60 protein-coding genes and 1 pseudogene (1 of these 61 cut by a window edge) are annotated in these 55,411 nt (G+C 60.5%); 41 read left to right on the forward strand and 20 right to left on the reverse strand.

Going from position 1 to position 55,411, the window contains the following annotated elements:
• Nucleotides 1-364: 364 nt before the first annotated feature.
• The gene (locus tag PTE31013_RS21980) at nucleotides 365-1,045 is read right to left on the reverse strand and encodes a response regulator transcription factor (protein WP_174978673.1); all 681 of its coding nucleotides are present in this window, start codon (nucleotides 1,043-1,045) and stop codon (nucleotides 365-367) included.
• 252 nt (nucleotides 1,046-1,297) lie between these two features.
• Here PTE31013_RS21980 and PTE31013_RS21985 point away from each other — a divergent pair, with 252 nt between their 5' ends.
• Genes PTE31013_RS21985 through PTE31013_RS21995 form a run of 3 tightly spaced genes read left to right on the forward strand, consistent with a single transcriptional unit; the run spans nucleotide 1,298 to nucleotide 4,165 of the window.
• On the forward strand, nucleotides 1,298-1,984 hold the full coding sequence (locus PTE31013_RS21985) for a hydrolase (protein WP_150614777.1): 687 nt from the start codon (nucleotides 1,298-1,300) through the stop codon (nucleotides 1,982-1,984).
• A 13-nt stretch (nucleotides 1,985-1,997) separates the two neighbouring features.
• Entirely contained in the window at nucleotides 1,998-3,857 is a 1,860-nt protein-coding gene (locus PTE31013_RS21990; protein ID WP_150614778.1) for an amidohydrolase, read from the forward strand.
• A gap of 26 nt (nucleotides 3,858-3,883) precedes the next feature.
• Nucleotides 3,884-4,165 carry a XapX domain-containing protein gene (locus PTE31013_RS21995; RefSeq protein WP_150614779.1) on the forward strand — a complete coding sequence of 94 codons (282 nt, stop codon included), beginning with the start codon at nucleotides 3,884-3,886 and terminating at the stop codon, nucleotides 4,163-4,165.
• A 109-nt stretch (nucleotides 4,166-4,274) separates the two neighbouring features.
• Here PTE31013_RS21995 and PTE31013_RS22000 read toward each other — a convergent pair whose 3' ends face one another.
• The 3 genes from PTE31013_RS22000 to speB form a co-directional block, all read right to left on the reverse strand.
• The gene (locus tag PTE31013_RS22000) at nucleotides 4,275-4,877 is read right to left on the reverse strand and encodes a hypothetical protein (protein ID WP_150614780.1); all 603 of its coding nucleotides are present in this window, start codon (nucleotides 4,875-4,877) and stop codon (nucleotides 4,275-4,277) included.
• Nucleotides 4,878-5,165: 288 nt separating this feature from the next.
• A complete protein-coding gene (gene tauA / locus PTE31013_RS22005; RefSeq protein WP_150614781.1) occupies nucleotides 5,166-6,200 on the reverse strand; it encodes a taurine ABC transporter substrate-binding protein in 1,035 nt (344 codons plus the stop codon).
• 68 nt (nucleotides 6,201-6,268) lie between these two features.
• Nucleotides 6,269-7,243, reverse strand: coding sequence for an agmatinase (speB, locus tag PTE31013_RS22010; RefSeq protein WP_150614782.1), 975 nt, complete (start codon nucleotides 7,241-7,243; stop codon nucleotides 6,269-6,271).
• Nucleotides 7,244-7,451: 208 nt separating this feature from the next.
• Between speB and PTE31013_RS22015 the strand changes: the two genes are divergently transcribed.
• Nucleotides 7,452-8,357, forward strand: a complete 906-nt coding sequence (locus PTE31013_RS22015) for a LysR family transcriptional regulator (RefSeq protein WP_150614783.1) — start codon at nucleotides 7,452-7,454, stop codon at nucleotides 8,355-8,357.
• Between the two features lie 223 nt (nucleotides 8,358-8,580).
• Here the strand turns inward: PTE31013_RS22015 and PTE31013_RS22020 are convergent, their stop codons facing one another.
• The 3 genes from PTE31013_RS22020 to PTE31013_RS22030 all read right to left on the reverse strand — a co-directional run bounded on the left by PTE31013_RS22020 (nucleotide 8,581) and on the right by PTE31013_RS22030 (nucleotide 10,635).
• Complete coding sequence (locus PTE31013_RS22020) at nucleotides 8,581-9,852, reverse strand: acetyl-CoA hydrolase/transferase family protein (RefSeq protein WP_150614784.1); 1,272 nt, start codon at nucleotides 9,850-9,852, stop codon at nucleotides 8,581-8,583.
• Nucleotides 9,853-9,917: 65 nt separating this feature from the next.
• A complete protein-coding gene (gene catC / locus PTE31013_RS22025) occupies nucleotides 9,918-10,193 on the reverse strand; it encodes a muconolactone Delta-isomerase (protein ID WP_150614785.1) in 276 nt (91 codons plus the stop codon).
• Nucleotides 10,194-10,224: 31 nt separating this feature from the next.
• Entirely contained in the window at nucleotides 10,225-10,635 is a 411-nt protein-coding gene (locus tag PTE31013_RS22030) for a hypothetical protein (protein WP_343039560.1), read from the reverse strand.
• 174 nt (nucleotides 10,636-10,809) lie between these two features.
• Between PTE31013_RS22030 and PTE31013_RS22035 the strand changes: the two genes are divergently transcribed.
• From PTE31013_RS22035 to PTE31013_RS22055, 4 genes are all read left to right on the forward strand, one after another.
• Nucleotides 10,810-11,754, forward strand: coding sequence for an electron transfer flavoprotein subunit alpha/FixB family protein (locus PTE31013_RS22035; protein WP_150614787.1), 945 nt, complete (start codon nucleotides 10,810-10,812; stop codon nucleotides 11,752-11,754).
• A 36-nt stretch (nucleotides 11,755-11,790) separates the two neighbouring features.
• Nucleotides 11,791-12,609: an HpcH/HpaI aldolase/citrate lyase family protein gene (locus PTE31013_RS22040; protein ID WP_150614788.1), complete on the forward strand. Its 819-nt coding sequence runs from the start codon at nucleotides 11,791-11,793 to the stop codon at nucleotides 12,607-12,609.
• Nucleotides 12,610-13,187: 578 nt separating this feature from the next.
• Nucleotides 13,188-14,897 (forward strand): aspartate-alanine antiporter, encoded by a 1,710-nt coding sequence (gene aspT / locus PTE31013_RS22050; protein WP_150614789.1) that lies wholly within the window; start codon nucleotides 13,188-13,190, stop codon nucleotides 14,895-14,897.
• Nucleotides 14,898-14,919: 22 nt separating this feature from the next.
• Complete coding sequence (locus PTE31013_RS22055; RefSeq protein WP_150614790.1) at nucleotides 14,920-16,518, forward strand: bifunctional aspartate transaminase/aspartate 4-decarboxylase; 1,599 nt, start codon at nucleotides 14,920-14,922, stop codon at nucleotides 16,516-16,518.
• 367 nt (nucleotides 16,519-16,885) lie between these two features.
• On the opposite strand, the gene PTE31013_RS22060 is transcribed toward PTE31013_RS22055, so the two are convergent.
• The 3 genes from PTE31013_RS22060 to PTE31013_RS22070 all read right to left on the reverse strand — a co-directional run bounded on the left by PTE31013_RS22060 (nucleotide 16,886) and on the right by PTE31013_RS22070 (nucleotide 19,564).
• Nucleotides 16,886-17,653 (reverse strand): ABC transporter ATP-binding protein, encoded by a 768-nt coding sequence (locus PTE31013_RS22060; protein ID WP_150614894.1) that lies wholly within the window; start codon nucleotides 17,651-17,653, stop codon nucleotides 16,886-16,888.
• Nucleotides 17,654-17,724: 71 nt separating this feature from the next.
• The gene (locus tag PTE31013_RS22065) at nucleotides 17,725-18,492 is read right to left on the reverse strand and encodes an ABC transporter permease (RefSeq protein WP_425495586.1); all 768 of its coding nucleotides are present in this window, start codon (nucleotides 18,490-18,492) and stop codon (nucleotides 17,725-17,727) included.
• 58 nt (nucleotides 18,493-18,550) lie between these two features.
• Nucleotides 18,551-19,564 (reverse strand): ABC transporter substrate-binding protein, encoded by a 1,014-nt coding sequence (locus tag PTE31013_RS22070; RefSeq protein ID WP_150614792.1) that lies wholly within the window; start codon nucleotides 19,562-19,564, stop codon nucleotides 18,551-18,553.
• Nucleotides 19,565-19,966: 402 nt separating this feature from the next.
• On the opposite strand from PTE31013_RS22070, the gene PTE31013_RS22075 reads away from it, so the two are divergent.
• The gene (locus PTE31013_RS22075) at nucleotides 19,967-21,379 is read left to right on the forward strand and encodes an NAD(P)/FAD-dependent oxidoreductase (protein ID WP_246174824.1); all 1,413 of its coding nucleotides are present in this window, start codon (nucleotides 19,967-19,969) and stop codon (nucleotides 21,377-21,379) included.
• Between the two features lie 61 nt (nucleotides 21,380-21,440).
• Complete coding sequence (locus PTE31013_RS22080; RefSeq protein ID WP_150614793.1) at nucleotides 21,441-21,800, forward strand: cupin domain-containing protein; 360 nt, start codon at nucleotides 21,441-21,443, stop codon at nucleotides 21,798-21,800.
• A 31-nt stretch (nucleotides 21,801-21,831) separates the two neighbouring features.
• On the opposite strand, the gene PTE31013_RS22085 is transcribed toward PTE31013_RS22080, so the two are convergent.
• Nucleotides 21,832-22,785: a LysR family transcriptional regulator gene (locus PTE31013_RS22085; RefSeq protein WP_150614794.1), complete on the reverse strand. Its 954-nt coding sequence runs from the start codon at nucleotides 22,783-22,785 to the stop codon at nucleotides 21,832-21,834.
• Between the two features lie 161 nt (nucleotides 22,786-22,946).
• Nucleotides 22,947-23,180 (reverse strand): annotated as a pseudogene (locus PTE31013_RS25210) (LysR family transcriptional regulator); the annotation flags it as partial.
• 298 nt (nucleotides 23,181-23,478) lie between these two features.
• Here PTE31013_RS25210 and PTE31013_RS22095 point away from each other — a divergent pair.
• From PTE31013_RS22095 to PTE31013_RS22110, 4 genes are all read left to right on the forward strand, one after another.
• Nucleotides 23,479-24,666 (forward strand): NAD(P)/FAD-dependent oxidoreductase, encoded by a 1,188-nt coding sequence (locus tag PTE31013_RS22095; RefSeq protein WP_150614795.1) that lies wholly within the window; start codon nucleotides 23,479-23,481, stop codon nucleotides 24,664-24,666.
• A gap of 16 nt (nucleotides 24,667-24,682) precedes the next feature.
• Entirely contained in the window at nucleotides 24,683-25,276 is a 594-nt protein-coding gene (locus PTE31013_RS22100; protein WP_150614796.1) for a HutD/Ves family protein, read from the forward strand.
• A 135-nt stretch (nucleotides 25,277-25,411) separates the two neighbouring features.
• The gene (locus PTE31013_RS22105; RefSeq protein ID WP_150614797.1) at nucleotides 25,412-26,161 is read left to right on the forward strand and encodes an electron transfer flavoprotein subunit beta/FixA family protein; all 750 of its coding nucleotides are present in this window, start codon (nucleotides 25,412-25,414) and stop codon (nucleotides 26,159-26,161) included.
• Nucleotides 26,162-27,091 (forward strand): electron transfer flavoprotein subunit alpha/FixB family protein, encoded by a 930-nt coding sequence (locus PTE31013_RS22110; RefSeq protein WP_150614798.1) that lies wholly within the window; start codon nucleotides 26,162-26,164, stop codon nucleotides 27,089-27,091.
• Between the two features lie 221 nt (nucleotides 27,092-27,312).
• On the opposite strand, the gene hutG is transcribed toward PTE31013_RS22110, so the two are convergent.
• The 5 genes from hutG to PTE31013_RS22135 all read right to left on the reverse strand — a co-directional run bounded on the left by hutG (nucleotide 27,313) and on the right by PTE31013_RS22135 (nucleotide 33,550).
• The gene (hutG, locus tag PTE31013_RS22115) at nucleotides 27,313-28,110 is read right to left on the reverse strand and encodes an N-formylglutamate deformylase (protein ID WP_150614897.1); all 798 of its coding nucleotides are present in this window, start codon (nucleotides 28,108-28,110) and stop codon (nucleotides 27,313-27,315) included.
• Nucleotides 28,111-28,424: 314 nt separating this feature from the next.
• The gene (locus PTE31013_RS22120) at nucleotides 28,425-29,432 is read right to left on the reverse strand and encodes a LysR family transcriptional regulator (protein ID WP_150614799.1); all 1,008 of its coding nucleotides are present in this window, start codon (nucleotides 29,430-29,432) and stop codon (nucleotides 28,425-28,427) included.
• 517 nt (nucleotides 29,433-29,949) lie between these two features.
• Entirely contained in the window at nucleotides 29,950-30,447 is a 498-nt protein-coding gene (locus tag PTE31013_RS22125; RefSeq protein WP_150614800.1) for a hypothetical protein, read from the reverse strand.
• Between the two features lie 1,417 nt (nucleotides 30,448-31,864).
• The gene (locus tag PTE31013_RS22130; protein ID WP_150614801.1) at nucleotides 31,865-32,755 is read right to left on the reverse strand and encodes a HEPN domain-containing protein; all 891 of its coding nucleotides are present in this window, start codon (nucleotides 32,753-32,755) and stop codon (nucleotides 31,865-31,867) included.
• Nucleotides 32,756-32,842: 87 nt separating this feature from the next.
• The gene (locus tag PTE31013_RS22135) at nucleotides 32,843-33,550 is read right to left on the reverse strand and encodes an NYN domain-containing protein (protein WP_150614802.1); all 708 of its coding nucleotides are present in this window, start codon (nucleotides 33,548-33,550) and stop codon (nucleotides 32,843-32,845) included.
• 617 nt (nucleotides 33,551-34,167) lie between these two features.
• Between PTE31013_RS22135 and PTE31013_RS22140 the strand changes: the two genes are divergently transcribed.
• From PTE31013_RS22140 to PTE31013_RS22150, 3 genes are read left to right on the forward strand one after another with little or no spacing between them, the layout of a single operon-like run.
• On the forward strand, nucleotides 34,168-34,473 hold the full coding sequence (locus PTE31013_RS22140; protein WP_150614803.1) for a hypothetical protein: 306 nt from the start codon (nucleotides 34,168-34,170) through the stop codon (nucleotides 34,471-34,473).
• Nucleotides 34,474-34,491: 18 nt separating this feature from the next.
• Complete coding sequence (locus PTE31013_RS22145) at nucleotides 34,492-34,761, forward strand: BrnT family toxin (protein WP_150614804.1); 270 nt, start codon at nucleotides 34,492-34,494, stop codon at nucleotides 34,759-34,761.
• Entirely contained in the window at nucleotides 34,745-35,092 is a 348-nt protein-coding gene (locus PTE31013_RS22150) for a BrnA antitoxin family protein (protein WP_174978675.1), read from the forward strand. The genes PTE31013_RS22145 and PTE31013_RS22150 overlap by 17 nt, the downstream gene beginning before the upstream one ends.
• A 164-nt stretch (nucleotides 35,093-35,256) precedes the next feature.
• On the opposite strand, the gene PTE31013_RS22155 is transcribed toward PTE31013_RS22150, so the two are convergent.
• From PTE31013_RS22155 to PTE31013_RS22165, 3 genes are read right to left on the reverse strand one after another with little or no spacing between them, the layout of a single operon-like run.
• The gene (locus tag PTE31013_RS22155; protein ID WP_150614805.1) at nucleotides 35,257-35,766 is read right to left on the reverse strand and encodes a hypothetical protein; all 510 of its coding nucleotides are present in this window, start codon (nucleotides 35,764-35,766) and stop codon (nucleotides 35,257-35,259) included.
• Nucleotides 35,767-35,800: 34 nt separating this feature from the next.
• Nucleotides 35,801-36,862: a phage portal protein gene (locus tag PTE31013_RS22160; protein ID WP_150614806.1), complete on the reverse strand. Its 1,062-nt coding sequence runs from the start codon at nucleotides 36,860-36,862 to the stop codon at nucleotides 35,801-35,803.
• Entirely contained in the window at nucleotides 36,859-38,631 is a 1,773-nt protein-coding gene (locus PTE31013_RS22165; protein ID WP_150614807.1) for a terminase ATPase subunit family protein, read from the reverse strand. Before PTE31013_RS22165 ends, PTE31013_RS22160 begins: the two co-directional genes overlap by 4 nt.
• A 142-nt stretch (nucleotides 38,632-38,773) precedes the next feature.
• On the opposite strand from PTE31013_RS22165, the gene PTE31013_RS22170 reads away from it, so the two are divergent.
• The 24 genes from PTE31013_RS22170 to PTE31013_RS22280 form a co-directional block, all read left to right on the forward strand.
• Complete coding sequence (locus PTE31013_RS22170; protein ID WP_150614808.1) at nucleotides 38,774-39,652, forward strand: GPO family capsid scaffolding protein; 879 nt, start codon at nucleotides 38,774-38,776, stop codon at nucleotides 39,650-39,652.
• Nucleotides 39,653-39,703: 51 nt separating this feature from the next.
• Nucleotides 39,704-40,714, forward strand: coding sequence for a phage major capsid protein, P2 family (locus tag PTE31013_RS22175; RefSeq protein WP_150614809.1), 1,011 nt, complete (start codon nucleotides 39,704-39,706; stop codon nucleotides 40,712-40,714).
• 2 nt (nucleotides 40,715-40,716) lie between these two features.
• A complete protein-coding gene (gene gpM / locus PTE31013_RS22180; protein WP_150614810.1) occupies nucleotides 40,717-41,400 on the forward strand; it encodes a phage terminase small subunit in 684 nt (227 codons plus the stop codon).
• A 99-nt stretch (nucleotides 41,401-41,499) separates the two neighbouring features.
• The gene (locus tag PTE31013_RS22185; RefSeq protein WP_150614811.1) at nucleotides 41,500-41,982 is read left to right on the forward strand and encodes a head completion/stabilization protein; all 483 of its coding nucleotides are present in this window, start codon (nucleotides 41,500-41,502) and stop codon (nucleotides 41,980-41,982) included.
• Complete coding sequence (locus PTE31013_RS22190) at nucleotides 41,982-42,185, forward strand: tail protein X (protein ID WP_150614812.1); 204 nt, start codon at nucleotides 41,982-41,984, stop codon at nucleotides 42,183-42,185. The genes PTE31013_RS22185 and PTE31013_RS22190 overlap by 1 nt, the downstream gene beginning before the upstream one ends.
• Nucleotides 42,186-42,187: 2 nt before the next feature.
• A complete protein-coding gene (locus PTE31013_RS22195; RefSeq protein WP_150614813.1) occupies nucleotides 42,188-42,562 on the forward strand; it encodes a phage holin family protein in 375 nt (124 codons plus the stop codon).
• On the forward strand, nucleotides 42,559-42,882 hold the full coding sequence (locus PTE31013_RS22200; RefSeq protein ID WP_150614814.1) for a phage holin family protein: 324 nt from the start codon (nucleotides 42,559-42,561) through the stop codon (nucleotides 42,880-42,882). The genes PTE31013_RS22195 and PTE31013_RS22200 overlap by 4 nt, the downstream gene beginning before the upstream one ends.
• Entirely contained in the window at nucleotides 42,866-43,681 is an 816-nt protein-coding gene (locus PTE31013_RS22205; RefSeq protein ID WP_150614815.1) for an N-acetylmuramidase domain-containing protein, read from the forward strand. Before PTE31013_RS22200 ends, PTE31013_RS22205 begins: the two co-directional genes overlap by 17 nt.
• 52 nt (nucleotides 43,682-43,733) lie before the next feature.
• Nucleotides 43,734-44,246, forward strand: coding sequence for a hypothetical protein (locus PTE31013_RS22210; protein ID WP_150614816.1), 513 nt, complete (start codon nucleotides 43,734-43,736; stop codon nucleotides 44,244-44,246).
• Nucleotides 44,243-44,695, forward strand: coding sequence for a phage tail protein (locus PTE31013_RS22215; protein ID WP_150614817.1), 453 nt, complete (start codon nucleotides 44,243-44,245; stop codon nucleotides 44,693-44,695). Before PTE31013_RS22210 ends, PTE31013_RS22215 begins: the two co-directional genes overlap by 4 nt.
• Complete coding sequence (locus PTE31013_RS22220; RefSeq protein ID WP_150614818.1) at nucleotides 44,695-45,144, forward strand: phage virion morphogenesis protein; 450 nt, start codon at nucleotides 44,695-44,697, stop codon at nucleotides 45,142-45,144. The genes PTE31013_RS22215 and PTE31013_RS22220 overlap by 1 nt, the downstream gene beginning before the upstream one ends.
• Before the next feature lie 70 nt (nucleotides 45,145-45,214).
• A complete protein-coding gene (locus PTE31013_RS22225; protein WP_150614819.1) occupies nucleotides 45,215-45,850 on the forward strand; it encodes a phage baseplate assembly protein V in 636 nt (211 codons plus the stop codon).
• A complete protein-coding gene (locus PTE31013_RS22230; protein ID WP_150614820.1) occupies nucleotides 45,847-46,218 on the forward strand; it encodes a GPW/gp25 family protein in 372 nt (123 codons plus the stop codon). Before PTE31013_RS22225 ends, PTE31013_RS22230 begins: the two co-directional genes overlap by 4 nt.
• Nucleotides 46,215-47,171, forward strand: coding sequence for a baseplate J/gp47 family protein (locus tag PTE31013_RS22235; RefSeq protein WP_150614821.1), 957 nt, complete (start codon nucleotides 46,215-46,217; stop codon nucleotides 47,169-47,171). The genes PTE31013_RS22230 and PTE31013_RS22235 overlap by 4 nt, the downstream gene beginning before the upstream one ends.
• Nucleotides 47,168-47,782 (forward strand): phage tail protein I, encoded by a 615-nt coding sequence (locus PTE31013_RS22240; RefSeq protein WP_150614822.1) that lies wholly within the window; start codon nucleotides 47,168-47,170, stop codon nucleotides 47,780-47,782. The genes PTE31013_RS22235 and PTE31013_RS22240 overlap by 4 nt, the downstream gene beginning before the upstream one ends.
• On the forward strand, nucleotides 47,779-49,395 hold the full coding sequence (locus PTE31013_RS22245; RefSeq protein ID WP_150614823.1) for a phage tail protein: 1,617 nt from the start codon (nucleotides 47,779-47,781) through the stop codon (nucleotides 49,393-49,395). Before PTE31013_RS22240 ends, PTE31013_RS22245 begins: the two co-directional genes overlap by 4 nt.
• Before the next feature lie 2 nt (nucleotides 49,396-49,397).
• Nucleotides 49,398-49,562 (forward strand): hypothetical protein, encoded by a 165-nt coding sequence (locus tag PTE31013_RS24945; RefSeq protein WP_174978677.1) that lies wholly within the window; start codon nucleotides 49,398-49,400, stop codon nucleotides 49,560-49,562.
• 152 nt (nucleotides 49,563-49,714) lie between these two features.
• The gene (locus PTE31013_RS22250) at nucleotides 49,715-49,906 is read left to right on the forward strand and encodes a Com family DNA-binding transcriptional regulator (protein WP_150614824.1); all 192 of its coding nucleotides are present in this window, start codon (nucleotides 49,715-49,717) and stop codon (nucleotides 49,904-49,906) included.
• The gene (locus tag PTE31013_RS22255; protein WP_150614825.1) at nucleotides 49,875-50,636 is read left to right on the forward strand and encodes a DNA-methyltransferase; all 762 of its coding nucleotides are present in this window, start codon (nucleotides 49,875-49,877) and stop codon (nucleotides 50,634-50,636) included. Before PTE31013_RS22250 ends, PTE31013_RS22255 begins: the two co-directional genes overlap by 32 nt.
• Before the next feature lie 124 nt (nucleotides 50,637-50,760).
• Nucleotides 50,761-51,939, forward strand: a complete 1,179-nt coding sequence (locus PTE31013_RS22260; RefSeq protein ID WP_150614826.1) for a phage tail sheath protein — start codon at nucleotides 50,761-50,763, stop codon at nucleotides 51,937-51,939.
• A gap of 24 nt (nucleotides 51,940-51,963) precedes the next feature.
• Nucleotides 51,964-52,476, forward strand: a complete 513-nt coding sequence (locus PTE31013_RS22265) for a phage major tail tube protein (RefSeq protein ID WP_150614827.1) — start codon at nucleotides 51,964-51,966, stop codon at nucleotides 52,474-52,476.
• 60 nt (nucleotides 52,477-52,536) lie between these two features.
• Complete coding sequence (locus PTE31013_RS22270; protein ID WP_150614828.1) at nucleotides 52,537-52,854, forward strand: phage tail assembly protein; 318 nt, start codon at nucleotides 52,537-52,539, stop codon at nucleotides 52,852-52,854.
• A gap of 23 nt (nucleotides 52,855-52,877) precedes the next feature.
• Complete coding sequence (locus PTE31013_RS25405; protein ID WP_425495589.1) at nucleotides 52,878-52,955, forward strand: GpE family phage tail protein; 78 nt, start codon at nucleotides 52,878-52,880, stop codon at nucleotides 52,953-52,955.
• Nucleotides 52,952-55,411: the 5' portion of a phage tail tape measure protein gene (locus PTE31013_RS22280; RefSeq protein WP_150614829.1), read on the forward strand. Its footprint extends 201 nt past the window's final position; the window shows 2,460 of its 2,661 coding nt (coding positions 1-2,460); it begins with the start codon at nucleotides 52,952-52,954; its stop codon lies off the right edge, out of view. The genes PTE31013_RS25405 and PTE31013_RS22280 overlap by 4 nt, the downstream gene beginning before the upstream one ends.

Genomic DNA, 55,411 nt, shown 5'->3' on the forward strand with positions numbered 1-55,411 from the left:
CCGTCGTTGCGAGAGACGGAATATTAGACAGGTTCAGCGAACCGCGCAAGCCCTTTGTGAAACTTTTTTGAAAATGGCAAAACGCCTTCTCTGCTTGCCGCCTTGTCCGGCACGCGGCGCGCTCGTCGCCACCGGAAAGCGCTTGCACTGAGAGGCGCACAACAAACGACCCGCAGCCGTGTAAATCAACGGCGTGCCCTGCCATCTCTCTATATATACGTGGATCGGTAGCGCGTATCGCCGCTGCCGATGGCCGGACAGACTTCCGGTAACTCGCGATGCGCCGCGCGCATTCGACGCCTGAACCGCGTCGTCGGGTGCAGAGGTGCCGGGACATGAGCGTACGCGAACAGAACGCCGCCGATTAAACCGTCTCGCGTCGATGCCGGCCAATACCGCCGTGGTAGAGCGCAGGAGATGTCATGCCAAGCTTGTGCGCCATGATGACCAGATCCGCGAAGGAGCGCGCTTCCATCTTGCGCATGGCATTGCCGCGATGAATCTTGACGGTGACTTCGCTGATGCCCAGCTCGTCCGCGATATGTTTGTTCATGCGCCCCGCGGCGACAAGCGCCATCACCTCGCGCTCACGCGGCGAAAGCCGCTGCGCCCGATCAGCAACAGTCGTACTGATCTTCTCCCGCGCGAGGCGCAGACGATCCTGCGCGAGCGCGGCGCCCACAGCATTGAGCAACACGCTATCGGGAAACGGCTTGGTCAGAAAGTCGACCGCGCCCGCCTTCATGCCCTGAACGCTCGTCGCCACGTCCGCGTCATCGGCAATGAAGACCACCGGGATCGGATCCTGCGTCGCAGCGAGGGCGTCCTGCAACGCCAGACCGCTCCCGGCCGCCTCGAAATTCACGTCCACCACGAGGCACGCAGGCCCGAAAGCCCGCTCGCTCGCGAGGAACGACGCACCGCACGCAAAGCCTCGCGCGCGCAGACCCGCGGCCAAGAACTGTGCGCAAAGCGCGCTTCTGCCCGCCAGATCGCTCTCGACAATATAGACGGTCGCGGTATCGCTGTCCGGAAGCCCTTTCATGCAAGTCGGCAATGCCATAATTATGTGCAGCCGAGTATACGACAGCCGATGGACATAACGCTCGACGGCAAAGAAAAGCACGAACGTCCACGCCATTTCCCGCAAGAATCCTCGGCCGGCATGGGCCAGCCATCAAATTGCCGACGGTAATACGAAGATACGATGGCCGGTGTCACGCGCACAGCATAGGATCCAGAGAGGTGGCTTGCGGTCTCATCGCAGGCCTTGTCAGCATTCGCATCGGAGCCTCTCATGTCGAATCCAAAGCTAGAAGTCCTCACCCCGCAGAACAGCCAGCTCATCTTCATCGATCATCAACCGCAGATGGCGTTCGGCGTTCAGTCGATGGATCGCCAGGCGCTCAAGAACAACGCAGTGGGTCTGGCCAAGGCCGCGCACATCTTCAATATTCCGACGACCATCACGACGGTGGAAACCGAATCGTTCTCGGGCTTTACTTATCCCGAACTGCTCGACGTCTTCCCGAACCAGAAGTTGCTCGAGCGCACCTCGATGAATTCGTGGGATGACCAGAAAGTGCGCGACGCCCTCGCCGCCAACGGCCGCAAGAAAGTCATCGTCTCCGGCCTGTGGACCGAAGTCTGCAACACCACCTTCGCGTTGTGCGCGATGCTCGAAGGCGGCTACGAGATTTATATGGTTGCCGACGCGTCGGGCGGCACCTCGAAGGAGGCCCACGACTACGCGATGCAGCGCATGGTGCAGGCGGGTGTCGTGCCGATGACGTGGCAGCAGGTGCTGCTCGAATGGCAACGCGACTGGGCGCAACGCGACACCTACGATGCCGTGATGAAGCTCGTCAAGGAGCATTCCGGCGCATATGGCATGGGCGTCGACTACGCCTACACGATGGTCCACAAGGCGGCGCAGCGCACCGCAACGCCGCACGAGGCCATCCCGGCCGTGCCCGCTCGCTGACAGGAGGGATGCCATGTCCGCCCCCACGCCCGAACTGATTCTGGTCAATGGCAAGTTCGCCACGCTCGACCGCGCCAACCCGCAGGCGGATGCCGTGGCGCTCACCGGCGGAAAGTTCACCGCCGTCGGCACACGCGACGACGTGATGCGTCTGGCCGGCAGTGGCACCGAGGTCATCGACCTGCAGGGCCGCCGCGTCATCCCGGGACTGATTGACAGTCACATGCACATCATCCGGGGCGGTCTCAACTACAACATGGAGCTGCGCTGGGATGGCGTTCGCTCGCTGGCCGACGCCATGCGCATGCTGAAGGCGCAGGTCGACCGTACGCCTGCACCGCAGTGGGTTCGGGTGGTGGGAGGATTCACCGAGCATCAGTTCGCCGAGAAGCGTCTGCCGACGATCGACGAACTGAATGCCGTCGCCCCCGACACGCCGGTGTTCATCCTGCATCTGTATGACCGTGCGATCCTCAACGGTGCGGCACTTCGCACGGTGGGCTATACGAAGGACACGCCCAACCCACCGGGCGGCGAGATCGTGCGCGACGCGTCGGGCAATCCGACCGGGTTGCTGCTGGCCAAGCCAAACGCAACGATTCTGTATGCCACGCTCGCCAAGGGCCCGAAGCTGCCCCCGGAATATCAGAAGAACTCGACGCGCCACTTCATGCGCGAGGTCAACCGGCTCGGCGTGACGGGCGTGATTGACGCGGGGGGCGGGTTCCAGAACTACCCCGAGGACTACGACATCATCGAAGCGCTGCATCGCGAGGGACAACTCACGGTGCGCCTCGCCTATAACCTGTTCACGCAGAAACCCAAGGCCGAACTCGCAGATTTCAGTCAGTGGGTCAAGCAAGTCAGCCCGGGCCAGGGCGACGATCTCTATCGTCACAACGGGGCGGGCGAGATGCTCGTGTATACCGCCGCCGATTTCGAGGACTTCCGCGTCGAGCGGCCCGAGATGCCGCCGTCGATGGAGGGCGATCTCGAACCCGTCGTGCGGCTGCTTGCGGAGAACCGCTGGCCGTGGCGCCTGCATGCCACCTACGACGAGACCATCTCCCGAGCGCTCGACGTCTATGAAAAAGTCGCGAAGGATGTGCCATTCGACGGCCTGCACTGGTTCTTCGACCACGCGGAGACGATCAGCGATCGCAACATCGACCGCATCGCGGCCCTGGGCGGCGGCATCGCCGTGCAGCACCGGATGGCATATCAGGGTGAGTACTTCGTGGAGCGCTACGGCGCGCGTGCGGCCGAAGCCACACCGCCGATCCGTCGCATGCTGGAGCGCGGCGTGAAGGTCGGCGCCGGCACGGACGCGACGCGGGTCGCCTCTTACAACCCGTGGGTCTCGCTCTACTGGCTTGTGACAGGCAAGACCGTGGGCGGGCTGCGCATGTACGCGCCAGGTAACGTGCTTGATCGTGACGACGCGCTGCGACTGTGGACGGAAGCCAACGCGTGGTTCTCGTCCGAGGTCGGCAAGAAGGGCCAGATCAAGGTCGGGCAACTCGGTGATCTGGCGGTACTCTCCGACGACTACTTCAGCGTGCCGGAAGACGAGATACAAGACATTACGTCGGTACTGACATTGCTGGGCGGCAAGGTCGTCTATGGCGACGGCGACTTCGGCCACTATGCCCCGGAAATCCCACCCGCCATGCCGGACTGGTCGCCAGCACGGCATGGCGTGGGCTACTCGCCGCGCCAGCCGCAAGTGCTTAACGTGAGCGTGAGTTGTGCGTGCGCGACCTCATGCGGCGTGCATGGTCATGCGCATGCGAAGGCGTGGTCGTCCAGTGTGCCGGCGTCTGACGAAAGCGGCTTCTGGGGCGCGCTGGGCTGTTCGTGCTGGGCGTTCTGATCGTTCGCTCGCCTCGGAGAATCCTCATGAAGCTATATCTCGTCTCGCTCGGTGTCGGCGTGCTCGTCGGCATCATTTACGGCGGTCTCGGCGTGCGCTCCCCGGCGCCGCCGGCCGTCGCGCTTATCGGGCTGCTCGGCATGCTGATCGGCGAGCAGGTCGTGCCGCCGGTCAAGCGTCTGCTTGCCGGCGAGCCAGTCAATCTTGTCTGGTTCCATCGCGAATGCATCCCGAAGATCACCGGCCTACCCGCGCCCGTGGCGCAAGCCGCGAAGGTAGATGCCGAGACCGACTCGCGCAAGGCTTGAGTGAATGCCGGGGGTCGGGCCATCGGCCTGTTGCCCCCGGCGGATAGCGCGTTCCGCAATGCGGACGGGGCGTCGCGTCCCGCCGAGTAGCACGAACGCCTTCAGCGGACTACATGCCTATTTCATACTGGCGAATCAGCTCGCGCACCCGGTGCTTGTCCAAATCGGGGATTCGATCCAGCCCGATGTACTTCCAGAACTCTTCCGCGGCAGCCCTGCCCTCCTCGCCATCCGCGAGCAAGCATGCCAGCGCGTCCGCTCGGCGATTCGGTGGCAGGACGTCGATGCACAACATCAAGGCATCCATCACGCGTTGCTTCCGGCTGCCTTTAAAGAAGCGTGCACTGATGTCGTCGACGAATCGGCACCATGCCTCGGATTGGCTACCGGCATTGGCCGCTTCGCCCCACTGACCCAGGAGTGTCTCATTCTGCTTCAACGGTTCGCGGAAGAACGCGAAGTCGGCGGCAGGTTCAGGTTCTGGCAAGACCTCGAGGTTGCTGAGGGACAAAAGCGGCAGAGGACGTTGTACGTTGTCATCTCGCATTCGCACGGCCGAAGCCACCATCGAGGCGCGCAGACTTCCCCCCGCCCGGAGTCCAACCGTTCGAAGGTCTGCAATGAAACGCTCACTCGGGCGATCCAAAGGCCGACGCTCGTTGCCGGGTATCATCGGTATGGTTCTGATCGTTGCGGCGCCTACAGGATTCATCGTCGACCTCCGTCGGTGGTGGGAGCTTGCATCCTGCCATCGCCCTGGCGCCGCTCTTTGCGATACGATCAGCGGGTTTCTATTTCCGACGAACACGCTGTGAGCATCGTCAGCGTCTGCGCAGTCCCGGAAGCCCCGTCAGGCCCCGAGATCGAAGCTTTTCGGCATATCCTGGCATTCAATCGTCGCTTGTTTGCCCACGTGAATGCCAGTGACGGAGGCTCTGGAGCGCATACCCGATGCGATGGCGGATTCGCGCGCCGGACGCTCGTGCGACGCGCGAACGGCTCACTTCTGCTTCAGAGTTAACGCAGCGTCCGGATAGCGGACCGCAATCGCCCCCCGATAGTCGGCCTTTACGCCATCGATCTTTCTCTGCTGGAGCAGAAACTCGGCCGTCGACTTCAGCGTTTGTGCCGCACCGCCCTTTTCCCCGCACCCAAGCCATTGACAGGAGACCTGCTCCGCCAGCGTCGGGTACTTGTAGAGCGCCATTTCTTCTGCCGCGTCGTCGGCCTTGCCGCCCAGCCCCCTCAGCACCGCCGCCATATTCTTTGACCCAACACCCCATGCGTCCGGATGTTCGACGAAGTCTCGATTCGTCGCATTCAGCACCTCGATGAACTTGGCCATGAATTCCGGATTTCCCGTGCCGAACGCCTTTGTCACGGTCATCCCCTCAAACGTGCAACGACCCAGCGCGCAAATCTGCCCTGCCGTGATCAACGGCTTGCCCGTGGGCCGGATCCGACCGAGTGCCGGCCCCCAGATGAAGGCGGCGTCGACGTCGCCTCGCTCCCACGCGGCCGCGGCCTGCGTTGGCGTCATGTTGACCAGCTTCACTTGTTGGGTGATGCCCCATTTATCGAGCATGTACATCAACTGGTAATGGCTTGTGCTGGCCACCGGCACCGCGATGGTTTTGCCGACCAGGTCTTTCGGCGATCGGATGTTCGCTGCATTACGCACCATGAGCGCCTCGGCGTTGGCGATGTCCTCCAGAATCCAGAACAACTGAATGTCCATTCCGCGGCTCGCGGCCGCCGCGAGCGGACTCGATCCCAACACGCCGATGTCGATGCTGCCCGACGCCATCGCGCTCATCACCGCCGCGCCGGAATCGAACTTCTTCCAGTGGATCTGATAGCCGGTCGCCGCTTCGAACGCCCCATTCACCATCGCTGCAATCCATGGACTGTAAGTCGTTTGATACGCCACGTTGACGACCTTTTCGGCCGCGCGGGCCGCGGAAAATGCCCCGACGCACGCTAACAGAAACACGCCGCATGCGAACGAACCCACCATTTTTGCCAGGTATTTCATTCCTTCTCTCCCAATTCGGCATCGCAAGACAGGATTGGCGCGTATCGCGCCTAGTCCCGCTACGGCGATCAGAGTGATTTTCGACCGCGAATGCTGTCCGCGAGTACACAGAGAATCTCGAACATCAGCGTCGCCCCCACCAGCGCGGTATTGCCGCTCGGATCGAACGGCGGAGACACTTCCACGACGTCTCCACCGATCAGGTTCAATCCTTGCAGACCACGTATCATCCGCTGTGCCTCCAAGGTCGTCAGACCGCCGATCTCGGGCGTTCCTGTGCCAGGGGCGTACACCGGATCCAGCGCGTCGACGTCGAACGTTACGTAGGTTGCACCGTCGCCGACGACTCGCCGCGCTTCAGCTATGACCCCCTCCACGCCCAACTCGCGACATTCCTCGATATCGATGACTCGAATGCCCTGGCGCTCGCCCCAGTCGTTCTCGCTGTCGTTATACAAGGCGCCCCGGATACCGATTTGTACTGTGCGTTTGGGGTCGAGCAGGCCCTCCTCGATGGCTCGCCGAAACGGCGTGCCGTGGGTGTACGCGTTATCGCCAAAGTATCGGTTCCACGTGTCCGTATGGGCGTCGAAGTGCACCATGCCGACCGGCCTGTCCTTTGCCACGGCGCGCAGGATTGGCAGCGTCACCAGATGATCGCCGCCGACCGACAGCGGTGCGATACCCGCTGCGCAGACCTCCCCGTAGAAGGCTGCAATACGCCCCAGGGAATCCATCAAATCGACCGGATTCACTGGGGTATCACCCAGATCCGCGCAATTGCAAAGCGCAAAGGGGTTGATTCCGCTCGCCCGGTTGACGTTGCGCACCATCGTGGAGAGGTCGCGTACTTGACGCGGTCCATGGCGTGCCCCCGGCCGGTTCGTGGTGCCACCGTCCCAAGGCACGCCGATCAGGCCGACATCCACGGCCCGAATGCTTTCGTCGTCCAGGCCGACATAGGGCAACCGCATAAGGGTTGCCAATCCCGAGAACCGGGGCATGACCGTACCAGTAATGGGTGCGAATTTATTTTCTCTCATGGACAATTCCTGGGTGGCAAGTTGTGTCTCGGACGCCATCGTGCGACACGCCCCCGGAGCGGGTGTCGAGCAAGCGTGAAGCGAGTGTCTCCGTTGCGCACTACCCGTGGAATCCCGATCTTTCGAACTTTAGTTCGGTATTTTCCGAAGCGTTACCGGCGCCTTTCCGTGCCGGTCCCTCGTCTGCCTCGTCCATGATGTCTTCGCCATGATCAAAGTAACTGACTTCGATCTGCGTTTGCTGCGTGTCTTCAAAACGGTATCGGACTGCGGCGGTTTTTCCGCAGCGGAATCCGCACTAAACATGAACCTTTCGACCATCAGTACGCATATGGCCGACCTAGAAGCACGCCTGGGCATTCGCCTTTGCGAGCGAGGGCGCCGTGGCTTCCGCCTGACGGACGAAGGCCACTCACTTTATCGAGCCGCGGAGCGGCTGCTCGAGTCTGTCGAGGTGTTCCGCACGGACATTGGGGAAATACGCGGTCAGATCAGCGGCGAGTTGGCGATTGGCGTCGTCGACAATACGATTACCGATGCGCAATCGCACATTGCACGCGCCATCGGCATGCTCAAGCAACAAAGTCGAGATCTGGAGATCAGATTGGAGATCAAGTCGCCCAGGGAAATCGAGGCCGGGGTGTTGGAGAGAAAACTTCATCTCGGCATCGGACCTTTCCGTGATGCGCAACCCGGCCTGACGTATGAGCCTCTCTATCGGGAGGAATTACAGCTCTTCTGCGGCGCGGGGCATTCGCTCTTCGCGCTGGCTCCCGCTGACGTCGACCTGAAAGATCTAACCCATATCGACTATGTCGCGCGGGGATATCTACGAGAGACGAAAGAGTTTGGCATCCTTATCAACCCCAAAGTCGCGGCGACCGTCTTTCACATGGAGGCCGTTGCAACGCTCATTCTTTCGGGAAAATTCGTCGGCTACCTGCCCACGCACTATGCGCAGCATTGGGTTCGGCAAGACTTGATGCGGTCATTGCGCCCCGATCGCCTGACCCATCACGCCGAGTTTCGACTCGTTACCCGAAAAGACCGCGAGGCGACTGTCGCTGCACGGGCATTCCTGGACGCATTGCGCAACGGGGTGAGCCGCGAGTGAGGGCGGCGCGGATCGAGCCCTTTGGATGTGGAATTGCCGCGTAACGCACGACTCACCCAAAGGCAAATGCGACAACATGACGCGCGAGGCCAGCGTTTCATCGTCACTCTCGAGCCGTTTAGCGTGTAGCGCCGCGCAAACGCTCCAGGTGACAGGTCGCCAGCGAAACCATGCCGGTGAGTCGGGTTGTCAAGCATCTCAATGCCACCTAACGACCGCGCCCTCAGATGGGACGATCAACCCGTCGAATACTGGCAGCGCGGTCCAATTCGGCCTTGAAATCGGGATGCGCAATATCAAGCATGCGTTTGATCCGCTGCTTGAGGCTCAAGCCCCGCAAATCCGCCACGCCGAACTCAGTCACAACCAAGCCAACGTCACAGCGTGGCGTGCTGACCGGACCAGACAATCGTTCGACGATGCGACTTCGCGTTCTGCTGGTCGACGGAAGGGCGATGATCGGCACGCCTCCTCGCGAGCGCATCGCCCCCCTCAGAAAGTCCCCCGCGCCGCCGACGGCGCCGAGGTATGAGCCATTCGCGACTTCTGCATTGACCTGCCCGGTAAGATCCACCTCGATCGCCGAGTTGATTGCGACCAAGCGATCGATGCTGGCAAGCACGTCCGGGTTGTGAACATAGTCCGTCGAGCGCATCCACACGTTGGGGTTGCGATGAACGAATCGATGCAGTTTGGCGCTACCGACCAGCACGCCGCCCACCGTCTTCCCCGCGTCGATTGATTTTCGCGCGTTGGTGATGACACCGGTTTCCATCAACTGCGCAACGCCATCGCCAATGCTACCGGAATGCACACCCAGGTCACGATGGCCCGTGAGGCAGCCGAGAACCGCTTCGGGGATCGCTCCAATGCCCATTTGGAGCGTCGAACCATCTTCGATGAAGTCCGCAATGTGCCGGCCAAGCCGTTCGTCAGAAGAGCTCGGCGCAGCGCGAATCTGCTCCAGCAGCGGGCGGTCAGAGAACAGTACCGCATCGAAGCGCTCGAGCGGGAACGATTGCTCGCCATATACCCATGGCGCCTGCCGATTAACTTCTGCGATCACAACCCGCGCGCTTTCAAGAGCCGGCAGCAGGTACTCATGCGCAAGGCTCAGGCTATAACGCCCCGCCTCGTCTGGTCCGGCGACTTGCAGCAGCAGTACGTCGACTTTCAGCGAGCCCTCACGGATCAGTGCCGGCAGCTGGGAATAGTGGCACGGCCACACGTCAAGCACCCCGGCGTCGGCCAGTTTTCGATTTGCACCGGAGCCACCGTAACTCACAAAGTCGACGTAATCGGCATGCTCCGCTCGGCACGGGTCGCTGGACGCAATGCCCAGAAGCACGCGAAACCGCCCGATGCGCCCACGCTGCGCCATCAACGCGCAAGTAAGCGGTAAAGGTTCGGCATTCGCCTGGCCCCACAACACGGCATCTCCGCTGCGGATCCAGGGCGATAGATCAGGTGAATCCTGATCCAGATGATGTGTCATGGACGGGCAAATGGGTATCGACAGGCGCGACGAATCGTCGTCGCGCGCAATCAGTGGATTGTGGTTCAGATCGCCGACGGATGGCGCGCCAGCGGCGTGACTTGAATCGTCATATAGGGAAACAGCGGGAGCGAGGACAACAACTGATGCAACTCGTCATTGCTCTCCACATCCAGGATACTGATGTTCGAATACTTTCCAACGACGCGCCAAAGGTGCGGCCACTTTCCCGCTTTCTGAAGCTCGATTGCCCGTGCTTTTTCCGCCGACTTGATAGCTTCGACCCTGCTCGGCTCGAGGCTGTCGGGAATATTCACCTGCATCTCTACGCAATACAGCATCTCGCTCTCCTCATCAAATTTTCAAGAAAAATCAATAACATCCGTTTCGCTCAATACATGTCTGCATGCTGTTGGCGAGGCGAACGCCCGAACGTGCATAGACTTTTGTTTCGAACGAATACTGCTTTCCGTCCCGGTGCAAGACCTCGCTGTCGAACAGCAGCCAGTCGTTGACATCGAATGCGCCGGAGTGGAACAACATTGAGAAATCACGAGTGTCGAAGTGCCAGCCGTGCACGTCATCCGCCGCATCGTGGATGCCCGTCGCAGCCGGAACGCTGCTCGCCGCCATATAAGCCAGAGCCGCCGAACACCACACACCCTCGAGAGGCAATGCATGCCTCAGCCGGCACCATATAAGCCGCCGCGCGTTGTCGGCTTCGGTGGCGCCTCGTACCGCCCGGGCCGAGCGACGGACCTCGACGAACGGTAGGTTTCTCATGCTTCGTTGCGTCCCATCCCGAGCGACGGACTCGGCCGCCAGGAACTCGTCGAATGCGCGAGCAACGTCGGACGAACGAGGCGGCGGCAAGAATGAAGCCGGCTCGGCAAATCTGACGTGCATGCTGGATACGGTCTCCACTCCCTCGACACCATAAACGTGAGACGAACGAAAATGCCAATTCTGGTAATTGCAGAACATGACAACGCATCGATCAGGGCAGCGACGCTGAATACGGTCGCGGCCGCACACGAAGTTGGCAAACTCGTCGGCGGAGACATCCACGTACTTGTCGCAGGTTCAAACGCGCAAGGCGCTGCCGATGCTGCGGGGAAGATCCCGTGCGTTTCCAAGGTGCTGCTCGCCGATGCGCCACAACTCGCCGAAGGACTGGCGGAGAACGTCGACAGAACGGTGCTGAACATCGCGCAGAATTACTCGCACATTCTGGCGCCGGCGACGGCTTACGGCAAAAACATAGCGCCGCGTCTCGCCGCGCATCTGGACGTCGCGCAAATCAGCGACATCACCGCAGTCGACACCGCCGACACGTTCGAGCGCCCGATCTACGCCGGCAATGCGATCGCGACCGTGCAATCCCGGGATCCGATCAAGGTAATCACAGTGCGTTCAACCGGCTTCGACCCAGTCGCGGCGGAAGGCGGCAGCGCATCGGTCGAGACGATCGAGGCCGCTGCGGATGCCGGTATCTCGCAATTCGTGAGCCGCGAGCTGACGAAACTGGATCGTCCGGAACTGACGTCGGCATCGATCATCGTGTCGGGTGGTCGTGGGCTCGGCAGCGGCGAGAACTACACGACAGTTCTCGAGCCGCTGGCTGACAAACTCGGCGCAGCGCTGGGCGCATCCCGCGCCGCCGTCGATGCAGGCTTCGTCCCGAACGACTACCAAGTCGGCCAGACTGGCAAGATCGTCGCGCCGCAGTTGTACGTGGCAGTCGGCATCTCGGGCGCGATCCAGCATCTTGCCGGCATGAAAGACAGCAAAGTGATTGTCGCAATCAATAAGGATGCGGAAGCACCGATCTTCGGTATCGCCGATTACGGCGTCGTCGGCGACTTGTTTGCGGTTGTGCCTGAACTGACTGCCGCCCTCTGACGCCCGGTCAGCCTAACTTGCTTCTTGAGAATTCAGATGTCACATCTCAGCATGCCGCAGCCCCGATCGTTTCTGTTTGTCCCGGGCAGTCAGCCGGATCGCTTCAGCAAAGCACTCAACAGCGGCGCGGATGCCGTAATTATCGATTTGGAGGACGCGGTGGAGCCCGACGCGAAAGAGGACGCACGTCGCGCCGTCGCCGCATGGGTTGCGCCTGACCGGCAGGTTTTGTTACGGATCAACGCGAACGGAACACCATGGTTCACTGAGGATGCGCAGCTAGCTAGGCTCCGCGGTGTTACGGGCATTGTGCTGCCGAAGGCAGAGAATGCGTCCGACGTGGTCGCCTTGGTTTCGCTGACGAGAACGAAGCTACCGATTTTTCCGTTGATCGAATCGGCCGAGGGAATGTGGAACGCAATGGCGACTGCAAATGCGCCCTTTGTTCACCAACTTATGTTTGGAACGCTGGATTTCATCGCAGACATGGGGATCGAATCCGATGGCGTCGAACTCGATCCCTTCCGCGCCCAGCTCGTCATGATTTCTCGAGTCGCGGGCATCCATCCGCCCATCGACGGCGTTACACCCGCCATCGACGATGTCGATCGCCTGACCACCGAGACAAGGAATGGCAAGCGGCGAGGGTTCAGCGGAAAGTTGTGCATTCATCCAAAGCAGGTCGCCACCGTGAATCAATGCTATGCGTCGTCCGAGTCGGAACTCGCGTGGGCGAGGCGCGTGCTCGATGCATCGAAGAAAGCCAACGGAGCAGCGATCTCGATCGACGGCAGAATGGTCGATCGTCCAGTGGTGCTCCGTGCGCAGCGTGTGGTCAATCTGGCCCGCGCCTGATGATACCGACTCCTCGATCAGCACCTTGATCGGCGCGGCGAACTTCACATCGACCTTGGGCGCCGATTTCACAGGCTTGTAATACACCGTGCGGCGAGGAACGCCGAACCAGCGGCACAGTTTGGCAAGCGAAACGGGGATGCCGTCGGCTTGAAGTCTCTGGCGGATCGTCTCGATCACTTCTCGTCGTCGCCGTTGGCCGCCTGAAAGCCCTTGAGCTGGCGATCGCACCGCTCCCGCATGCCTTGCGGGTTGGCCCTCAAGGCATTCGCCATGCCCCACTTGTCGTCATCGACCCACTTCGTCAATTACGACGTGAGCAGGTTTTCACTAGGTCATTACATTCCCCATGACCACCACCAAATCCGCTACCAAGACTTGATCTTTGTCAGGTTTCAGACCAGCCGATCATCTATACTTAATTTTCTTTCAAGTGTTCCAGGATTGCCACTGGAACTATTTTTCTCACTCATAGCAGGAAGCATAAGAGTACTGATCTGAATCTGATTTTCACTTTTATATATCGGAGTCCTAATCAGAAGTAGAAGAACAATACTATTCTTTCCGGGAACTTGAGCATGGAATTCATACGACACTTATTTGGCAGTCAGCCGTTGCTCGCGCTTTTCGTCACGATTGCCCTCGGCTACCTTGTCGGAAAAATCAAAATAGGAAGTTTTGTACTTGGGGGCATCGCTGGAACCTTGCTCGTCGGCGTCATTATCGGCCAGCTTGACGTCAATATAGACAGTGGGATCAAGAACATCTTCTTTGCACTGTTCATCTATGCAGTCGGCTTCCAGGGCGGCCCGCAGTTCTTTCATGCGCTTAACCGGCGCTCTCTAAACCAGCTCGCTTCGTCCTTCGTCATGTGTCTGGCCGGACTGCTTTGCGTTCTGGCTGCCGCGTGGATGTTTGGACTGGACCGGGGAATGGCGGCAGGTCTCGCGGCAGGAGGACTGACGCAGTCCGCAATCCTCGGCACGGCCGGCGACGCGATAGCAAAGTTGGGACTGTCACCGGAACTCGTCAAGACCATGCAGACCAACGTCGCCGTCGGTTACGCTGTTTGCTACATCTTCGGCTCGCTCGGCCCGATCATTATGGTCAGTTGGTTCCTGCCGATGATCATGAAGTGGGACATCCGTAAGGAGGCTGTCAAGCTCGCCAAGGTAATGTCGGGAGGCCATGTAGAACTGGATCCCGGACAATTTAATGCTGTCAGGGATATCGCGACTCGCGTCTATGAAGTAACGGCGAGCAGCAAGGCGATCGGCAAGACGGCATTAACACTGGACAAGGAGCTTTCCGATGCTGCTGTGGAGGCTGTGTTCCGCAGTGACACTGCAATTGACCTGGCCGATGCAACACAGATTCAGGCAGGCGACCAGATCGCGGTGACCGGCAAGGTTGATGCCATGAAGACCGCCAGTGACTTCTTCGGTAAAGAGGTCACTGCACCGGATGGCCTTGCGCTGGTTGAAGAAAATCGCGAAATCATTCTGACCAACCGGGCCCTCAGTGGCCGTGAAGTCGGTGAGATTCACGACCACGCTAATATCGAAACGCGCCACGGCGTCTTTTTGACTGCGGTAAAGAGGATGGGACGGGATCTACCGCTGCTCAACAAGCTGCAACTGAAAACTGGCGATGAACTGCACTTCACGGGCAGTCCTGTGGACCTGGATCGGGTGCAATCGAAGATCGGTTACAAGATCACGGCCGCCGCCGTCACTGATTTCATTTTCTTCGGCATCGGCATGCTGGTGGGCATCCTGGTCGGCATGATCGAATTCAAACTCTGGGGCGTCCCGATCTCGATCGGGAGTGGAGGCGGCTGCCTGTTATCTGGCCTGCTGTTTGGCTGGTTGCGCAGCGTGCATCCGAAATTTGCCGCGCTACCCCTCGGCGCATCCAACTTCCTGCGTGACTTCGGGCTGGCCGTGTTTGTCGGCGTTGTAGGTATCGGAGCCGGCCCTCAGGCTCTGGTCGCCATACGGCAGTATGGCTTGACGTTGTTTTTCCTCGGCGTTGGCGTCACGCTGATCCCCCAGATCGTCACTTTTTTCTTCTCTTACTACGTTCTGCGCATCAAAAACCCCATTGAGGCACTGGCGTGTGTCGCCGGTGGCCGTAGCGCCAACCCCGCTTTTGCCGCTTTGCTGGCCAAGGCTGGCAACGCGACGCCAGTTGTCTCGTTCACCGTCACCTATGCCGTGGCCAACGTGTTCCTGACACTCTGGGGGCCGGTCATTGTCGGCGTTATTACCAAGAACGCCATTCGCTAACATTACCGATACGAGGCTTATCATGCCGGAGCAGGATTTCAGTCGGTTCGCCAATCTGAGCCCATTTGAACTCAAGGATCAGCTAATAGACATTGCATCCTCGGATGCCCAGCGATTGATGCTCAACGCAGGACGTGGCAATCCCAATTTCCTGGCGACGCTGCCGCGCTGGGCTTTCCTCAGTCTGGGTGAATTCGCGATGCAGGAGGCGCAGCGGTCATACGCTTACCTGAACAGCGGTTTTGGCGGCCTGCCCGAGCATGAGGGTATCGTGCAGCGGTTTGAGACTTACGCCGGCAACCATGTCGGACGCGATGGCGTCGGTTTCCTACGCTCGGCGATCTCGTACGTCAAGGATCAACTCGGGCTCAATCAGGATGCGTTTCTGTTTGAAATGGTCAGCGCATTTCTCGGTTGCAACTACCCTACCCCGCCGCGAATGCTTGCACACACCGAGGAGATCGTCAAAGCGTATCTCGCGCAGGAAATGTTCGGACAGGTGCCGCGCAGTGGCGATTTTTCAGTTTTTGCGACCGAGGGCGGGACGGCCGCAATGACCTACATTTTCCAGAGTCTGCGGGAAAATGGTTTGATCAAACCGGGCGACAAGATAGCCATCGGGACGCCGATTTTCTCACCATATCTGGAGATTCCTGTTCTCGCCGACTATGGGCTTGAAATCGTTGATATCCGCATGGACGAACATGCAAACTGGCAACTGCCGCAGGCAGAAATCAACAAGTTACTGGATCCGTCGATCAAGATATTCTGCCTGGTCAATCCGAGCAATCCTCCCTCCAGTAAATTGTCTGATGCGGTTCTGGATCAACTGGCCAGCTTGATTGCAACCCGTACGCCCGACCTCTTTATCGTCACCGACGACGTGTATGGCACATTCGCCGATGACTTCGTGTCGATTTTTGCAAAGTGCCCGCGCAACACCCTCTGCGTCTATTCTTTTTCCAAGTTCTTCGGCGCCACAGGATGGCGACTTGGTGCGATTGCTCTGCACGAAGACAACGTGTTCGACGCGGCCTTGGCCGCCTTGCCCGAAGCGCAAAAAAAGCAGCTTGATGTCCGGTATGCCTCCCTGACGACGGAGCCCCGCAAGCTACGTTTCATTGATCGCATGGTGGCGGACAGTCGAGCGGTGGCGTTGAATCATACGGCCGGTCTGTCCGTGCCGCAACAGCTCCAGATGGCGCTCTTTGCATTGAACGGCTTGATGGACCGCGAACATCGTTACAAGAATGCCGCCAAACAACTGATACGGGAGCGGTATCTCACGCTCTACAGAAACATGGGTGTCAAGGTCGCGCACGAACCGAATGATGTCAACTACTACACCCTGATCGACCTTCAGGAACTGGCCGGCACACTGTATGGGCCTGAATTCGAAGCATGGTTCATCAAGAGCGACCTGGGAACCAGTTTCCTGTTCCGCCTTGCGCAGGAGACCGGCGTCGTGCTTTTGCCTGGCAATGGATTCGAGGTCGTCGATACGTCAGCACGTGTATCGCTCGCGAACCTGACAGACCGTGAATATGCCTCCATCGGGAAATTCACGCGCCAGGTGCTCGATGAATATTACAAGGACTTCCAGAAGAGCCGGCAGCAATAAGAATCCAGGTGATGCGTGTCGATGCCTGGCATCGGCACGCCCGACATCGGCGCTCCGTTCGTCAGTGAATCGCGTCATTCGACACGGCCTACGCCATACCAATGTGGATCGGTAAGAAGCGCTTTATCTCTGACGGGTCTACTTTATCCGGCCAATCTTTGACGCCCCCCCGATCAACCGATTGAACGGATCATTCGCGGCTTTTTCCGGACGCGAGAAGCCCAAGGTTACGCCGTTCTGCCAGAAATCTCCCGTTTTGGATGCTACGGTTTTTCCGGGGGAGGTCATATCGTGGATCACCCGGCGGTCAGCAACAACGGCGAGCCCATTCTCGAACTTTGTGCGTTGCGGCGGAGCCCCGGCGAAGTTACGCGGCCTGACTTTCCAGACTGCGCATAACCTCGGTCTGTACGGTGTTCCAGATCTGCGACTTGAGTTCGTTGTAGCGCGGCGAGAGCTGCACCTCTGCGTCGCGCGGCATCGGCAGATCGTTCGGCAAGTCGCAGGCCACGCGGCCCGGGCGTGCACTCATGATCACCATGCGCGTGGACAACATCAGGGCTTCGTCGATGGAGTGCGTGATGAAGACGATCGTCTTGCCGCTCTTCTGATAGATCTGGAGCAACTCTTCCTGCAACACCTGGCGCGTCATCGCGTCGAGTGCGGCAAACGGCTCGTCGAGCAGAATCACGTCCGGGTCGTTGGCGAGCACGCGGGCGATCGACACACGCTGACGCATGCCGCCCGAGAGCGCCTTCGGATAGCGATCCTCGAAGCCCTTGAGGCCAACCATCTCGATGTAGCGTCGTGCGGTGGCGTAGCGCGTGGCCTTGTCGATGCCCTTCATCTTCAGGCCGAACGCCACGTTATCAAGCACATTCAGCCACGGAAACAGCGCGTACTGCTGAAAGACCATGCCGCAGTGCGGATCGATGCCTTTCACCTGACGACCGTTCACACGAATCTGCCCGGTCGTCGGGGCATCGAAGCCCGTGATGAGGTTCAGCAGCGTCGACTTGCCACAGCCGGACGCGCCGAGCAATACCACGAACTCGCCGCGTGCAATGTTCATGTCCACGCGCTCGAGCGCCTGGAAGTCGCCATAGCGCTTCGAGACACCATCGATGGCGATCATCGTTTCCGCATTGCCTGGGGCCGCGCCACCGGGCGTGCGCTGTGCGTCAACGTGAGAATCGGTGCGATCGTTCATGCCTGCCACCTCAACACCTTGCGCTCGATGGCGCGAAATACGATATCCGTCACCAGCACGGTGACACTGATCATCACCATGCCGAGCACGACGACTTCCGTCTGGAAGAACTCCTTGCCGTTCATGATGAGAAAGCCAAGACCTTCGCGCGCTGCGACGAGTTCGGCCGAGATCACGCACGTCCACGACAGGCCGAGGATGATCTTCATCCCGCTGAGAATCTGCGGCAGGCTCGCGGGCAGGATGACCTCTCGCATGACTTGCGCGTTGCTCGCGCCAAGGTTCTTCGCTGCGCGGATGAGCAATGGGTCGACGTTGCGCGTGGCTTCGATGACATAGACGAGCGCCGGGGCGAACGTGCCCATGAACACGATGCTGTACTTCTGCGTCTCCGAGATACCGAACCACAGCAGCGAGAGCGGAATCCAGCTCATCGACGGCAGCGGGCGCAGGAACGACAGGATCGGATCGAAGGCGGCGCGGGCGTAGCTCGACGTGCCGAGCACGATGCCCAGGGGAATGGCCACGACCGTTGCGGCGATGAAGCCGGTCATCACGCGACGCGTGGAGGCGAGCACATTGGCGAGCAGCGAGCCGTCGGCCAGCATCGAGACGATGCGTTCCCCGACAGCCGAGGGGGGCGGCAAGAACAGAGGATCGACGATCCCGGTGCGGCATACCGCTTCCCACGCGAGCAGGAACACGGTCACGGACACAAATCCCACACCCAGCAACGTGGCGCGGGACGGTTGACGATGATTCACTATCAGACTCCTTTTGCGAACACCGGTACCCGTCGGGTGGGTACCGGCGCGCGGCAGCTTACAGATACGACGTATTGACCCACCGACGCACAGCGGGCGCTTTGTCGATCTGCTTGTATGTCACGAGCATTTCCGCAAGTCGTTGCAGGCCGTCGACATAGGTCCCCGGCGACTTGAGCAATTGGGTTTGCTGCTCGAGTGAGTACCACTCGGCGTCCTTGATGGCTTCCAGCTGATCAAGCGCCGACATACCGGTCAGGGCGATCAGCGAGCGCGCGGCTTCCTCGGGCTTCGTTCGTAACATCTGACTGGCTTCGAAGTACACACGCAGATACTTGCGCACGGTGTCGACGTTCTTCTCCGCCCACGCGTTGCGCACGATCAGCACGTCGGGGCCCGGCGTCACGCCGTATTTCTTATGGAGCGAAAACTGTGTGTCGTCGGCGAGCACCTTCATGCCGGACATGGCGCGGATGCGGTTGAACTGCGGCGCCCAGACTGCGGCAGCGTCGATCTGGCCCGACTGAATCGCGCCAGGCAGCTCGGGGGCAGGGACATTCAAGAGTGTGACGTCGTTCGACAGACCGGCGCTACCCAGCAGATCCAGCACCAGCAGGTGCGAGCTGGATGCAAACGTCACCCCCACCTTCTTGCCCTTGAGATCCTGTAACGAACGCACGCTGTCGCGCACGAGCAGCCCTTCAACGCGAGAGAAGCTATCCGGGATCGCCACGATGGAAAAGTGTTTGGAGCCGCGCGCCATCAGCGCGAGCGCCGACACGATGCCCGTGCAGGCGATGTCGATGCCGCCTGAGAGCACGGCGCTCATGCGTGCGGATGACGTGCCGAACGATTGCCATTGCTGATTGATGCCGGCGGCAGCGAATGCACCGGTCTTCATGGCGAGATAGGCCGGATAGTGACCGAGCCACGCCGAGCCACCGTACTGAACCGTGATGGCGTCTGCGGCGCGGGCCGTGCCGGACAGCGACAGACTGCCGGCGACACCAACTGCGGACAGGGCTGACATAGCGGCGCTGGTGCGAAGGAACTGACGTCGTGAAAAGTTCATGCATTTCTCCTGGGAGGCTTCGTGAAACTCGTGTCGAACGTTAGGTGCGCCTCAGATTGAGGCCGCCCGCCCTAGCACGCCTCGTGTCAGAGGCGCCCCCCCCGGCGACGGCGGGCAGCCCAATTGTTGCGACACAATGAATTCGCACTAGAATTTCCGGCGATTGTAGGGATGCGAGACGCGGAAAAAAATAAGTGAAGTAAAACTAATACGGCTTATTAGGGCGTTGTCACCATGCTCCCCTCGGCATCCTTCCGCTCGGGGAGTGGGCGGCTGGGGTGATTCGGGTGGTTGGCCCCGGCGAGCATTTGCCCGATGACCGGACACAGTCGTTCAGAAACTGAAATCTTCAGTATTAGATCGTCTTATCCGGATTCATGTTTGGTCCCTCGAGTGGCATCTTTGTCATCTCTTATTCCCATGGACACCTGTCGATGGGACAAGCTCGATCGACAGATCAATGAGTTGAGGAATCCGATGGGACCTGAAGTACAAAACGTTGCGCTAGACCCTGTCTTGCCGGAAAAGGTAGACGTCGTCGTGGTCGGTGGAGGAATTGTCGGCCTCTGCACTGCACTGCATCTATCCGAGAAGGGGTTGAGTGTTGCTGTCTGCGAGAAGGGACGTATTGCCGGTGAGCAGTCGAGTCGAAACTGGGGGTGGGTTCGCGTCATGCGTCGCGATCTCCGCGAGCTTCGCCTGAGCATCGAAAGCTCGAAAATGTGGGGACATTTCGACCAACTGCTAGGTGCGAACACCGGCTATCAGCAATGTGGGTTGCTGTATATGACGTCGGACGAAAAGACGCTGGACACCTACGTGACCTGGCTCAGACGCGCGAAAGACCTGGTGGGCGAATCACTTCACACGGAGTTGGTCGGAACCGAACAGATCGCCCGGTTATTGCCACATTCGGCAGTTCGATTCAAGGGCGGTTTGTATACGCCGACGGACGGCCGAGCCGAACCTCAGCAAGCGGCGCCCGCCATTGCCGCTGCACTACGTGCGCGAGGGGTCAGCGTGGTGGCGCCTTGTGCGGTTCGGGGCGTCGAGACGAGCGCTGGGGCGGCGAGCAGCGTTGTGACGGAATGGGGAGAAATCAAGTGCAAAGGTGTCGTGATTGCAGGCGGCGCCTGGTCACGGCTGCTATGCCGCAGCCTCGGGGTTGAGCTTCCTCAGCTTCTGGCCAAAGGTTCGGTTCTACGGACCACCGCCGTCAAGGACGGTCCGACAATAGGTGCGAGCAACAAGCACTTCGCGTTCCGAAAAAGAGCCGACGGCGGGTACACGATCGCGAGCGGTTTCCGGACGTATGCCGACCTTACCCCGGACGCGTTTCGCTTGTTCTTCAAGTACATACAGGCATTGAAAAGTCAGGGCTCGGCCTTGCGCCTGAGTGTAGGTTCACGATTCTTCTCCGAACTCATGCGCCCAAGCCATTGGCCGTTGGACAAGAAATCGCCCTTCGAAGATGTGCGTGAGTTGGATCCGTCTCCGGTCTTGCAAAGTACGGAATACGCGCTACGCGGATTTCTTGAGGCATTTCCACAGCTTCGCGGCATCCGGGTTGCGCAACGCTGGGCCGGGTACATGGACGTCACCCCCGATGCCATCCCGGTCATATCCGGAGTCGCCTCGCTTCCTGGCTTGTATGTGTCGACCGGCTATTCGGGGCACGGGTTCGGGATCGCGCCGGCGGCCGGCCGACTGATGGCTGACATCATTTGCAACGACAGCCCAATCGTCGACGCCCGAGACTTTCGTCTGGAGAGATTCAGTGATGGGTCCCCCACCATCGTGGACGCGGGATTCTGACGGCTGACCGTCATCGACGGTACCGCAATTCGACAGCACTCTTTTTGACCAGGAATTCACTATGAAGAAAAATCAAAATCTCCATGCCCTTCGCTTTGCGAACGGTACCGCGGCGTTCGGCGAAGACTGGGGAGGCGCCCCCGTCTCTGGCGATCCCAAAGCATTCGTTGTCAACCGATACGAGTCTCAAGACAAACAGTACCAAGTCGGTACCTGGGAGTCGTCGGTGGGCACATGGGCGCTCGATTACAACGATTGGGAATATTGCTTTGTCCTTGAAGGGCGATTCCATATCCAGCCCGAGGGCGGCGAGCGCGTGGAGTTTAGCGCGGGAGACACTTTCGTGCTCGAGCCCGGTTTCAAAGGGACACTAGAAGTCGTGGAGCGTACAAGGAAGTGGTACGTGTTCCACAATCGTTAATCCGGAACACCTTGCGACGCTCCAACCAAGGTTAATTGAATAGTTCGAGTGGCAGAGCCGGCATCACCTTGCGGAGCGTCGGTTCGACTTCATTGCGCAATGTCCTGATGGCACAATCGGCGAGTAGTTTTGCGATGTCCTCCCATTCCCCGTTACGCCTCAGGAGAAAAAAATGGCGCTTCGCCAGAGGACTTTCGGGTAATGGCGCCAGCGAAACGTTGGGCAGGTGGTGGCGCGCCTGAAGCAAGCAGAGTGGCGTTGTCAACGCGCAGCCGCGGCCGGAGGCAACCAGGCTAAGCAATGGGTCCGTCGCGTCGAACTCATACATGGCCGGTGCATCAATTCCGATATGGCGGATGAATCGTTCCACCTGCTGCGCAGTCACTTGACGCCGGGAGTAACGAATCAAAGGAATACTACGCGCAACTTCGACAAATGGCGCACCCGCATGTGACAGCGGAACGACGGCGACGAATCTCTCGGAGAAAAGCAGTTGCTGAGTGACACGTTCGGGGTCGACTGTCGACTCGGTACAAACGGCGAGATCCAACTCGCGATTTACCAACTGCTCACTGACCATCGGGGTCAGGCCAGACCACATTCGAAGATTCTCTGCCGTACCGACCAGTTGTTCCACGAGGGCCGGCCCGATAGTTGCGGCGAACGAGTCGACGCAGCCTATGCGCAAAAGCGACAAGCTCGCTTTGGTAGCCGCGCGAACACTGAGAGCAACGTCTCGGGCATGAGCGAGCAATGGACGTGCCCTGTCGAGCAGAACGCGACCAGCGGCGTTAGGTCTCAACGGCCGCATTTGCCGGTCGAACAAAACATCGCCATGCTCACGCTCAAGTACCTTGATACATTGACTAATCGCACTCTGCGATATGCCGAGTACGCGAGCGGCTTCAGTCATCGAGGCGGTTTCGCAGACGGTGACAAACACCTGCAATGCGCGAAGGTCGATCGGCGGTGCGATGGAATTCATGAAGGCGCATCTCCAATCAAACAAAAAACGCCATATGGGGGAAGCGCAAAGCTCACTGCGGCCTGAGCGCGCAGCAAGAATCTTCAGCGTACTCGCTGCGGCATTATAGCGTTGGCGAGAAATGATCCTTGATCGTTGCGAGGCCGCCCCGATTCCAATAGCACCTCGCCTTGGCATCCCGGGGGCTGCGACGTTGAAAAACCGGCTTCGCGCCGGCTAACCGGGCTTGCCTGACCGACCGCGCCCAGCGAGCGCACGACCAGACTGCTGTCCAGCAATACGCCGACGCGCACCGCACAATCCACGCCCTCCGGCACGAGATCGACCGTGCGGTCGCTTGGTCGCAGTACCAAGCGTAGCCGTGGATGGCGGCGTAGTAGCGTCAGCAGCGCCGGTACGGCCGGCGTGCGATGTGGTTGCCAATGCCTTGAATCGTGCCCTGCCCCCGGTCAGAGCCGAATTTCCACGAATGCGCCATCTCCTGAAGCGGTACAACATCACACCGGCGCGTTACCGTAAGCCGCCAAGAACATTTGGGCCGGGCATCCGGTTCGGAAACCCGTGTCATTCCCGACGTAGCTTAGCCGCCGGTTTTACTAAAAATCGCCCGCTCTTATATTGAAGGTGTGCCTTTTCGACTGTACGAAACTTCGACCGTCCATTCGTAAACCTCGCATTCGGAAAGGCAGAACCGTGAATACATACGATGTCGTTGTCATCGGCGCTGGCGTGATCGGCAGCTCGGTTGCATTTCACCTCGCCAAGTTTGGCGCAAAAAACGTGCTCGTGCTCGATCGCGACACCATTGGCGCCGGCACGACGTCCCAGTCCTCGGGAATTTTGCGCACGCATTACTCCGTCAAGGAGAACGTCGAGCTTGCGCGTCACTCATGGCAAATCTTCAACAACTTCGCCGAGTATCTTGGCGACGACGAAGCGTCGTGCGGCATGGTCAAGTGCGGCTACATGATCGTCGCGCCTGAAGGTGACAAGCTCGAACCGCTGCGCGCCTCGCTCAACCAACAGCGCGAACAAGGCATCGCGCTGGAGACCCTGTCTCAGGCTCAGGCACGCGAGCTGCTGCCCATTGCGCAGTTCGACGATGCCGCGCTGATCGGCTACGAGCCGGAAGCCGGTTTTGCCGACGCCTATCTTGTGGCGACCAGCTTCGCCCGTGCAGCACGCCGCAGCGGCGTGACAGTTCGCGAGAATGCTCAGGTCAATCGCGTGCTGATCGAGAACGGCAAGGTCGTGGGCGTTTCCACGTCGATCGGCGACTTCAAGACGTCGATGGTCATCAGCGCGCAGAACATCTGGACGCCGGAACTCGCCGGCTGGACCGGACGCGAGCTGCCGGTAACACCAGAGCGCCACGCCGTGCTCGCGCTCGAATGCGACGCCGCGAAGTACACCTTCTCGATGCCGGTGTTCAAGGATCTGGCTTCGCCGGGCATGCTCTACTGCCGCAGCTACGGCGGGAGCCAGATGCTCGTGAGCGAAGGCGTCGTGGGCGAAAGCCTTGCCGCCGCTCAGGTCGAACAGGGTGACATCCCGATGGACTATGTCGTCGAAGTGGGTGCCCAGGTCGCAGAACGTTTCCCGGCGTACGAAGCGTCGGGCATTGCGTCGTCGTGGACCGGTGTGTACGACGTCACGCCTGACTGGAATCCGGTACTGGGCAAGCTCCCGGGAATCGAGGGACTTGTCGTCGGTTACGGCTTTTCGGGCCACGGCTTCAAGCTCTCGCCGACGGTTGGCCGCATCCTTGCGCAAGAAGCGCTCGGCATGCCGACCGACGTGTCGCTTGCGCCGTACTCGATCGAACGCTTCCACACCGGCAGGCTGCTGACCGGCAAGTACGGCCTCGGTGCGGTGTCCTGATCGAATAGCGCACACCATGATCGCGTCGCACAACGTCATCGCGCTCGATCGGGTGAGCGCGGAACCCTGGAAGAATGGCGGGGGGGTGACCCGGGCACTCGCTGCGCATGACGGCTCACCTGGCCAGTGGCGGGTGAGCCTCGCCGAGATTACTCAGGATGGTCCCTATTCTCGTTTTTACGGCGTAGTCCGTCATTCGTTGATCGTCGCGGGTCGCGGCATCGTGCTTCGCAATGGCAGCGACACCGTCGTGCTCGCGCCCGGTGTGCCTACGCAGTATGACGGCGAGCCGGAATGGAGAGCATCGCTCATCAACGGCGCTTGCCAGGCCTTGAATGTCATGGTCGATCGCGGCGTTTGGCGGGCGCGCGTCGAAACATTGGCCCCTGAGATCCCTGCCGAGTTTGTGCCGCGTATCGGGGGCGTCCTCGTCGTGTTCTCCGGCGACGGCAAATGCGAGATTCGCCGCGCGGGCGAGCGTTGCGTGATGCCCCCCCGCGCGTTCGTAACGCTTGACGCCGATGCATCGCCCTTCGCATGCACGATGACGTCGAGCGCGCTTGAAGACGCCATGCCATGTGCGGTGGTCGCGATCGCGCCGTTAGTTTGAGCGGCGACGCGCCAGACCGCGCCGACATATCGCTGTCCAGGCACCCGCGCTCCGCGGCTAACCGCATAACCTCCATGAATTCGGAACCGGCGCTGCAGCGCCGTCCATGGAAAACTTTGTAATGAGGAATCTCTGATGAAAGTAATTACGGCAGTCAAGCGCGTGGTTGACTACAACGTCAAAGTCCGCGTGAAGTCCGATCGGAGCGGGGTCGATATCGACAACGTGAAGATGTCGATGAACCCGTTTGACGAGATCGCTGTGGAAGCGGCCACGCGCCTGAAGGAAGCTAACGTGGCGGCCGAGATCGTCGCGGTGTCGTGCGGTACGACGCAGAGCCAGGAGACGCTGCGCACTGCGCTAGCGATCGGTGCTGATCGCGCGGTGCTGGTCGACACCGACGCCGAGCTGCAACCGCTTGCGGTCGCCAAGTTACTCAAGGCCGTCGTTGAGAAAGAACAGCCGCAACTCGTAATTCTCGGCAAGCAGGCCATTGATCACGACGCCGGGCAGACCGGACAAATGCTCGCCGCCCTGCTCGAATGGCCGCAGGCCACGTTCGCCAGCGACATCCAGATCGAAGGCGACTGGGCAACGGTGACGCGTGAGGTCGACGGCGGCCTTGAAGTTATCTCGCTGAAGTTGCCGGCGATCATCACCACGGATCTGCGTCTTAACGAGCCACGCTATGTGACGTTGCCCAACATAATGAAGGCAAAGAAGAAGCCGCTCGACGTGGTGACGGCTGACGCGCTGGGTATCGATCCGTCACCACGACTGAAGACGTTACGCGTTGAAGAACCGGTGGGGCGAAAATCTGGAATGATGGTGCCCGACGTGGCGACGTTGATTGATAAACTGCAGAACGAAGCGAAGGTGATCTGAATGACAACGCTGGTAATAGCTGAACACGACAACACGCAGCTCAAGGGGGCGACCCTGCACACCGTCAGCGCTGCGCGCAAGATTGGCGGGCCGGTGCATGTACTCGTCGCGGGCTTGGACACACAGGCTGTGACCGACGTGGCGGCACGCATCGAGGGTGTCGAGAAGGTGCTGGTCGCCGATGCGCCGCAGCTCGCCGAAGGTTTGGCTGAAAACGTGGCCGCGCAGGTGATCGCGTTGGCGGGGAGGTATTCGCACATCTTTTTTTCCGCCACGGCGGCGGGCAAGAACGTGGCGCCGCGTGTGGCCGCGAAGCTCGATGCTTCGCAGATTTCCGAGATCGTTTCGGTCGAGGCACCAGACACATTCAAACGTCCGATTTATGCGGGCAACGCAATTGCGACAGTGCAGTCGTCCGACGCGGTGATCGTGGCGACAGTGCGAACGACGGCATTCGATGCCGCCCGCCCGGGAGGGGGGGCGGCATCGATCGAGACGGTGGCAGCAGTGCCTGACGCGAATACTTCGCGCGTCGTGAGGCGCGAGGTGGTGAAAAGCGATCGTCCGGAACTGACAGCGGCACGCGTCGTGGTGTCGGGGGGGCGTGGGCTGGGTAGTGCGGAGAATTTCGCAATACTTGAACCGCTGGCGGAAAAGCTTGGCGCGGCGATTGGCGCGTCGCGCGCGGCGGTGGATTCGGGGTTTGCGCCAAACGACTACCAAGTGGGTCAGACGGGCAAAATCGTCGCACCGGAGTTGTACGTCGCCGTGGGCATTTCGGGCGCAATACAACATTTGGCTGGGATGAAAGACGCCAAGGTGATCGTGGCCGTGAACAAAGATGCCGACGCACCGATTTTCAGCGTGGCCGACTACGGGCTTGTGGGCGATCTGTTTGACGTCGTGCCGGCGCTGACGCAGTTGGTGTGAGATTCATCAGGATGCGATGCAACCAGAAACGCCAAGGCTAACGCATCGGCGTTAATGAGATGCCCCCTCACCCTGCACGCGGTCACACAGTAACGCGGCAGGGTGTTTTTCGTTTGAAGAGATCATCATGCGGAACGCGACGCTCAAGGATGCTTGTTGGCGTTCAGCATTGGATAACATGAACGGCACCCCGGCCTGACGACGCGCATGGACACGACCGATCACCCCGCCCTGAGCGCGTCCAACGCAGCCTGCACCATGCGTTCGACCACCGGGCGCACGCGATCCGCGAGGTCGGGGCGATAGGCGAACGGTGAGCTTTCGTTCATATACGTCGACTGGCACATCTCCAGTTGGATCGCGTGCACGCCCTGCTCCGGCCGGCCAAAGCTGCGCGTGATGAAGCCGCCCTTGAAGCGGCCATTGGCCACCCAGGTGTACGGCTGCTCGCCCAGCGTCGCGATCACCACATCAAGCACTCTCGCGCCGCAACTCGCGCCGGAATTGGTCCCGAGGTTCAGATCGGGCAACTTGCCTTCGAACAAGCGCGGCAGCACACTCGCGATCGAGTGCGCCTCCCACAGCAATACCGATCCGAATTCCGACTTCAGCCGCGCGATCTCCGCCTCCAGTTTTGCGTGATACGGCTGCCAATACGTCTGGAGCCGCATAGCGTGTTCGGCAGTGTCGGGCGCCAAGCCATTTCGGTAGAGCCGCTCCCCACGGAACGTCTCCATCGGGTACAGGCCAGTCGTCGTCTGGCCCGGATAAAGACTCTCCCCCGTCGGCGGACGGTTCAGATCGACGACATAGCGCGAATATTTCGCGCCGAGTATCGACGCGCCCATGCGCTGCGCGAAATCGTACAGACGGTCGAGGTGCCAGTCAGTGTCGGGTACCTCCAGCGCATGCGGCTGCAACTGTGCGGCGATCGCGCCGGGGATTTCGGTACCGAGGTGAGGTATCGAAATCAGCAGTGGCACGGTACCCTGATGGAAGTGGAATGCGGGTTCAGACATGATTTCAGCTATCGGGGAAAGTTTGTAATCGTCGACTTCGAGCGTGCCCTTGTACTTGCGCATCTCGTCGACCTGCAACGAGCCGGCGCCGTGCTCCGCGCTGAAGGTGCCATCAGGCTCAGCCGCAATGTCGTACACCACATGGCCGCGTTGTCGGCATTGATCCGCGCTGACTCCACATTTCAACCAACGGAAAACCCTGAAGCAATGGGCAATTCAGGGATTGGTGTGCGATGGCGTCAAGCGTAAGCCGCACAAAAAAGCGGACGCGTTGCTTAAGGCGCACTTATGTTCTAGGTGGGGTTTCGGTTATGTCAGTCGCTCGCCAGTCCGAACGAGAACACATGGTCCGGGTTGAGCGAAAGCGCCTGCGCGATGTCCTTCGCCACCTGCTTCTCATAGGCGCGGCATAGCAGGTCGTGCATTTCGTTCGGCATATTGCCGAGCTCGTTCTCGCGGGAACTTAGATAGAACGTGCGCGACAACGGCTCGTAGGGACGGCCGTGGCGCGAGAAGTGCGACAGCGGCACCACCCGGAGGTCAGGCACGAAATGGCGCGACTGCCAGATGCACAGCGGTGTGGTGATTGCGAAGCCAAGACCCGCGGCTACGAGGCTCAGCATCGGGTCAGTAGCGTCGAATTCGCACGTCCGCTCGATGTTGTCGGTGTGGGCCATCAGGTAGGTATCGACGTGCTGCCCGATCACCGAGCGTGCGCTGTAGCGAATGAAGCGCAGATGGCGGCTGAGCTCGGTCAGCGAGGTAAAACGATCGAGCGCAACCTCCTTGGGCAGCACCACATAGTAGGGTTCGGAGAACAGTTTCTGTCGACGCACACCAAGGGTGCTACTCACTCCCGTCGTGGTGACGGCCATGTCGAGTTGGCGCGCGTCGAGCAAGGCGTCGAGTGTCGGGGTGATGCCGGACCAAAGGCGGATCTGCTGTGACGTTCCGGTGAGCGCCTTGATGATGATGGGCCCCACCGTGGCGGCGAATGAATCGACGGCCCCAAGTCGCACGACGATCCGTTTGGCGCGCGTGACATTGCGCACGCTTTCCACCATCTGGTCGGCGCTTTGCAGGATGGCGGTCGCATGTTCGAAGAGTCGCTGCCCCGCGGCGTTAGGACGCGCCGGACGTGTCGAGCGGTCCAGCAACACCGTTTCGAGCATCGACTCGATGGCCTTCACACGCTGCGACACGCCGGCTTGCGAAATGCGCAGGCGCTTGGCTGCGTCGGAGATGGACCCGGCTTCGACAACGGCAACCCAACTTTCGAGCAACTCCCAGTCGGGGTACCGTCCACTGACCACATCATTCATAGCCGTATAAATTGCATGCGAGAGCGACGACTGTAGCACAGCGATTTGCATATCCGCCTAGTGCAGTTGCGAGCAAAGAGTGTGACAGAGTCGCAATATGTTTGGCTTGACCTCCCCCCGCGCCGTCCGGTCAGACGAGGGACCTACTGCCGAGCCAGAGCGCGCAAACCACCCCCGCCGCGCCCTCGGAATAGCAAACGCACAAAGGGCCTCCCTACTGGGAAGCCCTTTGTTTATCCGTGGCGGAGAGACGGGGATTCGAACCCCGGATAGGCTATTAACTTACACTGGTAGACTGCAAAAAATACGCTCAATCATGGAGTTGCGGCATCTTGGTTGTGTCACAAGCGCGACAGCAGTGGCACGCTAGGTACTTGAAAATACTCACTTCATCCTCGGCCAATGACACAGGTTATGTGTGTCTATACTGCGTGCCTGTCGGGCAGAGGCCCGCCCTTCGCTGTGAGCACCATCCAGATGGGAAATGCCGACAACGGTCAAGCGCCCATTGTCGGAGCTACTTCCACTCTTCGAAGTTCAGATACGCCCCGAACGCTTGCCGCACACCAGTGGACGCCTGTTCGAAGAACCACTTTTGCAGTTCGAGATTCGCCCCCACACACTCGGGGGGCAATACGCCACCGTTGCGCTTTATGCGCGCGTCGATCACCTTGAGTTCATTAGCTTTTTTGTTTATCTCGTCGCAATACTCCGAGATGTCACGACCAAAGAGGAACGCAATTTCCGGGCGTCTGTTTGTGAATGCAACCCATTTTTCCCCGCCCCAGTCAGGGATGTTGCCCTGCGCTAATCCAGACGTGAAGCCCCAGACCATCTCAAAAATACTGTAGCGCCGTTCGAAGAGATCGAGCTTCAGCTTCGCCTGAGCGACTCGAAATTGTCGGTAGGCGATATATGCCGCAATGCCTGCAACCACGGCGGCGACAAAAGCCGCAGGTAGTCCCTTAGCAATCTCAGGCCATACATTGGCCCAGCGGTCCGCACACGTCGTCATCTGGCGTTCTCAAGTGGCTATTTCGGGGGTCTGCTGCACGGGAGCGGGTGGAACTGGCACTGATTGCCGCCGCTCCATTTCGTCGAGGCTAATAATCGTTTTCCGCAGAGTGGCGATGTGGTCCCAGCCGTCCACCGGCGACGTTGCAACAGGCAAACTCCCCCACCGCCGCAAGGAGGCCGCCAAGTAGTGGGCGTGAAGCCCTACAGCGCACGATTCCTTTTTGACCAGCGTGGCCAACCGAAATGAGTCTGTCCACATAGAGCGTGTCAGTAACGATATCGACTCATTCCGAGCGATCACCATTGCAGGAAATCGCCGTAACTTTTGCTCGATCTGCGGTTCCAAAGTGCGAAAGCTATCACCTGCTTGTGGGCCGATCCATTGAGGCACCGAAAGGTCTCCAAGTCGCCCGACATCTTGCATCGCACATGCTTCATCTTCACCGTTTCCGATGTCGATCACACGTACTGCGCAGAGTCGCGAGTACGCTTCAAGCGCCTGGGACCATTCAGAACATACTTGCCGTCGATCCAACTTCTGGATTCGCTTCTCTCGCCACCGCTCCCGCAACTCGGGCACGCACTGTGTGATAACGAGAGTGGTTGTGGCAGTACCAACGATCGTCACGAGAGCGTTAATTCCGCCTGACGACGTAGCCCATCCCCATAGAGCGTCAAACAGCTTGTTCATAGTTTTTTCTCGGCCACGACACGCGGCGTCGGTCACTACTGTCCGCAAGGTAGTCCTCAAACTGCCGAGGTAGCGTACACGAAAATCCAGCGGGTCTCGGGAAAAGGGTAACCAAGGTAACCGCTCTTCAAAAATCGGCCGCAAATCCTTACCAGAAAAGGCTTTCAGAGATTTAGGCAAAAGGTAACTTTAGGGTAACCAAAAGGTAACCGGTTACCTTTTACGAAGGTAACTTATCGATTTTTTCACTCTCTTTAGAATCAAAGACTTAGACCGCGGTTACCTTTTGGTTACCCTCGGTTACCCTTGAAAGGTAACCGGGAGAATCCTTTGTCCATGCGGGTTTTCACATGATTTTTGCGAGCGGTTACCTTGGTTACCCTTTTCCCGACACCCACCGTAAAATGGTTCTGCTCGCTCGGTGTAGGCTGTGGGTTCGATCCCCGCCGGCTCCACCAATATTCTGACTGTCGACGACAACGAAAGACGGTCAAACCCAAGTAAAAACGGGCCTTCGGGCCCGTTTTTCATTTCTGAAGCATTGTCGCTCGTTGTCGTTGGTTGTCGGAGAAATGGCACGTAAATGGCACGCGGCGCGAGATCGTTAGCATGGGTTGAGGCGTGCCTCCACCGTCAGATACAAACGGGCTACGTGACGACCACGTAACCCGTTTCGTTTAAGCTCAGAATCGCTGCTTTGAAACACGTACTTCCCGATGAGTGTCTATGCCTCGAACAACAGTTTTTCGAGAGCCTCCTTGTCTGGTACGGATTTCCTTTCAACCATTCGGATGATTGCCATCCTCAATAGGTGAAAGGTTGCGATCAGGTCACTCGATCCATGCTTCGGCGATCCATGAGCAGCAGCCGAACGCAGATTGTAGAGCTTGACGATTTCCCTCTGCATCGCCATTCGAGTAGCTCCCCTGCCCTCTAGGAAAGCTGCCAGTTGAGCCGAAACACGAAACACTAGCTCCGCCTTGTGCGGGGAAAATATTGCTTCGAGTGCCCCCCAAATCGATACGAGCATCATCGCCGTATTTGGGATGCACTGAGCGTTATCAAAGGTGTCCAGTGCGAAGTCGAATTCGGTACTTTCCCCACGCAGATCGACCGCGGCAGACCAATTCTCAGCAACCCAGTCGATTTTGGTCAAATCGTTGTCACCGGCCACGGGCGCGATCTCGACAAATCGCTCACGCCCTCCGTGAATCATGCCAATAAACTCCCCGCCTTTGTCTTTTCGGTCCCGCATGGGCGCAATTGGCCCTTTGGTCAAAACCTGCGTCGTCACACGCGGGTCATACCAGAGGCGCAGCAGCGAGATAATCGTGTGGCCTACCTCGATGCGCTTTACCCGCTTGTGCCCGTACTCCTTGGGAATAAATAGCTCTGCCGTTATGTCGACGCCGGGTCTTCTGGACACGGCTTGCCACGGCCCCGGATGAAACGACAGCGGCGAGGCCGGCTGCGCGAAGGCGAGTACATCGGTAGAAAAGAGATGTGCGAATGTGGGGCGAAGCTGAATCCCCTGTCCCATATCTATTACTTTCCCCTCGAGGTTGATGCCCGAAAGGCCGAAATTTACATCGCTTTCGACTGTCTCTTTTGTCATCTCAGCTATGAAAGGAAAATGAGGTGTTCCCAATCAGGCGGGGCACTTCGCCGCCGAAAGTTGTATCGCCACGCCCCTAAGCTCTTGCTACTTGTGGGGGCAAGTTGATCGCAATCCGTCGATGTGCTCGTTGAGGTTGGCCGGGATCGACTTCCACATGGGATCAAGAATGAAATCAATTCCCTCCCGACGTGCTTGCTTTGCTGCCGGCACGAAATCCGCGTCGCCGGCTATCAACACAATTTGATCAACCTGCCCCTTGAAGGCCAACGACGAAACGTCGACGCCGATTCGCATGTCGACGCCTTTTTGGCGAACATCAACTGTGACATCGTCTTCCGTCAACTGCTCCATAGTGATCTTTCGCGCCAATAGCTCGGCAACCTTGTTCGGTTTGATGACCCACTGAGTGTAGGCGGACAGGTGCCCCAATCTCAGCGCAACCTTCCGCATACCACGGAGGTGTTCGTGAAGATCATTGCGAAATTGCGCTTCCTTGGACTTGGCGAAGTCGACAGCCTTCCCGCTGATGGGGTTATGCATCTTCTTATCGAGCGGCGGACAGTCGTAAAAGAAAATTCGGTAAAGATCGCGCCTTTGCCCTCGCTGCCGTTGGCGAACGGGACGCAGATCATCTCCGGCTCCATTTCTGCGCGGCAGTGGCGGAGTCAGATGCGCACACGCCCATCGATGAGCGCACTCGGCAGCTCTACGCGGGTCATAAGCATTTTGGGGTTCAATCGTACGGAAGCGTTTGATGAAGAAAGCCCCGTCAATCAGGATCGCAGTTGCCATCGCCTAACTCTTCTAATTTTTCGGCCCGGAAATGAAAAAAGCCCAAGGGCTCGGCACGCTGCTGGATGATTTGCAACGGCTTACTGCCATGGGCTTGATAGGAAAATCATACCAGTTGGGTATAACGTAGTGCAAGGTTAAATTACAACGGAATCGCTAACCGATTCGAAAAACGGGTACATATGACCGAAACGGGCGTTCCGCAACGCTGACACTGAATTCCCAGCGCATGAGCTTGGCGCATGAAAGTGCACACGTTCCATGCACCCCGGAATGCCTCGCAGCGCCCATACTGGCAAGCCTTGGCGGTCGGCGCAAAGGTGCATAAAAACTGTTGCATCAAGCGCGCAGGCGTGGCGGGGTCATGACCGCGCGCGCTGGGGGTTAGGGAGGGGTGGTCGGCAGAAAAACGGCAGCGGCAACCGGCCTGTCCGCGCGCACAACGGCCTGCCTCCTCCTCGCCCATGCCGCCCCCCTCCCAAACCGGGAGCCCGTTGTAGGGCCTCTGATGCGGTCCCGATATTCAGCTAAAATACTGTTCATTCATACAGTATTTATGCACCATGCGCTCCCGACGCCCTGCTCCCACCGAACGCCGTGCCCTGACCAGCCTGGACTTGCGCACGATCTGGACTCGTGCGCCGTCACCCGAAGCGCGGGAATTGCTGTGGGAGATCCATCGGATGCACGGCGTGCTGCTCGCATGTCGGGCGGATATGGAGATCATTCGCGCCGCCTGGCGGGAGGATGTGGGCGGGTGGCTCGTCGCTATCGAGTCGCTTCGTTCGCGGCTGCTCGATGAGCCGTGCGTGGCCGAAGCTGGTGTCGACCGCATGCGCGCGACACGCGCGGGCCAAGCGTCGGACGCTCCTCCGGCCGATCAATTATTGCCAATACAAAAAATCGTTGACGACAATAATTAGTGCCCATACGATAATTACATGGACATCGAATTCGACCCGACCAAAGATCAAGCGAACCGAGCGAAACATGGCCTCTCACTGGCACTTGCTGAAGCGTTCGAGTTGGACACCGCGCTCGTTGAAATTGACGACCGGAACGACTACAAGGAAGAACGGTTTATCGCCCTCGGCCTGATCGGCGACCGGGTCCATGTGATGGTGTTCACTGTGCGTGGCGAAGCGATTCGAGTTATCAGCCTTCGCAAAGCCAATCGACGCGAGGTAAAGCGATATGACGACGAAACGTAAAATCCAACCGATGACCGACGCCGAAGACGCGGCGATCACGCGTGCGGCGCAATCCGATCCGGACAGCCCGCCGCTCACCGATGCCCAACTGAAGAAGATGCGCCCGGCGCGCGACGTGCTGACGCAAGCACTTGGGAAGGAACGCACCGACGCTCTGCTGAAACGACGCGGACGTCCTGCGTTGCCGGAAAGCGAACGCAAGGTGACGCTCAATATGCGAGCCGACCGCGATGTGGTCGATGCATTCAAGGCAACCGGTGACGGCTGGCAAACTCGCATGAACGATGCGCTGCGCGAGTACGCCGAGTCGCACCACTTGCTCTCGGCATAGAGAAGTCCATTTGGAAGCAAATTGGCGAGATGATCGCTGGTGGCAAATTCGCCCCTCCGTCAATTCGCGCTCGTTGGGACGTACACGCGTGTGAGCCAAACATGCAATGCCCCTCGCTCGGAGAAGCGAAGGGCATTTGCGTCAGTACAGTGACTGGCGTCCAGCTATCGGGGAGCCTTCGCCGACCGGCCTTCGAATGGATCAAACGCTAGCTGGCGATGAATTCCTTCGACAATTGACTGATACACAGCGGAATAATCAGTTTTGTCATCGTCAACCCGAGGCGCGACGATAACGCGGTCCATTTCCGGCAAGTGGACTTCCATAGCGTCCGGCAACCACTTGAGCCCAATAAGACTACGATAGACCGACTTCGGCCACGAGTTGGCATCGTGTTCGACGGCGAGCGACAGCCCAAACCAGCCGACAAGGTCGTCGTCAAGGCGAGAAATTAACATCCCCGAAGGTTCCTCATATTGCCCATCTTGCCAGGCAAGCAATCGAACGTAGGGAACTTCACCGTCATCGGTGGAGTATTTTCCAGTCGGGGACTCCACATATTTTGAGAATCCATCTCGCAAATGACGGGTCTGGTCATTTAGCTTTCTGAAGAATTGGAGCTTGCGTCCCTCGCTATTTGAGTACGCACCGCACAGTTCACTGAAAATCCCCACAGGTCGACTCCTAATGGTTGTTAAGGCGTACATATTACCCCGCCGTCTTGTCGCTGCTCGCGAGTGCATACGGCTCGAACCGCATCACCTCTTCACCGAGCCAGTCATTCACGGCTTTCACGCTCTCCTGGAGCGGCATGATCTCGTTGACCCAGAAGACCTTCGCGGCTTTCTCCACGTCACCGAACCCGCCGGTGTTATTCGGGATCACGCTCATGAGCTGCGGCGGCACGCGATGCGCCGCCAGCAGATCGTCGCGCGTCACGTTCTTGATGTTGAAGAACTCGTCCTTCGCAGCCACCTCGGACACGGGGATGATCTGCATGCCGTCCTTCTTGCCGTTCGGCGCGTACATGAAGAGGTTGCGGAAGTTGCCCGGCCCCTTCGAACTCTTCAGCGCTTCGCGCAGCGCATCGACGTCCTGCTGGCTCTGCGCTGGGTCCGTCATGTACAGGATGAAGCCCGCATGACTGCCGTTCTTGTAGTAGCGTCGGCGGAACAGCGTCGCGGACTCATTCAGCCAGGCAGCGTTGAGCGCGGGCAAGTACTCGGGCAGTCCGTATACCTCCTGCTCGACGTCAGCCTCCATCAGGTGGAAGACATCGCCCTTCGCAAACATCGACTCCTGCCCCACCTCGGGCACCCACCAATACGACTCCAGATCCAGACCCCGCCGGGTGTATTTCGTGAGCAGTGTCTTCAGCGCGAGCGGGCCACCGAGCCGGTTCTTGCGCAGCTCGAAGTAGGCGTTGCCGAACACCATGTAGTTGAGCGCGAACTCCCGGAAGTCCGCCCGCGTCAGGCGCTTGTGGGGAACGAACGTCGACGCCAGGATGTTGCGCTTCACGTAGATGGCCGAGCTGTGGTGCGGCGCCGCGCGAAATGAACGCGCTAGGCCATCCCAGGACAGGGGCGGCTCGTACCATTTCGACAGTCGCATGCACTCGAGGTACGACAGGATCTCCCGTTTGTCGAGCACCGCGACGGGATCGCCGAACGTGAATGCCTCGACGCCAGGTGCATTTGCCGCCGTGGCCGCCGGTGCCGGGGCTTCCGCCGTGCGTGCGCGGTACCGCGCGTTTCGATTCTTGCTCACGAGTACATCTCCATAAAGCCCTGGTTCGTGCCGATCTGCCCATCGATACCCTCGTTCGATAGGGCGTGCATCGTCGCCCACGCAATGTCCGCGTGGCTCGCTTGCGCTGATCGGTCCGCCTTGTAAGTGATCTGCCCGCCGCCGGCGGTCGATGTCTTTCGAATCGCCATGAACGACTGGGCAATGTCCGTGTGTCCGGCATCGAATTCGAGCCGGCCCTTGCTCATGACGTCATGCGCCTTAATCACGAGCTGCGTCTTGACGTGCGGCGAGTAGGTGAAGCCGACCACCGCCGGGAAAAACTTCTTCACGAGCTGGTACACCGCGTCGCCGATGCCGGTGCGGTCGATGCCAATGAACGTCACGACATAGCGCTCCGTCGCCTTCTTGATTGCTTCGGCCTGCGCCTCATAGTCGAGGCCCCGAAACGGGATGCGCTCCAAGATCCGGAACTTGCCACCTGGCACCGCCGGCGGCGCCAGCACCACCAGCGCGGCCGAATCGCCCATGCCGCTGCCGCCGTTCGGGTCATACCCGAGCCACACCGGCCGATAGCCAAATGGGCGGGCAGCGAACGGCATGTAGTCTTCCCACACCTCCCAGCTGTCGACCATGCAGCCCTGCAGCAGGGTGAATTTGAAGACAGCCAGCACGTCGTCCACGAACTGGCACAAGAGCAGATTGGCGAACTCATCGGCGCCATACTCGAGGCGCAACTGCTCGAGGTCGAACAGATTGCATCCGCCCGCGAGCGCGTCTTCCACGGTGACGATCTGCCGCCACTGACCGTCCGGGCAAAGCACGCCGCGCGCGAGCGCCGCGTGCGAAAGGTCGAGCTGGATGCGCTCTTCCTTCTTGCGGCCACGATTGAACAGCGCCCCGCTCCAGAACGGATAAGCCTCGTGTGCCAGGTTGGATGGCGTGGAGAAGTACGTCTGGCGCCAGTGCTTGTGGATCGCCATCCCGGACGCCACCTTGCGCAGCTCCTGGAATTTCGACGTCCAGAAGTACTCATCGAAATACAGGTTTCCGTGATAGCTCTGTGCCGTGCGCGCGTTGGTGCCGAGGAAATACAGGTTGGCCCCGGTGTGAGGTAGATGCATCGGCGACCCAGTCAACTCGACATCGGCCGCGTCCTTGGCGAACTGCTTGATGTACTGCTGGAAGACGTGAGCCTGCGCCTTGCTGGCCGACAGGAAAATCTGGTTGCGGCCCGTGTCCAGGGCGTCGATGAAAGCCTCGCGGGCGAAGTACCAGGTCGCGCCGATCTGACGGCTCTTGAGGATGTTGCGGATACGGTGCTTTTGACCTGCCTCGTACCAAGCGCGTTGGTAGTCGAAGATCGAATCCATGAACGCGTCGCGCAGTTGATCCAACTGCTTTTCGTCGATGCTGTTCCTCTCGGGCTTCTTGCGCGGCCCACTGTTGCGGCTCGCGATCTTCGGATTCAGGTCAACTTCGTTTCCCGTTTGCTGGTACTTGTGAACGCGTTGCATGCGTTCGATCTGCCGCCCCAGAAGATCGATCTCTTTAAAGTCCTTCCCCTCTTTGTTTTCCTTGCGCACGAGCTGGATCATCCGCGCCTCGAGCGACAGCTCGACACGATCAACCGGCGCGGTGTCCTTCCACTTGTCGCGTCGGCTCCAGCTATGCACGGTCGACGCCTTCTCGCCGATCTTTTCGGCGATGCGCGCGACGCGCCACCCTGCGAAGTACAGGTTGCGTGCCTCAACGCGCGGATCGGTGTCAGTGACGTGCTGTTGTGTCATGCCGACAAGGTTGCCCACGCGCGCGCGTATGGTCGACGCGGCCGTGTTGTAAGGCGTTCGGGCACAACACCGATGCGTTGCCCCGCGCGCGGCCGACGCCGAATATGGGCCATGTTGAACGCTCACCCCGAGGAAACCCAACATGGCAAAGAAAACGAAGTTCTTTCGCGTCGCCACCGAAGGCGCCACGACTGACGGTCGCACCATCACCAGGCAAATGATTCAGGAGATGGCCGCGACGTATGACACGAACAAGTACGGCGCACGCATCAACCTGGAACACATTCGCGGCATCGTCCCGGACGGCCCCTTCAAGGCATACGGCGACGTGATTGCGCTCAAGACCGACACGAACGCCGAGGGCAAGCTGCAGTTGCTCGCGCAGCTCGATCCGACCGACGCCCTGGTGGCAATGACGACGAAGGACCGCCAGAAGGTCTACTCGTCCATCGAGGTGGACCCGGACTTCGCAAATAGCGGCCAGGCATACATGGTCGCCCTGGCTGTGACGGACAACCCCGCGAGCCTGGGCACGGAAATGTTGGCTTTCAGCGCCACCGCCACGAACAGCCCGCTGGCTGGCCGCAAGCAACGCCCGGAGAACCTCTTCACGGCAGCCGAGCAAGCGCTGATCGAGTTCGAAGACGAAGCGGGCGACGGCGGCGAAGTCACGCTGACCCTGAAGGGTTCCACCGCCTCGCTGCTCGAGCGCTTCACCGCTGGCCTGTTGGGCAAGAAACCCTCCCCCACCACACCCCCGGAAAACAAGCCGGCCACCAGCGAGCAGCCGCAGCAGTTCACCGCTGAGATGGCCACCAATGCCGTGGGCGAAGCCGTCGCCAAGGCGATGGAGCGATTCAGCGCAAACATGACCGATGCGATTAAGCCCGTCACGGAAGCACTGGAGACGCTGCGCAGGGACCACGACGCGCTCGTGACAAAGCTCTCCGATACGGACGGCAGCGCACCGCGCACCGCCGCCACCGGTGGCTCCAAGTTCGCCGAGCTGACTGACTGCTGATCGCAGCCCCGCCACCACCACACGCAAACCAACCGTACCGGAGAAGCACACATGCGTAAGGAAACCCGCATCGCCTTTAATGGCTATCTGCGCCAGCTCGAGAAGCTGAACGGCGTCGAAAGCGCCACCGAGAAATTCTCGGTCGCACCATCCGTTCAACAGACGCTCGAAACCAAGATGCAGGAATCGACCGAGTTCCTGGGGCGCATCAACGTCATCGGCGTGACCGAACAGCAAGGCGAAAAGCTCGGCCTGGGCGTCGGGTCGCCGCTCGCCAGCACGACCAATACCGATCTCAAGGAGCGCGAGACCATCGATCCGACGGATCTCGACCCGAACGGCTATGTCTGCACGCAGACCAACTTCGATTCGCACCTGAAGTACCCCAAGCTCGATGCCTGGGCGAAGTTCCCCGACTTCCAGGCACGCGTGCGTGACGCGCTCCTGGTACGCCAGGCGCTCGACCGCATGCTGATCGGCTTCAATGGCGTGTCGCGCGCGGCCACATCGGACCGCGTCGCAAACCCATTGCTGCAGGACGTCAACAAGGGCTGGCTGCAGAAGTACCGCGAGCAAGCACCAGCCCGCGTGATGGACCACGGCAAGACGGCCGGAAAGGTTGTCATCGGCAAAGACGGCGACTACGGCAACCTGGACGCCGCCGTGTACGACGCCTTGTCGAGCCTGATCGACCCGTGGCACCGTGAAGACACCGATCTCATAGTGCTGTGCGGCCGCGCGCTGGCCCATGAGAAGTACTTCCCGATGATCAACCGCCAGCAGGCGCCGACCGAGCAGCTTGCCGGTCAGATCATCATGAGCCAGAAGGCGATGGGCGGTCGACCGGCAGTTATGGTCCCCTTCTTCCCGGCTACCGCCTTCATGATCACGCGCTTCGACAACATCTCGATCTACTTCCAAGACGGAGGGCGCCGCCGTTCGGTCATCGATAACCCGAAACGCGACCGTATCGAGAACTTCGAGTCGAGCAACGACGCGTTCGTGATCGAAGACTATGGCCTCGGCTGCTTGGTCGAGAACCTCGAGTTCGCTCCGGAGTAAGCATGCCGTCGCCCGCACAACAGCACTTCATGCGGGTCACCGCGGCGCGCGCGACCGCCGCCGCGGCGACCACCGATGAACCCATCGTCGCCACCGCTTATGAGCAGCAGCTGATGCAACTGGCACAGCACAAGCGGCAACTGAGCGGCATCCAGTCAACGGAAAAGAAGGCCGAAGCCAAACGCGAGATGCTGCCGACGTATGCCGCGTGGGTCGACGGTGTGCTCTCGAGCGGGCGCGGCGTGCAGGACGATGTCGTGATGAACGTGCTCGTGTGGCGCATCGACGTTGGCGACTACACCGGCGCGCTGCCCATCGCAGCACACGCCATCCATTACGGCCTGAAGATGCCCGAGCCGTACACGCGCACCACGGCATGCGTCATCACCGAGGAGTTCGCGGATATGGCGCGCAAGGCCCGCGCAATCAATGGCGAAGTGGACATTCCGAGCCTGCTCGCCGTTGCACGACTGACCGACGGCGAAGACATGCCCGACCAGGTGCGCGCCAAGCTCTACAAGGAGATCGGCCTGGCGCAAATCGACAAGGACCCCGCCGCCGCCCTCGCCCGCCTGAAGCGCGCCCTCGAGCTGAACAAGAACGTGGGCGTCATCAAGGAAATCGAGCGCCTGGAGACGAAGCTCCGCAACCCGACTTCGACCGCCGCCAGTGACGGCGACGGTTGACACCGAGCGTACCCCGCGCCGGGCGGCAGGGGGCTGACGCAGGCTTGATTGCCAACGCCGACGCCCCCTCCACCGCCCACTATCGACAGGAACCACCGCATGTCCTTCCTCGCCCCTGCCCCGATCATGGACACCGGCGTCACGATCAAGAACGACGCCTTTTTTCCCGATATCGCTCTCGACGCGATGCGTGACGTCCAACGCCTCGACGGGACAGTCACGGCACCGCGCCTCAAAGCCGAAGTCGAGGAAGCGATGCTGTACGTCAACGGCGCGCTGGCCGCCTGGCGAGCGCAGCGCACGTCCGAGGGCTACACGTCGCTCGCCGACGTAAAGACCGTGGGCGGCAACCCCGTGGCAGAGATCGACGGCAAGACCGCGCTCGGGCTGCGCTACACCCGCGCCGTGTTCTGCTGGGCCAACGCCAACCTCATCGAGCGGTACCGCAACTTCGACGCGACAGCCACCGGGCGCAAAGAGGACGACGTGACTCGCCCTGGTGCCGACGAGCTGCGACGCGACGCGGCGTGGGCGATCAACGACATCGTCGGTGTGTCGCGGAACACCGTGGAGCTGATCTGATGCGCGTCCGGGCAATGCAGAACGACACCCTGGACGCGATCTGCTGGCGTGTCTTCGGTCGCACGCAGGGCGTCGTGGAAGCCACGCTCGCGGCGAACCCCGGTCTCGCCGACCTCGGCCCGATCCTGCCCCACGGCCACCTCATCGAACTACCCAACCAACCCGCACAGGCTGAGAAAAAGACCGTGCAACTGTGGGACTGACCATGACTGAACCCGTTACCACCAACGCCACGGTCGCCACGGCCGGTGTCGCCGTGCTCTCCCTGTTTCCCGGCGTCGACGCTGCCGTGGTGATGGGAGCCTTCGCGGGCGCCGGTGTCTTCGTGCTGGCCTCCGATGATCTGGCGCCATTCAAGCGCCTGGCGTTCTTCCTCATCTCGTTTGTCGCCGGCTGCCTTTCAGCACGCCTGGCTGCCGATCTGATCGGCTGGGCTCTGCCCCAGCGCATCCAGGTCAATGCGGCCGTCGGCGCGCTCGTGGCCTCGGCGGTCATCATCAAGCTGCTGATGTGGCTCATTCGACGCGCGGCGAACCCCGAGAAGCTCTTTGACGCCTTCAAGGGAGGGCCGAAGCCGTGAACACGCTCACCATCCTCAACGCCGTGCTGTGCGCAGTCATCGCGCTGCGACTGCTGATGTTCCGGCGCGCGTCGGGCTGTCACCGGCCGTGGGCTTCGCGCCTGGCGTACGCGCTCGTCCTCGTCACTGGCTCCGTGCCAATCCGCACGATCTTCGGCGCCCCGTTGCCCGTCGATGTGACCTCCCTGGCAATCAATGCCGTCCTGTGTGCGGCAGTCCTCGCCGTGCGCGGCAACGTCGTTGACCTGTTCCGCTGCGGCATGGGCTACGACAACCCCATCACCCGTCTACTGAGAAAGACCCATGACCACGCTCGCTAACGTGCTTCGCCAGGGCGACCACGGCGCCGCCGTGCGCTCGCTTCAGACCGCACTCAACACCTTCGGTGCAGCCGTTTCCGCCGACGGCTGGTTCGGCCCCGCCACCACCAGCGCCGTCATGGACGTGCAACAGCACTTCGGCCTGGTGGTGGACGGCATCGCCGGCGCGAAGACGCAACAGGCTCTGGCCTCCGGCGCTCGAGCACCGGGACATCTGACCGCTGCCGACCTGGTTTCTGCGGCCGACAAGCTCGGCATCGAGCTGGCCGTCGTGCGCGCCGTGAACGAAGTGGAAAGCCTGGGCTGCGGCTTCCTGCCCGACGGTCGCCCGGTCATCCTCTTCGAGCGCCACATCATGTACCGCGAGGTCGGCACAGCCGGTCTCGACGCGCTGGCGCTGGCCGAGCGCTATCCCAATCTCGTCAATCAGAAGCGCGGCGGCTATGTAGGCGGTGCTGGCGAGCACAAGCGCCTCGCAGACGCCAGCACGATCCACCGCCCGAGCGCGCTATCGTCCGCCAGTTGGGGGGCGTTCCAGATCATGGCGTACCACTGGAAGCGCCTGGGATACGAGAGCGTCGAGGCCTTTACCGACTTGATGCGCGCCGGGGAAGCCGCGCAGCTCGACGCCTTCGTGCGCTTCGTCCTGGAGGACCCTGCCCTTCTCAAAGCCATGAAGGGTAGGAAGTGGGCAACGGTTGCGGAGTTGTTCAACGGCAAGGACTTCGCCGCGAACCTCTATGACGTGAAGCTCGACCGCGCATACGACAAATACACCGCGCTGAAGGTGGCCGCATGACGCGCACTGCCTACCTCGAGATCTCCCCCCGTCAGACCGGCGAGTTCCTGAAATGACGCCACTCGAGAAGATCGTCAGCGTGCTCCTTGCGCTCGCCGGCATCGCATTGCTGTTCGCGTTCCAGCAATTCCGCCTCGACGCGGCCGAGCAGCGCGCAGACAAGGCCGAGAAGGAAGCGAAACAGCTCGCGGCCGATCTGAACGACGCGCGCGAAAACCCTGTCGTGATTACGCAGTACGTCGACCGAGTGCGGGAGATCCGCGTCAAGGGCGACACCATCATCAAGAAGGTCCCCGTCTATGTCACTGACGAAGCTGATGCCGCTTGCACCGTTCCTGCTGGCTTTGTGCGCCTGCACGATGCAGCCGCAGCCAACGCCACACCTGACGATCCCAGCGATACTGATGCGCGACCCTCCGGCGTTGCGCTCTCTGCCGTCGCCGAAACTGTCGCCGACAATTACACCGCCTGCCACGAACTCGCCGCCCGCTTCGACGCCCTGCGAGACAAACTGCGCCGAAGCCCATACGTGACCATCGAACCGGACGGGAGTACCGCGCCATGATGAAGCCCAACGCGCTACGCGCTGCCCTGGTCGAAAACAACGCCTACCTGCAGCAGAATCCCGACCGCCTGCACGTCTTTGTTGACCACGGTCGAATCGAGGCTAGCAGCGAGAAAGGCCGGATTGGTTCTAAGGGCGGCTCGTTCCGCTATCGATACACGCTCAATCTCATCGTCACCGATTACCCGGAGGATTCGACCACCCTCATCATCCCCATCATTGCCTGGGCGCGAGACTGGCAGCCCGATCTGCTCGCGAACCCCGACCGGCAGCGCGATGGCATCAAGTTCGAAGTCGACGTCCTTAAGACGGGCACGGCCGACGTCTCCATCGAGATCCAACTCACCGAGGCTGTCGACGTGCAGTATGTCGAGGGAAAGCCCGTGGCCGCATATCGTCAGGAGCCTATGCTCAGTGACGAAATCCGCGCATTCCTCGGGGCCGACTGATGGCAGGAGACATTCGCGAACTGGATGCGTGGGCGGTAGGACTGCTCAATTCTCTCAGCCCTTCCGGGCGCCGCGTGCTCGCCAGGCAGATCGCCGGTGAGCTGCGGCGCGAACAACAAGCGCGCATTTCTGCCCAGACGAACCCCGATGGCACGCCTTACGAGCCGCGCAAGCCGCAAATGCGGGGAAAGGCCGGCCGCATACGCCGGAAGATGTTTTCCAAGTTGCGCACGACTCGATACCTCAAGATCGACGCGACGGCCGACAGCGCCGTTGTGGCATTCACCGGGCAAGTGCAGCGCATCGCTCGCGTGCATCACTTCGGTTTGCGCGACCGCGTCGAGCGCAACGGCCCGACCGTGAAATATGAGGCCCGCGAACTGCTCGGCATCACCGACCGTGACCAGGAGACTGTCGCGGATCTCATCATCAAGCACGTCGCCCGGTAACGTGTTGTAAGCGCGAACGCCACAACAGCAACGGCGTGACCGTCTCCCGCGCGCGCGGCATCCTGCTCTCATGGATGCCGACCACAACCGACTCATCGCTACTCTGATCGCCACGGGCACCGTGGCCGAGATTACCTATCGCCCGCTGCGCGTGCGGGTGCTCATTGGGCAACGCGTGACCGATTGGCTCCCGTGTATTCAGCCCGCCGCCGGAAAGGTGCGCATCTGGTCGCCGCTTTCCTTGGACGAGCAGGTGACTGTGTTCGCGCCGAGCGGAGATTTGGGCAACGGCATCGTGCTGCGCGGATTACCGTCAGATGCCATTCCCTCCCCGTCCGACAACCCCGACGAGTTCGTGATCGACTTCCCGGACGGCGCGCGCGTCTTTTACAACCATGCCACCGGTGCTCTCAGCGCCACGGGCCTCAAGACGGCGAACGTGGAAGGCAGCGAATCGGCGACCGTCGACTTCCCAAAGGCCAATTTCACTGGCGACGTACATGTGGGCGGGACGCTGACCGTCGAGAAGTTGTTGACCTACAACGGCGGCATGTCGGGCCGGAGTGGCGAAGGCGGTAAGACCGTCATCAAGGGAGACATCACGCACGAAGGCGGCAAGCTGTCATCGAACGGCGTCGTCGTGGATGACCACGATCACGGCGGCGTCCAACGAGGCGGCGAAAACACGGACGGCCCGAACAAATGAACTACCTCGGCATAAACAAAGTCGACGGCTCGAATGTGAGCGACCTGGAGCACATCAAGCAATCCGTGTCGGACATCCTGACGACGCCCGTCGGCACGCGCGTCATGCGCCGCGAGTACGGCTCCCTTGTGCCCGAGCTGATCGACCAGCCGAGCAATGACTACACCCGCATGCTGATTCAAGCCGCGTGTGTCCTGGCGATTACGCGCTGGGAGCCGCGCCTGTCACTCACGCGTCTGACGTTCAACGTGGGCACTGGCGAGGACATTGGTAAGAGCATCGTGGATTTCGAGGCGGATCGCATCGACGGCGGACGGGACTCGTCGCCGGTGTCCGCAAGCGTGGCTTTGGGCCGAGGTGCCGCATGAGTGCACTTGTCGATTTCTCGAAACTGCCCGCACCAGACGTTGTCGAGCCGCTCGACTTCGAGACGATCCTTACTGCTCGAAAGGTCAGCCTGCTCGAACTGCTGCCCGAAGACATGCGTGCAGCCGTGGCCGCGACGCTTGAGCTCGAGTCTGAAATGCTGACCAAGCAGCTGCAGGAAAATAGCTATCGAGAAACAGGGTGGCGCCAGCGCGTGAACGAAGCGGCCGTGGCCATCATGCTGCCCTACGCAAAGGGCAAAGACCTGGACAACTTGGTCGCCTTCTTCGAAGTTGAGCGACTGACCATTGTTCCGGCAGATCCCGACGCCAATCCGCCTGTCGAAGCAGTAATGGAAGACGACGACGCGCTGCTCGAGCGCGCGCAAAACGCTTATGAAGGTCTGTCGATCGCTGGGCCGACGAAGGCGTATGAGTTCCATTCGCGCTCCGCTGACGGCCGCGTGGCCGACGCGTCCTGCGTCAGCCCTGACCCCTGCGACATCCTGATTACGGCGCTTGGCGCAGCCGACAACGGCACCGTTCCCGAGGAAGCGCTGGCCGCCATCCGAGCAAAACTCAGTGACGAGGATATACGCCCTGTCGGCGACCGCGTTACGGTGCAAGCCGCGAAAGTCGTCCTGTATGAGATCGACGCGGATTTGATCGTCCCAGACTCCAGCCCGGAAAAGTCCCTACTGCTCCCCGCCGCAATGGACAACGCAAAGGCGTATGCAAAGGCGCGGCGCCGCCTGGGCCAGAGCATCTATCGCGCGAAGATCGACGCGGCGTTGGGGGTTGAAGGCGTCGATAACGTCGAAATCGTCTCGCCACCCGCCAACATCGCCCGCAGCAAGGAAGAGGCTGCCATCTGCACGCGGATCACGCTGCGGTTGAACCAGGAAGACGGCACGCTGCTGGGCTCGGTCACATCGGAACTCGTGGCAGCACAATGAAGAATTCACTGCTCCCCCCCAACGCCACCGTGCTCGAGCGCGCGGTAGCGGTCGCGCTCGCCGACATCGAGCGCGTGCCGGTGCCGCTGCGCGACCTGTGGAACCTGCGCACCTGCCCGGTCGCCTTGCTGCCCATCCTGGCGTGGACAGTGTCCGTTGACCCTTGGGACGACGCCTGGTCGGAGTCGACCAAGCGCGACGTCATCCGTAAGAGCTTCTGGCTACATAAGCGCAAGGGCACCATCACCGCCCTGCGCCGCGCCGTCGAGCCGTTGGGCTACCTCATCGAAGTCATCGAATGGTGGCAAGAAAAGCCCGTCGGGCGGCGTGGCACGTTTCACCTGCGCATCGGAGTGCTCGACACCGGCATCACCGACGAGATGTTCAACGAGCTGGTGCGCGTTATCGATGACGTGAAGCCCGCCAGCCGGCACCTCACGGGATTGAACATTAGCCTCGAGATTCGAGGCCCCCAATACACCGGCGCCGCCACCTACTACGGCGAAGAACTCACGGTCTATCCGTACACCCCGGAAACCGTCACCGTCGGCGGACCGGCCTACATCGGCGCCGCACTCCACTTCGTTGAAACCCTGACCGTCTACCCATGAGCGCGACCTACTTCACCACTCCCACCGATCTGGGAAACATCAAAGACGCCAACGCAAAGGCCCTCGGGCTTCCCCGCCGATACACCGCGCTCGCCATTGGTGACGGTGGTGGCGATAACGCACCCGTGCCCACGCCGAAGCCGAGTCAGAAAGCCCTGCTCGGCGAGTGGCGTCGCGCAGCGCTCAACACCCTCGAGGTCGACCCCAAAAACCCGTCTCAGCTCATCGCTGAGCAGGTCATCCCCGAGAACGAGGGCGGCAAGTGGATTCGTGAAATGGGACTCTACGACGAAGACGGCGATCTCTGCTACGTGTGCAATGCGCCACCGACCTACAAGCCCCTGTTGGCCGAAGGCTCAGGCAAGACGCAATCCGTGCGGATGGTCATCATCAACGCGAGCGGCGTTACCGTCGAGCTGAAGATCGACCCGAGTTTGATACTCGCAACACGCGAATATGCAGACAAGTCCGTCACTGCTGCGATGAAGGCGCACAACGACGCGGACGATCCACACCCGCAATACGCGAAGAAGGCCAAGTCGCTGGCCGGGTACGGCATCGAGGACGCCTACAAGAAGGCCGAGAGCGACGCCCGGTTTGCCAAGGTCACCGGGGACAAAGACACACCATTTTCGGTAAAGCGCGCCGAAGACGACACGAGCGCTGTTCCTCTCGGCCAGCTCCAGGCGGTGACGGGAACGACCGGCGCTTCCTCGTGGCGTAATCGCCTCATCAACAGCGCCGCGCAGGTAGCGATCCAGACTACCGTGCCCGCGCTTTCGAGCACTCCGCAATACGGCCCGGTTGAGATGATCGCCGCATGGGCATCGGGCGGCGCGATCACGGCCGGAACACTGATCCAAGACACCGTGTCGCCAGTGGGCCGAACCGGCCACGCCGTCAAACTTGCGGGCTGCACGCTGACAGGTGCTGGTGTCCTCTCCTGGCGCTACCGTATGGAAGCCGCCGAGGCACTCAAACTCAAGAACGTGACGGCGGCATTCCAGATCGCTGTGCGCCACGACATCGGCTCACCTGCCAACTACACCGTGTCACTTCGCAAGCCGACCAACACGGCCGATGATTTCACGGAGATTACGCTCATCGCGACGAGTCAAGTCGTGTCGGTTGCTTCTGGCGTCGCCGTACAACTCACCCCCTGGCAAGACGGCGTTGCACTAGGCGATTGCGCCAAAGGCCTGGAGATCGAGGTACAGGTCACATGCGGTGCTGTAACGGCTAAAAACTTCTGGTGGACCGAGTGGCAACTTGAAGAAGGGACCGTTGCTACGCCAGTAGAACGCAGACCCATTCACATCGAAATGGCCGCATGTCAGCGCTATGCCTGCCTCATCCCAATGAACATGCTCTATGGATACGGTTGGGCAGGCTCAGCAGGGGCACCGACGGGGACGTTCGGCTGCGATTTTCCTGTCGACATGCGAGTGATGCCCACTGCCTCAGCGATTTCTTGGTCCTTGGTGCAGGCGAGCACACCGGTGCAGATCTCAGGTTCTCGGCGCGGCATCAGATATTCGATGAGTGGGACCGTGACGCAAGGCGAGGCGCGGGCCACAAATTCGAACGACATCCTATTATCAGCAAGGCTTTGACCATGTACCGACTCTACATTACCGAGGGATTCGTTACGCGCATCTCCGACGGTGCAACGATTCCGATGGCCGATGGAAACATCGATTACGAGGCGTACAAACGGTGGATCTCCCAAGGGAACATCCCCCAAGAAGCGCCGAAGGATTCGCAGCTCGCCGACCTGTAAAGGCTCGTCGATTGAGAGAAAAGACGCGGCGACGTGCCTGGTGCGCTAACACCAGACACGTCCCGCCCTCGCAGAGCATGCCTGCAAGTTTGGCAAGGCCGCGCCACCTGTCGACAGGCCGCGTAACCTTACCATAGTGCAAGGCTAAAAACATGCAGGAAATCCGCTGCGGTTCGTGCAACCGTAAGCTCGGAGAAGGCGAGTACGTGCGCCTCTCCATCAAATGTGCCCGTTGCGGCACACTCAACTTTCTGAGGGCCGAGAGCCCCATACCAGCGCGCCACCGAGCGTCGGATATGAGGAAACTCTCACATGAGCAACAAAGCCCCCCAGCGCGTGGCTGATTTTCAGAACCGCATCTTCCGCGAGGATGCCTTAAGCGTCGTCCGTCGGCTGCCCGACCAGTCCATCGACCTGGTCTTCACCGATCCCCCCTACTCGTCCGGCGGGCTGCACAGCAGCTCGCGGGCACGCCCGCCCAGCGAGAAGTACATCAACAGCTCAGCCGGCACCTACCCGGACTTCTCTCACGACAATAAGGACCAGCGTTCATGGACGTTCTGGTGCATGACCTGGCTGGCCGAAGCGTTCCGCGTCACCAAGCCCGGCGGGTATCTGGTGTGCTTTGTCGACTGGCGCCAACTGCCGAGTCTGACCGACGCCGTCCAGGGCGCCGGCTTCATCTGGCACGGCGTGGCTGTGTGGGACAAGACGCCAGGGTGTGCGCGCCCTCGTCGTGGTGGCTTCTCGGCACAAGCCGAATATATGGTCTGGGCATCGCGCGGCAGTTTGCCCAAGGATTCCAGCACCTTTTTGCCTGGCGTCTTCAATGAGCGCGTCCCCCGTCCGAAACAGCACCTCACGCAGAAGCCCGACGAATTGGCCCGCCAGGTCGTCCGGCTCGTTCCTCCCGGCTCCACCGTACTAGACCCGTTCGCGGGCAGTGGCACGTTCCTGAAAGCGGCAAGCGACGCGGGACATCTCTGGATTGGCTGCGAACTGGAACCGGCCTATGCGGACATTGCTGAGACTCGACTGCGTTTGCACATCCCAGCCGAAAGCAACGAAATCTGACGCGAAATTGCAAGGGGTGTCGTGTTGTGTTGTGGCCGGACACAGCACAACACCCCACGCGTGTGTCTCGCGCGAGCGCGAGTGATCCTACCGGCAGGCTTTCCAACACCTCCGGAGGATCTGAATGCCCACCGATTACCACCACGGCGTACGCGTGCTCGAGTTGAACGACGGCACGCGTCCCATCCGTACCATTGAAACGGCCGTCATCGGCATGGTCTGCACCGCGGAAGATGCCGACGCGACCGAATATCCGCTCAACGTGCCGGTACTGAAAACCAACGTGCAAACCGCACTCGGTAAGGCCGGCACCAAGGGCACGCTAGCCGCGTCGCTCGATGCCATCGCCGACCAGGCCAACTGCGCCACCATCATCGTGCGCGTGGCCGAGGGCAAGACCCCGGAAGAGACCGTGAGTGCCATCATCGGCGGCACGACGCCTGACGGCAAATACACCGGCATGAAGGCGCTGCTTTCGGCAAAAAACAAGGTTGGCGTGCAACCCCGTATTCTCGGGGTCCCCGGCTTCGACAGCCTGGCCGTGTCGAGCGAGCTGACCAGCATTGCTCAGAAGCTGCGCGCATTCCAGTACGCGGCGGCCTGGCAGTGCGCCACGAAAGAAGACGTGGTCGCGTACCGCGAGAATTTCGGTGCCCGCGAAACGATGTTGATCTGGCCAGACTTCGTGAGCTGGGACACGACGGCCAACAACGAAGCCGCAGCCTATGCCGTCGCGCGCGCGCTTGGTATGCGCGCCAAGATCGACAACGAGACCGGCTGGCACAAGACCCTGTCCAACGTCCCGGTGAACGGCGTGACCGGCATCTCGAAAGACGTGTTCTGGGACTTGCAAGACCCGTCGACGGACGCCGGCTATCTGAACAGCCACGACGTCACCACGCTCATCAATCACCAGGGCTTTCGCTTTTGGGGCTCGCGCACCTGCTCGGCCGACAAGCTCTTCGCGTTCGAAAACTACACCCGCACCGCGCAGATTCTTGCCGACACGATGGCCGAGGCGCACTTCTGGACAGTAGACGGTCCGCTTAACCCGACGCTCGCCGTCGACATTATCAACGGCGTGAACGCGAAGATGCGCTCGATGGTCAAGGCCGGTTATCTGCTCGGCGGCAGTGCCTGGTTCGACGATACCGTCAACACCAAGGACACGCTCAAGGACGGTCAGTTGTACATCGACTACGACTACACACCCGTTCCCCCGCTGGAGAACCTCCAGTTCCGTCAGCGCATCACCGACCGCTACCTGGTCGACTTCGCGGCCAAGGTTGCCCAAGCGGCCTAATCGCCCCATCTCGAGGACACAAAAATGGCATTGGCGAAAATTCTCAAGAACTTCAACGTCTTCCACAACGGCGAGAACTGGATGGGCAAGTGCACGGAATTCACCGTTCCGAAGCTCGCCCGCAAGGTCGAAGCAATCCGCGCTGGCGGCATGAATGGCGAGGTCGAAGTGGACCTGGGCATGGAGAAGATGGAATCCACGCAGACCTACGCTGGGCCGATGCGCCAGGTGTACGAGCAGTGGGGTATTTCCAAGATCGACGGCGTCATGCTGCGCTTCGCTGGTTACATCGAAGACGACGACAGCGAAGGCGCCGGCGACGCAATCGAGGTCGTCCTGCGCGGCCGCTACAAGGAGATCGACCCCGGCTCGGCGAAAGGCGGAGAGAAGAGCGAGTTCAAGCCGACCATGTCGGTCACTTACTTCAAGTACTCCGTCAACGGCCAGGTCGTGGTCGAGATCGATCTCGTGAACTTTATCGAGATGGTGAACGGCGTCGACCGCCTCGCCGAGCAACGCAAGGCCCTCGGCTTGTAACCCCTACGGCCGGCAGTGCGCCGGCCCCTTCTTCGCCCTACCCAATTCAGGAGCACCACCATGAAAGAAGCCATCACCCTCGACACCCCCATCAAGCAAGGCAATACCGAGATCGCATCGGTGGAGATTCGTAAACCTGGCGCCGGCGAGCTGCGCGGCGTGAACCTCGTTGACCTGGCGCAGATGGACGTGTCGGCTCTCATCAAGGTGCTGCCGCGTATCACCACTCCCACGCTCACCGAAGCCGACGTCGCCCGCATGGACATCGCGGATCTCACGCAGATCGGGATGAAGGTGACCGGTTTTTTGACGCCGAAGTCCGCGAAGCCGGATGCATACCAGGAGACGTCGACGACGCCTTCGCCGACGTTGCAGTGATCTTCCATTTCCAGCCGTCAGCAATGGACGACTGGAGCCTCTCTGACCTGGTGAAGTGGCGCGAGCGCGCCCGAGTACGTAGCGGAGCAAACGACGAATGAGCGACTCAGGGCGCAAGCTGCAACTGGAGGTGCTCTGGAAGACCATCGACCAGATCACCGGGCCGACGCGCAAGATTCTCGGCACCAACAAGGAGATGGCGCGTGGGCTGAAGGAGACCCGCGACCGGCTCAAGGAACTCGAGAAGACGCAAAAGCAAGTCGGCGAGTTTCGCGAGCTGCACAGCGGCCTGCGCAGTACCAGCACGGCAATGCGCGCTGCAGAAGACCGCGTCCAGCAGCTCGCCCGCCGCATTCAGGAAACGGAGAAGCCGACGCGCGCTATGACGCGCGAGTTCAATGCGGCCGTCGCGTCGTCTCGCGATCTGAAGAATCAGCACCAGCAGCAAACACAGCAGTTGCAGACGCTACGCGATCGCCTCTCGGCCGCCGGTGTCAGCACGCGTAACCTTGGCTCGCATGAGCGTGCCCTGCGCGGTGACATCGCGTCGGCCAACGCCGCAATGGTCACTCAGCGTGAGCGTCTGGCGCAGTTGCAGCGTCAGGAGGAGCGCATGGGCGTGGCGCGTGAGCGCCGCGACAAGCTGCGCTCGACTGCCGGCGCAATGGCGGGTGCAGGCGTCGGCGCGACCGCCGGCGGAGCCGTGCTCGGCATGCCGGTCAAGAGCGGCTTGCACGAATCGAAGAAGATGGCCAACGAGATGCTGCGCGTGCGCGCCCTCGGTCTGAGCGACAAGGAGACAAAGGAGGCGATTGGCTTCGCGCGGCAGATGAAGACGTACGGCACCAGCCGCACCGAGAACACGGAACTCATGCGTGACGCGCTGACCGTGTTCGCCGACGCTCACCACGCCGAGATGGTCACGCCCATGCTGGCGAAGATGAAGTTCGCCAACAAGGCGCTGTACGGTGCGGAGAAAGGCGAAGAGAACGACAAGAAGTTCATGGACATGCTCAAGGTCATCGAAATGCGCGGTGGCCTGGCAAGCGAAGCCGAATTCTCCAAGCAGGCCAACATGGTGCAGAAGGTGCTCACGGCGACCGGCGGACGCGTGGGACCAGAAGAGTGGCTCAACCTCATCAAGACCGGCGGCCTGGCTGCCAAGAGCATGAACTCTGACGCCTTCTACTACCAGCTCGAACCGCTGGTACAGGAGATGAGCGGCAATCGCGTGGGCACGGCGCTCATGAGCGCATATTCCGGTCTGTACCAGGGCCGCACCACGAAGCGCGCCGCGCAGAACCTCGATGCGCTGGGCCTGATCGGCGACCGCTCCAAGGTGACGCCCGACAAGGCCGGCCAGCTTGCCCACATCAACCCTGGCGCCCTGAAAGGTTCCGATCTGTTCCGCGAAAACCAGTTCGAGTGGTTGGAGAAAGTGCTATTGCCGCAGCTCGCCTCCAAGGGCATCACGGAGAAGCAACAGGTGCTAGACGCCATCGGCAGCATCTTCTCGAACCGCACGGCGTCCAACCTCTTCTCGCAGATGTACCTGCAGCGCGACCAGATCCGCAAGAACGAGAAGCTCAACCGGGGCGCCGCAGACATCAACACGCTCGACACGCTCGCGAAAGACAGCGCGACCGGCAAGGAACTCGAACTGCAGTCGCGAATTCACGACATGTGGCTCGAGATGGGCGACCGTGTGCTGCCCATGTATGCCAACGGCGTGGAAACGCTGTCGACGGTCGTCAAGGGCCTGACCGGCTTTCTGGAGAATCACACGACCGTTGCCAAGGTTCTCATGGTTGTCATCGCGGGCGTCGCCGGTGCGCTGCTGCTCATCGGCCCCGCCATGCTGGCAATCGCGGCCATGCTCGGCCCCTTGGCAGTCATGCGTTTCATGATGCAGGCCGCAGGCATCCAGGGTGGCATTCTCGCCGGCGTCATGCGTGCGCTGGGCGCATCCATCCGGTTCGTCGGCACCTCACTCCTGTGGGTAGGTCGCGCCTTGCTCGCCAACCCGATCCTGCTCGCTGTGGCCGCCATCGCTGTGGCCGCCTACCTGATCTACACCCATTGGGACGCCGTGCGCGGCTTCTTAGCGGCGCTGTGGACGGACATCAAGAGCGCCTTCAGCGGCGGCCTAAGCGGCATCTCTGCGCTGATTCTCAACTGGTCACCATTGGGACTGTTCTACCAGGCATTCGCGGCGGTCATGAGCTGGTTCGGCGTGGCGCTGCCCGGCAAGTTCAGTGAGTTCGGCGCCAACATCGTGCAAGGGCTGGTCAACGGCATCACGTCGGCCACGTCTGCGGTCAAGGATGCCGTCATGGGGCTGGGCGAGCGAACCATTTCATGGTTCAAGGACAAGCTTGGCATTCACTCTCCCAGCCGGGTATTCGCCGAGCTGGGCGGCTTCACGATGGCCGGCCTCGAGCAGGGCATAGTCAACGGCACAGATGGCCCGCTGTCGGCAGTCCAGCAGGTAGCAAAGCACATTGCCAGTGCCGGTGCGGGACTTGCGATCGCTGCCGGTAATCCGGCAATGGCTGGC

The organism is Pandoraea terrigena (genome assembly GCF_902459705.1).
GTDB lineage: Bacteria > Pseudomonadota > Gammaproteobacteria > Burkholderiales > Burkholderiaceae > Pandoraea > Pandoraea terrigena.

Bases quoted from the DNA above. Each gene is read 5' to 3' on its own strand.
- PTE31013_RS21980 (WP_174978673.1), bottom strand. From the start codon at position 1,045: ATGAAAGGGCTTCCGGACAGCGATACCGCGACCGTCTATATTGTCGAG.
- PTE31013_RS21985 (WP_150614777.1), top strand. From the start codon at position 1,298: ATGTCGAATCCAAAGCTAGAAGTCCTCACCCCGCAGAACAGCCAGCTC.
- PTE31013_RS21990 (WP_150614778.1), top strand. From the start codon at position 1,998: ATGTCCGCCCCCACGCCCGAACTGATTCTGGTCAATGGCAAGTTCGCC.
- PTE31013_RS21995 (WP_150614779.1), top strand. From the start codon at position 3,884: ATGAAGCTATATCTCGTCTCGCTCGGTGTCGGCGTGCTCGTCGGCATC.
- PTE31013_RS22000 (WP_150614780.1), bottom strand. From the start codon at position 4,877: ATGAATCCTGTAGGCGCCGCAACGATCAGAACCATACCGATGATACCC.
- tauA (WP_150614781.1), bottom strand. From the start codon at position 6,200: ATGAAATACCTGGCAAAAATGGTGGGTTCGTTCGCATGCGGCGTGTTT.
- speB (WP_150614782.1), bottom strand. From the start codon at position 7,243: ATGAGAGAAAATAAATTCGCACCCATTACTGGTACGGTCATGCCCCGG.
- PTE31013_RS22015 (WP_150614783.1), top strand. From the start codon at position 7,452: ATGATCAAAGTAACTGACTTCGATCTGCGTTTGCTGCGTGTCTTCAAA.
- PTE31013_RS22020 (WP_150614784.1), bottom strand. From the start codon at position 9,852: ATGACACATCATCTGGATCAGGATTCACCTGATCTATCGCCCTGGATC.
- catC (WP_150614785.1), bottom strand. From the start codon at position 10,193: ATGCTGTATTGCGTAGAGATGCAGGTGAATATTCCCGACAGCCTCGAG.
- PTE31013_RS22030 (WP_343039560.1), bottom strand. From the start codon at position 10,635: ATGAGAAACCTACCGTTCGTCGAGGTCCGTCGCTCGGCCCGGGCGGTA.
- PTE31013_RS22035 (WP_150614787.1), top strand. From the start codon at position 10,810: ATGCCAATTCTGGTAATTGCAGAACATGACAACGCATCGATCAGGGCA.
- PTE31013_RS22040 (WP_150614788.1), top strand. From the start codon at position 11,791: ATGTCACATCTCAGCATGCCGCAGCCCCGATCGTTTCTGTTTGTCCCG.
- aspT (WP_150614789.1), top strand. From the start codon at position 13,188: ATGGAATTCATACGACACTTATTTGGCAGTCAGCCGTTGCTCGCGCTT.
- PTE31013_RS22055 (WP_150614790.1), top strand. From the start codon at position 14,920: ATGCCGGAGCAGGATTTCAGTCGGTTCGCCAATCTGAGCCCATTTGAA.
- PTE31013_RS22060 (WP_150614894.1), bottom strand. From the start codon at position 17,653: ATGATCGCCATCGATGGTGTCTCGAAGCGCTATGGCGACTTCCAGGCG.
- PTE31013_RS22070 (WP_150614792.1), bottom strand. From the start codon at position 19,564: ATGAACTTTTCACGACGTCAGTTCCTTCGCACCAGCGCCGCTATGTCA.
- PTE31013_RS22080 (WP_150614793.1), top strand. From the start codon at position 21,441: ATGAAGAAAAATCAAAATCTCCATGCCCTTCGCTTTGCGAACGGTACC.
- PTE31013_RS22085 (WP_150614794.1), bottom strand. From the start codon at position 22,785: ATGAATTCCATCGCACCGCCGATCGACCTTCGCGCATTGCAGGTGTTT.
- PTE31013_RS22100 (WP_150614796.1), top strand. From the start codon at position 24,683: ATGATCGCGTCGCACAACGTCATCGCGCTCGATCGGGTGAGCGCGGAA.
- PTE31013_RS22105 (WP_150614797.1), top strand. From the start codon at position 25,412: ATGAAAGTAATTACGGCAGTCAAGCGCGTGGTTGACTACAACGTCAAA.
- PTE31013_RS22110 (WP_150614798.1), top strand. From the start codon at position 26,162: ATGACAACGCTGGTAATAGCTGAACACGACAACACGCAGCTCAAGGGG.
- hutG (WP_150614897.1), bottom strand. From the start codon at position 28,110: ATGTCTGAACCCGCATTCCACTTCCATCAGGGTACCGTGCCACTGCTG.
- PTE31013_RS22120 (WP_150614799.1), bottom strand. From the start codon at position 29,432: ATGAATGATGTGGTCAGTGGACGGTACCCCGACTGGGAGTTGCTCGAA.
- PTE31013_RS22125 (WP_150614800.1), bottom strand. From the start codon at position 30,447: ATGACGACGTGTGCGGACCGCTGGGCCAATGTATGGCCTGAGATTGCT.
- PTE31013_RS22130 (WP_150614801.1), bottom strand. From the start codon at position 32,755: ATGACAAAAGAGACAGTCGAAAGCGATGTAAATTTCGGCCTTTCGGGC.
- PTE31013_RS22135 (WP_150614802.1), bottom strand. From the start codon at position 33,550: ATGGCAACTGCGATCCTGATTGACGGGGCTTTCTTCATCAAACGCTTC.
- PTE31013_RS22145 (WP_150614804.1), top strand. From the start codon at position 34,492: ATGGACATCGAATTCGACCCGACCAAAGATCAAGCGAACCGAGCGAAA.
- PTE31013_RS22150 (WP_174978675.1), top strand. From the start codon at position 34,745: ATGACGACGAAACGTAAAATCCAACCGATGACCGACGCCGAAGACGCG.
- PTE31013_RS22165 (WP_150614807.1), bottom strand. From the start codon at position 38,631: ATGACACAACAGCACGTCACTGACACCGATCCGCGCGTTGAGGCACGC.
- PTE31013_RS22170 (WP_150614808.1), top strand. From the start codon at position 38,774: ATGGCAAAGAAAACGAAGTTCTTTCGCGTCGCCACCGAAGGCGCCACG.
- PTE31013_RS22175 (WP_150614809.1), top strand. From the start codon at position 39,704: ATGCGTAAGGAAACCCGCATCGCCTTTAATGGCTATCTGCGCCAGCTC.
- gpM (WP_150614810.1), top strand. From the start codon at position 40,717: ATGCCGTCGCCCGCACAACAGCACTTCATGCGGGTCACCGCGGCGCGC.
- PTE31013_RS22185 (WP_150614811.1), top strand. From the start codon at position 41,500: ATGTCCTTCCTCGCCCCTGCCCCGATCATGGACACCGGCGTCACGATC.
- PTE31013_RS22190 (WP_150614812.1), top strand. From the start codon at position 41,982: ATGCGCGTCCGGGCAATGCAGAACGACACCCTGGACGCGATCTGCTGG.
- PTE31013_RS22195 (WP_150614813.1), top strand. From the start codon at position 42,188: ATGACTGAACCCGTTACCACCAACGCCACGGTCGCCACGGCCGGTGTC.
- PTE31013_RS22205 (WP_150614815.1), top strand. From the start codon at position 42,866: ATGACCACGCTCGCTAACGTGCTTCGCCAGGGCGACCACGGCGCCGCC.
- PTE31013_RS22210 (WP_150614816.1), top strand. From the start codon at position 43,734: ATGACGCCACTCGAGAAGATCGTCAGCGTGCTCCTTGCGCTCGCCGGC.
- PTE31013_RS22215 (WP_150614817.1), top strand. From the start codon at position 44,243: ATGATGAAGCCCAACGCGCTACGCGCTGCCCTGGTCGAAAACAACGCC.
- PTE31013_RS22220 (WP_150614818.1), top strand. From the start codon at position 44,695: ATGGCAGGAGACATTCGCGAACTGGATGCGTGGGCGGTAGGACTGCTC.
- PTE31013_RS22225 (WP_150614819.1), top strand. From the start codon at position 45,215: ATGGATGCCGACCACAACCGACTCATCGCTACTCTGATCGCCACGGGC.
- PTE31013_RS22230 (WP_150614820.1), top strand. From the start codon at position 45,847: ATGAACTACCTCGGCATAAACAAAGTCGACGGCTCGAATGTGAGCGAC.
- PTE31013_RS22235 (WP_150614821.1), top strand. From the start codon at position 46,215: ATGAGTGCACTTGTCGATTTCTCGAAACTGCCCGCACCAGACGTTGTC.
- PTE31013_RS22240 (WP_150614822.1), top strand. From the start codon at position 47,168: ATGAAGAATTCACTGCTCCCCCCCAACGCCACCGTGCTCGAGCGCGCG.
- PTE31013_RS22245 (WP_150614823.1), top strand. From the start codon at position 47,779: ATGAGCGCGACCTACTTCACCACTCCCACCGATCTGGGAAACATCAAA.
- PTE31013_RS24945 (WP_174978677.1), top strand. From the start codon at position 49,398: ATGTACCGACTCTACATTACCGAGGGATTCGTTACGCGCATCTCCGAC.
- PTE31013_RS22250 (WP_150614824.1), top strand. From the start codon at position 49,715: ATGCAGGAAATCCGCTGCGGTTCGTGCAACCGTAAGCTCGGAGAAGGC.
- PTE31013_RS22255 (WP_150614825.1), top strand. From the start codon at position 49,875: ATGAGCAACAAAGCCCCCCAGCGCGTGGCTGATTTTCAGAACCGCATC.
- PTE31013_RS22260 (WP_150614826.1), top strand. From the start codon at position 50,761: ATGCCCACCGATTACCACCACGGCGTACGCGTGCTCGAGTTGAACGAC.
- PTE31013_RS22265 (WP_150614827.1), top strand. From the start codon at position 51,964: ATGGCATTGGCGAAAATTCTCAAGAACTTCAACGTCTTCCACAACGGC.
- PTE31013_RS22270 (WP_150614828.1), top strand. From the start codon at position 52,537: ATGAAAGAAGCCATCACCCTCGACACCCCCATCAAGCAAGGCAATACC.
- PTE31013_RS25405 (WP_425495589.1), top strand. From the start codon at position 52,878: ATGGACGACTGGAGCCTCTCTGACCTGGTGAAGTGGCGCGAGCGCGCC.